General features: G+C 66.8%; 62 protein-coding genes and 2 pseudogenes (1 of these 64 running past the window's edge). 35 read left to right on the top strand and 29 right to left on the bottom strand.

Going from position 1 to position 55001, the window contains the following annotated elements; translation table 11 throughout:
• Positions 1-469: integrase core domain-containing protein (locus MHN80_RS23400; RefSeq protein WP_239403862.1), on the top strand; the 469-nt coding region annotated here is incomplete at its 5' end.
• On the opposite strand, the gene MHN80_RS23405 is transcribed toward MHN80_RS23400, so the two are convergent.
• The 3 genes from MHN80_RS23405 to MHN80_RS23415 all read right to left on the bottom strand — a co-directional run bounded on the left by MHN80_RS23405 (position 466) and on the right by MHN80_RS23415 (position 3783).
• The gene (locus tag MHN80_RS23405; RefSeq protein ID WP_239403863.1) at positions 466-1197 is read right to left on the bottom strand and encodes a fumarylacetoacetate hydrolase family protein; all 732 of its coding nucleotides are present in this window, start codon (positions 1195-1197) and stop codon (positions 466-468) included. The two genes, MHN80_RS23400 and MHN80_RS23405, sit on opposite strands and share 4 nt — an antisense overlap.
• A gap of 162 nt (positions 1198-1359) precedes the next feature.
• On the bottom strand, positions 1360-2685 hold the full coding sequence (locus MHN80_RS23410; RefSeq protein WP_239403864.1) for an Nramp family divalent metal transporter: 1326 nt from the start codon (positions 2683-2685) through the stop codon (positions 1360-1362).
• Positions 2686-2829: 144 nt separating this feature from the next.
• Positions 2830-3783, bottom strand: coding sequence for a dihydrodipicolinate synthase family protein (locus MHN80_RS23415; RefSeq protein WP_239403865.1), 954 nt, complete (start codon positions 3781-3783; stop codon positions 2830-2832).
• 217 nt (positions 3784-4000) lie between these two features.
• On the opposite strand from MHN80_RS23415, the gene MHN80_RS23420 reads away from it, so the two are divergent.
• Together MHN80_RS23420 and MHN80_RS23425 are read left to right on the top strand one after the other, a co-directional pair.
• Complete coding sequence (locus MHN80_RS23420) at positions 4001-5047, top strand: LacI family DNA-binding transcriptional regulator (protein ID WP_239403866.1); 1047 nt, start codon at positions 4001-4003, stop codon at positions 5045-5047.
• A 192-nt stretch (positions 5048-5239) separates the two neighbouring features.
• Positions 5240-5608: a hypothetical protein gene (locus MHN80_RS23425; RefSeq protein WP_239403867.1), complete on the top strand. Its 369-nt coding sequence runs from the start codon at positions 5240-5242 to the stop codon at positions 5606-5608.
• A gap of 578 nt (positions 5609-6186) precedes the next feature.
• Here the strand turns inward: MHN80_RS23425 and MHN80_RS23430 are convergent.
• Complete coding sequence (locus MHN80_RS23430; RefSeq protein WP_239403868.1) at positions 6187-7044, bottom strand: hypothetical protein; 858 nt, start codon at positions 7042-7044, stop codon at positions 6187-6189.
• A 1044-nt stretch (positions 7045-8088) separates the two neighbouring features.
• Here MHN80_RS23430 and MHN80_RS23435 point away from each other — a divergent pair.
• Complete coding sequence (locus MHN80_RS23435; protein WP_239403869.1) at positions 8089-8958, top strand: Abi family protein; 870 nt, start codon at positions 8089-8091, stop codon at positions 8956-8958.
• Between the two features lie 459 nt (positions 8959-9417).
• Here MHN80_RS23435 and MHN80_RS23440 read toward each other — a convergent pair whose 3' ends face one another.
• The 5 genes from MHN80_RS23440 to MHN80_RS23460 all read right to left on the bottom strand — a co-directional run bounded on the left by MHN80_RS23440 (position 9418) and on the right by MHN80_RS23460 (position 12244).
• A complete protein-coding gene (locus MHN80_RS23440) occupies positions 9418-9618 on the bottom strand; it encodes a hypothetical protein (RefSeq protein ID WP_239403870.1) in 201 nt (66 codons plus the stop codon).
• The gene (locus MHN80_RS23445; RefSeq protein ID WP_239403871.1) at positions 9615-9941 is read right to left on the bottom strand and encodes a hypothetical protein; all 327 of its coding nucleotides are present in this window, start codon (positions 9939-9941) and stop codon (positions 9615-9617) included. The genes MHN80_RS23440 and MHN80_RS23445 overlap by 4 nt, the downstream gene beginning before the upstream one ends.
• A gap of 210 nt (positions 9942-10151) precedes the next feature.
• The gene (locus MHN80_RS23450) at positions 10152-11024 is read right to left on the bottom strand and encodes a DUF2637 domain-containing protein (RefSeq protein WP_239403872.1); all 873 of its coding nucleotides are present in this window, start codon (positions 11022-11024) and stop codon (positions 10152-10154) included.
• Positions 11025-11126: 102 nt separating this feature from the next.
• Positions 11127-11285, bottom strand: a complete 159-nt coding sequence (locus tag MHN80_RS23455) for a hypothetical protein (protein WP_239403873.1) — start codon at positions 11283-11285, stop codon at positions 11127-11129.
• Positions 11286-11458: 173 nt separating this feature from the next.
• Positions 11459-12244, bottom strand: coding sequence for a ParA family protein (locus tag MHN80_RS23460; RefSeq protein WP_239403874.1), 786 nt, complete (start codon positions 12242-12244; stop codon positions 11459-11461).
• A 397-nt stretch (positions 12245-12641) separates the two neighbouring features.
• On the opposite strand from MHN80_RS23460, the gene MHN80_RS23465 reads away from it, so the two are divergent.
• The 3 genes from MHN80_RS23465 (at position 12642) to MHN80_RS23475 (ending at position 15460) form a co-directional block, all read left to right on the top strand.
• Positions 12642-14042, top strand: coding sequence for a cytochrome P450 (locus MHN80_RS23465; RefSeq protein ID WP_239403875.1), 1401 nt, complete (start codon positions 12642-12644; stop codon positions 14040-14042).
• Positions 14039-15058 (top strand): GAF domain-containing protein, encoded by a 1020-nt coding sequence (locus tag MHN80_RS23470; RefSeq protein WP_239403876.1) that lies wholly within the window; start codon positions 14039-14041, stop codon positions 15056-15058. Before MHN80_RS23465 ends, MHN80_RS23470 begins: the two co-directional genes overlap by 4 nt.
• A 210-nt stretch (positions 15059-15268) precedes the next feature.
• The gene (locus tag MHN80_RS23475) at positions 15269-15460 is read left to right on the top strand and encodes a hypothetical protein (protein WP_239403877.1); all 192 of its coding nucleotides are present in this window, start codon (positions 15269-15271) and stop codon (positions 15458-15460) included.
• Positions 15461-17162: 1702 nt separating this feature from the next.
• On the opposite strand, the gene MHN80_RS23480 is transcribed toward MHN80_RS23475, so the two are convergent.
• Positions 17163-17393 (bottom strand): hypothetical protein, encoded by a 231-nt coding sequence (locus MHN80_RS23480; RefSeq protein ID WP_239403878.1) that lies wholly within the window; start codon positions 17391-17393, stop codon positions 17163-17165.
• Between the two features lie 104 nt (positions 17394-17497).
• Entirely contained in the window at positions 17498-17692 is a 195-nt protein-coding gene (locus tag MHN80_RS23485; protein WP_239403928.1) for a hypothetical protein, read from the bottom strand.
• On the opposite strand from MHN80_RS23485, the gene MHN80_RS23490 reads away from it, so the two are divergent.
• Positions 17648-17818, top strand: coding sequence for a hypothetical protein (locus MHN80_RS23490; protein WP_239403929.1), 171 nt, complete (start codon positions 17648-17650; stop codon positions 17816-17818). The two genes, MHN80_RS23485 and MHN80_RS23490, sit on opposite strands and share 45 nt — an antisense overlap.
• Before the next feature lie 15 nt (positions 17819-17833).
• Here the strand turns inward: MHN80_RS23490 and MHN80_RS25755 are convergent.
• Positions 17834-18049, bottom strand: a pseudogene (locus MHN80_RS25755) (helix-turn-helix transcriptional regulator); the annotation flags it as partial.
• Between the two features lie 756 nt (positions 18050-18805).
• On the opposite strand from MHN80_RS25755, the gene MHN80_RS23500 reads away from it, so the two are divergent.
• The 24 genes and pseudogenes from MHN80_RS23500 to MHN80_RS23620 all read left to right on the top strand — a co-directional run bounded on the left by MHN80_RS23500 (position 18806) and on the right by MHN80_RS23620 (position 40214).
• The gene (locus MHN80_RS23500) at positions 18806-20659 is read left to right on the top strand and encodes a cutinase family protein (protein WP_239403879.1); all 1854 of its coding nucleotides are present in this window, start codon (positions 18806-18808) and stop codon (positions 20657-20659) included.
• A 57-nt stretch (positions 20660-20716) separates the two neighbouring features.
• Positions 20717-21625, top strand: coding sequence for a hypothetical protein (locus tag MHN80_RS23505; RefSeq protein ID WP_239403880.1), 909 nt, complete (start codon positions 20717-20719; stop codon positions 21623-21625).
• Positions 21626-21686: 61 nt separating this feature from the next.
• Positions 21687-22952 (top strand): hypothetical protein, encoded by a 1266-nt coding sequence (locus MHN80_RS23510; protein WP_239403881.1) that lies wholly within the window; start codon positions 21687-21689, stop codon positions 22950-22952.
• A 43-nt stretch (positions 22953-22995) separates the two neighbouring features.
• The gene (locus MHN80_RS23515) at positions 22996-23799 is read left to right on the top strand and encodes a hypothetical protein (RefSeq protein ID WP_239403882.1); all 804 of its coding nucleotides are present in this window, start codon (positions 22996-22998) and stop codon (positions 23797-23799) included.
• Positions 23796-24398 (top strand): DUF6668 family protein, encoded by a 603-nt coding sequence (locus tag MHN80_RS23520; RefSeq protein ID WP_239403883.1) that lies wholly within the window; start codon positions 23796-23798, stop codon positions 24396-24398. Before MHN80_RS23515 ends, MHN80_RS23520 begins: the two co-directional genes overlap by 4 nt.
• A gap of 19 nt (positions 24399-24417) precedes the next feature.
• Entirely contained in the window at positions 24418-24735 is a 318-nt protein-coding gene (locus MHN80_RS23525) for a hypothetical protein (protein WP_239403884.1), read from the top strand.
• A 15-nt stretch (positions 24736-24750) separates the two neighbouring features.
• Positions 24751-24999, top strand: a complete 249-nt coding sequence (locus tag MHN80_RS23530; RefSeq protein ID WP_239403885.1) for a hypothetical protein — start codon at positions 24751-24753, stop codon at positions 24997-24999.
• Positions 25000-25043: 44 nt separating this feature from the next.
• Positions 25044-25622, top strand: a complete 579-nt coding sequence (locus tag MHN80_RS23535) for a hypothetical protein (RefSeq protein WP_239403886.1) — start codon at positions 25044-25046, stop codon at positions 25620-25622.
• Positions 25623-25661: 39 nt separating this feature from the next.
• On the top strand, positions 25662-26072 hold the full coding sequence (locus MHN80_RS23540) for a hypothetical protein (protein ID WP_239403887.1): 411 nt from the start codon (positions 25662-25664) through the stop codon (positions 26070-26072).
• Positions 26072-26917 carry a hypothetical protein gene (locus MHN80_RS23545; RefSeq protein ID WP_239403888.1) on the top strand — a complete coding sequence of 282 codons (846 nt, stop codon included), beginning with the start codon at positions 26072-26074 and terminating at the stop codon, positions 26915-26917. The genes MHN80_RS23540 and MHN80_RS23545 overlap by 1 nt, the downstream gene beginning before the upstream one ends.
• A complete protein-coding gene (locus tag MHN80_RS23550) occupies positions 26908-28452 on the top strand; it encodes a hypothetical protein (protein WP_239403889.1) in 1545 nt (514 codons plus the stop codon). The genes MHN80_RS23545 and MHN80_RS23550 overlap by 10 nt, the downstream gene beginning before the upstream one ends.
• 79 nt (positions 28453-28531) lie before the next feature.
• Positions 28532-30022: an SCO6880 family protein gene (locus tag MHN80_RS23555; protein WP_239403890.1), complete on the top strand. Its 1491-nt coding sequence runs from the start codon at positions 28532-28534 to the stop codon at positions 30020-30022.
• 13 nt (positions 30023-30035) lie between these two features.
• Complete coding sequence (locus tag MHN80_RS23560) at positions 30036-31904, top strand: hypothetical protein (protein ID WP_239403891.1); 1869 nt, start codon at positions 30036-30038, stop codon at positions 31902-31904.
• Positions 31901-32212: a transposase gene (locus tag MHN80_RS23565; protein ID WP_239403892.1), complete on the top strand. Its 312-nt coding sequence runs from the start codon at positions 31901-31903 to the stop codon at positions 32210-32212. Before MHN80_RS23560 ends, MHN80_RS23565 begins: the two co-directional genes overlap by 4 nt.
• A 215-nt stretch (positions 32213-32427) precedes the next feature.
• Positions 32428-33006, top strand: a pseudogene (locus MHN80_RS25760) (peptidoglycan DD-metalloendopeptidase family protein); the annotation flags it as partial.
• A 679-nt stretch (positions 33007-33685) separates the two neighbouring features.
• Complete coding sequence (locus tag MHN80_RS23580; protein ID WP_239403893.1) at positions 33686-34243, top strand: lytic transglycosylase domain-containing protein; 558 nt, start codon at positions 33686-33688, stop codon at positions 34241-34243.
• 9 nt (positions 34244-34252) lie between these two features.
• A complete protein-coding gene (locus MHN80_RS23585) occupies positions 34253-34852 on the top strand; it encodes a hypothetical protein (RefSeq protein ID WP_239403894.1) in 600 nt (199 codons plus the stop codon).
• A complete protein-coding gene (locus MHN80_RS23590; RefSeq protein ID WP_239403895.1) occupies positions 34849-35574 on the top strand; it encodes a hypothetical protein in 726 nt (241 codons plus the stop codon). Before MHN80_RS23585 ends, MHN80_RS23590 begins: the two co-directional genes overlap by 4 nt.
• On the top strand, positions 35571-36272 hold the full coding sequence (locus MHN80_RS23595) for a hypothetical protein (protein WP_239403896.1): 702 nt from the start codon (positions 35571-35573) through the stop codon (positions 36270-36272). The genes MHN80_RS23590 and MHN80_RS23595 overlap by 4 nt, the downstream gene beginning before the upstream one ends.
• On the top strand, positions 36272-38095 hold the full coding sequence (locus tag MHN80_RS23600; RefSeq protein ID WP_239403897.1) for a type IV secretory system conjugative DNA transfer family protein: 1824 nt from the start codon (positions 36272-36274) through the stop codon (positions 38093-38095). Before MHN80_RS23595 ends, MHN80_RS23600 begins: the two co-directional genes overlap by 1 nt.
• Positions 38092-38556, top strand: a complete 465-nt coding sequence (locus tag MHN80_RS23605) for a DUF4913 domain-containing protein (RefSeq protein ID WP_239403898.1) — start codon at positions 38092-38094, stop codon at positions 38554-38556. Before MHN80_RS23600 ends, MHN80_RS23605 begins: the two co-directional genes overlap by 4 nt.
• The gene (locus MHN80_RS23610; protein WP_239403899.1) at positions 38549-39475 is read left to right on the top strand and encodes a hypothetical protein; all 927 of its coding nucleotides are present in this window, start codon (positions 38549-38551) and stop codon (positions 39473-39475) included. The genes MHN80_RS23605 and MHN80_RS23610 overlap by 8 nt, the downstream gene beginning before the upstream one ends.
• 28 nt (positions 39476-39503) lie before the next feature.
• Positions 39504-39911 (top strand): hypothetical protein, encoded by a 408-nt coding sequence (locus tag MHN80_RS23615; protein WP_239403900.1) that lies wholly within the window; start codon positions 39504-39506, stop codon positions 39909-39911.
• A gap of 42 nt (positions 39912-39953) precedes the next feature.
• Positions 39954-40214, top strand: a complete 261-nt coding sequence (locus MHN80_RS23620; RefSeq protein WP_239403901.1) for a non-hemolytic enterotoxin B — start codon at positions 39954-39956, stop codon at positions 40212-40214.
• 106 nt (positions 40215-40320) lie between these two features.
• Here MHN80_RS23620 and MHN80_RS23625 read toward each other — a convergent pair whose 3' ends face one another.
• The 3 genes from MHN80_RS23625 to mobC are packed head-to-tail and all read right to left on the bottom strand — an operon-like array spanning position 40321 to position 43336.
• Positions 40321-40716, bottom strand: a complete 396-nt coding sequence (locus MHN80_RS23625; protein WP_239403902.1) for a hypothetical protein — start codon at positions 40714-40716, stop codon at positions 40321-40323.
• 55 nt (positions 40717-40771) lie between these two features.
• Complete coding sequence (locus tag MHN80_RS23630) at positions 40772-42832, bottom strand: relaxase/mobilization nuclease domain-containing protein (RefSeq protein WP_239403903.1); 2061 nt, start codon at positions 42830-42832, stop codon at positions 40772-40774.
• 6 nt (positions 42833-42838) lie between these two features.
• Positions 42839-43336, bottom strand: coding sequence for a plasmid mobilization relaxosome protein MobC (gene mobC / locus MHN80_RS23635; protein WP_239403904.1), 498 nt, complete (start codon positions 43334-43336; stop codon positions 42839-42841).
• Positions 43337-43732: 396 nt separating this feature from the next.
• On the opposite strand from mobC, the gene MHN80_RS23640 reads away from it, so the two are divergent.
• Positions 43733-45700 (top strand): SIR2 family protein, encoded by a 1968-nt coding sequence (locus tag MHN80_RS23640; protein ID WP_239403905.1) that lies wholly within the window; start codon positions 43733-43735, stop codon positions 45698-45700.
• Between the two features lie 35 nt (positions 45701-45735).
• Here MHN80_RS23640 and MHN80_RS23645 read toward each other — a convergent pair whose 3' ends face one another.
• The 11 genes from MHN80_RS23645 to MHN80_RS23695 all read right to left on the bottom strand — a co-directional run bounded on the left by MHN80_RS23645 (position 45736) and on the right by MHN80_RS23695 (position 51201).
• The gene (locus tag MHN80_RS23645) at positions 45736-46503 is read right to left on the bottom strand and encodes a Fic family protein (RefSeq protein ID WP_239403906.1); all 768 of its coding nucleotides are present in this window, start codon (positions 46501-46503) and stop codon (positions 45736-45738) included.
• 80 nt (positions 46504-46583) lie between these two features.
• Positions 46584-46820: a hypothetical protein gene (locus tag MHN80_RS23650; RefSeq protein ID WP_239403907.1), complete on the bottom strand. Its 237-nt coding sequence runs from the start codon at positions 46818-46820 to the stop codon at positions 46584-46586.
• A gap of 47 nt (positions 46821-46867) precedes the next feature.
• Positions 46868-47068 carry a hypothetical protein gene (locus tag MHN80_RS23655; RefSeq protein ID WP_239403908.1) on the bottom strand — a complete coding sequence of 67 codons (201 nt, stop codon included), beginning with the start codon at positions 47066-47068 and terminating at the stop codon, positions 46868-46870.
• Positions 47069-47110: 42 nt separating this feature from the next.
• A complete protein-coding gene (locus tag MHN80_RS23660; RefSeq protein ID WP_239403909.1) occupies positions 47111-47305 on the bottom strand; it encodes a hypothetical protein in 195 nt (64 codons plus the stop codon).
• Entirely contained in the window at positions 47305-47655 is a 351-nt protein-coding gene (locus MHN80_RS23665) for a hypothetical protein (RefSeq protein ID WP_239403910.1), read from the bottom strand. The genes MHN80_RS23660 and MHN80_RS23665 overlap by 1 nt, the downstream gene beginning before the upstream one ends.
• 41 nt (positions 47656-47696) lie before the next feature.
• Positions 47697-48383 carry a hypothetical protein gene (locus MHN80_RS23670; protein ID WP_239403911.1) on the bottom strand — a complete coding sequence of 229 codons (687 nt, stop codon included), beginning with the start codon at positions 48381-48383 and terminating at the stop codon, positions 47697-47699.
• A gap of 28 nt (positions 48384-48411) precedes the next feature.
• Positions 48412-48582, bottom strand: a complete 171-nt coding sequence (locus MHN80_RS23675; protein ID WP_239403912.1) for a hypothetical protein — start codon at positions 48580-48582, stop codon at positions 48412-48414.
• Positions 48583-48602: 20 nt separating this feature from the next.
• Entirely contained in the window at positions 48603-48845 is a 243-nt protein-coding gene (gene nrdH / locus MHN80_RS23680) for a glutaredoxin-like protein NrdH (RefSeq protein WP_239403913.1), read from the bottom strand.
• A 685-nt stretch (positions 48846-49530) separates the two neighbouring features.
• Positions 49531-50541: a DUF3560 domain-containing protein gene (locus MHN80_RS23685; protein ID WP_239403914.1), complete on the bottom strand. Its 1011-nt coding sequence runs from the start codon at positions 50539-50541 to the stop codon at positions 49531-49533.
• A 42-nt stretch (positions 50542-50583) separates the two neighbouring features.
• Positions 50584-51021: a hypothetical protein gene (locus tag MHN80_RS23690; protein WP_239403915.1), complete on the bottom strand. Its 438-nt coding sequence runs from the start codon at positions 51019-51021 to the stop codon at positions 50584-50586.
• A 27-nt stretch (positions 51022-51048) separates the two neighbouring features.
• Complete coding sequence (locus MHN80_RS23695) at positions 51049-51201, bottom strand: hypothetical protein (protein ID WP_239403916.1); 153 nt, start codon at positions 51199-51201, stop codon at positions 51049-51051.
• 433 nt (positions 51202-51634) lie between these two features.
• On the opposite strand from MHN80_RS23695, the gene MHN80_RS23700 reads away from it, so the two are divergent.
• The gene (locus tag MHN80_RS23700) at positions 51635-52426 is read left to right on the top strand and encodes a hypothetical protein (protein ID WP_239403917.1); all 792 of its coding nucleotides are present in this window, start codon (positions 51635-51637) and stop codon (positions 52424-52426) included.
• A gap of 7 nt (positions 52427-52433) precedes the next feature.
• Here the strand turns inward: MHN80_RS23700 and MHN80_RS23705 are convergent, their stop codons facing one another.
• Entirely contained in the window at positions 52434-52691 is a 258-nt protein-coding gene (locus MHN80_RS23705) for a hypothetical protein (RefSeq protein WP_239403918.1), read from the bottom strand.
• Between the two features lie 411 nt (positions 52692-53102).
• The gene (locus MHN80_RS23710; RefSeq protein ID WP_239403919.1) at positions 53103-54038 is read right to left on the bottom strand and encodes an ArdC-like ssDNA-binding domain-containing protein; all 936 of its coding nucleotides are present in this window, start codon (positions 54036-54038) and stop codon (positions 53103-53105) included.
• Positions 54039-54352: 314 nt separating this feature from the next.
• Here MHN80_RS23710 and MHN80_RS23715 point away from each other — a divergent pair, with 314 nt between their 5' ends.
• Positions 54353-54739, top strand: coding sequence for a hypothetical protein (locus MHN80_RS23715; RefSeq protein WP_239403920.1), 387 nt, complete (start codon positions 54353-54355; stop codon positions 54737-54739).
• 55 nt (positions 54740-54794) lie between these two features.
• Here MHN80_RS23715 and MHN80_RS23720 read toward each other — a convergent pair whose 3' ends face one another.
• On the bottom strand, positions 54795-55001 hold the 3' portion of the coding sequence (locus MHN80_RS23720) for a hypothetical protein (protein ID WP_239403921.1). Its footprint extends 165 nt past the window's final position; the window shows 207 of its 372 coding nt (coding positions 166-372); the start codon falls outside the window, past its right edge — the gene reads right to left on this strand; the stop codon is at positions 54795-54797.

The raw sequence follows: 55001 nt of genomic DNA on the forward strand, positions 1-55001 counted from the left end.
CTGGCAGGTCTCGACCACCATGCACACCGACCTCGCCCTCGACGCCCTGAACATGGGATTGTGGGCACGGTCGCGTGCCGGCCACGACGTGGCCGGGCTGATCCACCACTCCGACCGCGGAGTGCAATACCGAGCCATCCGCTACACCGAACGACTGGCCGAAGCCGAAGCGGTGACATCTGTTGGCTCCAGAGGGGATTCATACGACAACGCGATGGCTGAGGCGTTCAACTCGCTGTTCAAAGCCGAATGCATCCGTAACCCCGTGATGCGCCCGCGAGGCGGCTGGGCAGGTGTGGGCGAGGTCGAGATCGCCGTCGCTGAGTACGTCGAATGGTTCAACCACCGCCGCCTGCACGGCGAGATCGGACACGTCCCACCCGTCGAGTACGAGAGCGCCTACTGGTCGACCCACACCGTCACCAGCTACCGTGAGAACCCGGTCCCCGCAAACGCTGGAACCAACTAACCGAGCCTCCAGCAAACCCGGGGCGATTCAATGAGTTCGTCGACGGGTCGGGTCATGTCGCGGATGTAGCCGTGTTGAACTGTGGTGCCGTTGACCGCGGTGTGGATGCGTGCGGTGTGTAGGTCGACGTCGTCGGCGGGGGTGATGACCGGCCCGAGTGGGGTGGTGCGGTCCCATGCTTTGCCTTGAAGCCATTGGTGGCTGCGTGATTGCCAGTCACGCAGGGTGACGTCGTTGGCGACGGAGTAGCCGAGGATGTGGTTGTGGGCTTGAGCGGTGGGGATGCGGCGGCCGGGGGTGCCGATGATGATGGCGAGTTCGCCTTCGTAGTCGGCATGCACGGTTTCGTCGGGTAGGACGATGTCGTCGTAGGCGCCGGTCAGTGTGGAGGCGTATTTGGTGAACAGTACGGGGTAGCTACTCGGGGGTGGGGTGGGGTCGTTGGGTTTGGGGTAGTTGGCTCCGACGCCGATCACGCGGGTGGGTTGGGGGCTGCTGGGTAGGAGTGTGACGGCGATGGCTGGTGTGGTGTGATCGGGGGTGGGTCGTGGCCGTCGTCGTTGGGCCAGCGTGTCATTGAGCGAGTGTCCCGGGTCGCGGGGCACAGGGGTAATGACGCTGATGGCGAGGAAGCCCAGGTGTGGGTGGGCTGGGTTTCCGTAGGCCACCCAGCCGTGCCCGCTTGGGGCGGGACGGCTGGGGGTGGGTAGGTGGGGGTCGGCTGTCATGGCGTGTTTCGTGGGTCTCACGGTCGTCGATGGTGTTCGCATGGTGGTGGTTTCGAAGGCGTCGACCGGTGTGGGTGGCGGTGGACGGTCGCGGTGGTGGTTGGTCCGCGTGTGGGCTCGGTGGGTGGTGAGTCGTGGCGGCGGGTGTGGGTGGGTGTCGGGTTAGTTCTGGAGCTGTTGGACGAGTTCGACGATCATGGTCGCCGACAGCGACAGGATCGCGAGGAATCCCAGGACACCGAGTGTGTTTTTCCACCAGGTGTTTTTCAGGTCGCCCATGAGGTTTCGGTTGTTGCTCATGGTGAGCAACAGGTAGCCCAGGAATGGTGCGACGAGCACGGTGAGCGCTTGGGCGAAGATGATCAGCTGGACTGGGGATTTGGTGAACAGGATGGTGATGACCAGTCCCCACAGCAGGATGGTGGCGCTGGTGCATCGGGCGATACGGGTGCTCGGGGAGGGTCCTCGGCCGAGTGCGTCGGAGAGCATGGTGCCGCCTGCGGTGGCGTTGGCGACCATGGCGGAGAACGCGGCGCCGGATAGTCCGAGGGCGAAGATGGTGGACCCGAGTTCGCCGGCGACGGGTTCGAAGACTTTCGCCAGGCCGGCCAGCGTGGTCGCTTCGGCGCCCTGTTGGCCGAGTACGGCTGCGGCGACGACGATCACCAGCGAGGTCATGATGCCCGGAGCGATGATGCCGGGGATGGTGTCGACGATGGTGGTGTCGCGGTATTGCGCTCGTGTGCGCCGGCGTTCGTGGGTGCCGTAGGAGGTGAAGAAGGCGGCGTTGAGCGAGAAGTTCGTGCCGACCATGGCGATGACGACGAGTTGCGCGCCGGGCGGGATGGTGGGGATCAGCCCTTCGGCTGCTTGGAACCAGTCCGGGCGGGAGATGATCGCGCTGACGACGAAGGTGACGGCCAGCAGTGCCACGACGACGAGCAAGATCTTCTCGACGGTGCGGTATACGTTGCGGAACAACAAGATCAACCCGACGAAGCCGGTGCACAGCGCTGTCCAGATGACGGGGGACCCGCCGAACACCATGGACAGGCCCAGACCGGATCCGACGGCGTTGCCGACCGAGAAGCACAGCGTGATGATGAAGACGCCGAATCCGGCGGCGACGCCGACGCGGTGGCCGAGGACGTCTTTGACCGAGCTGATCATCGATATCGGGGTGCGGATGCCCAGGCGCACACTCATGTCGGCGTAGACGAGCATGAATGCGGTCGAGATGACGATGACCCAGATGAGGGCGTATCCATAGTCGCTGCCGGCCTGGACTGCGCTGGCGAGGTTTCCGGGTCCGAACTGCCAGGCGCCGGCGACGAAAGCGGGACCGGCAAGGGCGAGGGTGCGCCACCAGGCGCGGGCATTGCGGTGGCCGGTGACGGGCAGTTCGGCCGATTCGGTGACATCGGGCGCGGCGTCGGGGGTAGTGGACGCGCGCGTCACGCTGGGCGATGAGGAGGTGCGTCGACTCATCGGTGAGCCTTTCTGTGCGGCGTCCCGCGAGATCAGGGCGCCAGGACCGACCCGAGGCCGGTGGGATGAGGGTAAATCGTGGGGGTGGGACGATGCCCCGGGAGCGCGAGAAGCGGCAGCTCCCGGGGCATCAGCTGGTGTAGGTCAGGCGAACGCGGCGACCGAGCCGAGGCCGGCCGAGTGCAGCGCTGCGGCGATCTCGGCGTCAGCGCCGGCGGCCAGCGGCAGCAGCGGCGAGCGCACGGTGGCGTGCTCGAGGATGCCGCGGGCGACGAGCCCTTCCTTGAGCGCGACGGTGCCCTCCATGTGTGAGCCGCGGTGGTAGACATTCGCAGTGACCGGCAGCAGACGGTCGTGGATCTCGCGGGCCCGGCTGTAGTCCTTGGCCTTGCCGGCGGCGATGAGCTCGACGAGAGGTTCGGGGGCGAGGCCGCCGTAGCCGACCAGTGCGCCGTCGACGTCGAACATGGTGTGCAGCAGGTACTCGTCGTGGCAGGTCAGGATCTGCAGGTCCGGGTGCTCCTGGCGCAGGACCGGGATTTCGCGGTCCCAGCGGCGCATGTTGCGGACACCGTTCTTGGTGGCGAACACGCCGGGCTGCGCGGCGATCTCGAGTTGGGTTTCCAGGTCGTAGGTCGCCTTGGTGACGTCGGGGTACTGGAACAGGATCAGCGGCAGCCCCGACTCGTCGTAGATCTGCTTGTAGCGATCCTGGGGGGCGCCCTTCTGGAAGCCGAAACGCAGCCACCCGTGCGACGGGTACACCAGACCCGCGGTGGCGCCGGCGTCGACGGCGCGCTTGGCCTCCTCGGCAGCGACCGCCGTGCCCTCACCGGTGATGCCGGCGATGATCGGCAGGCGATCCTGCACCGCATCGCGGAACGCCGAGATCGTACGAACCTGCTCGTCCTGGGTGAGGAAGGTGCCCTCACCGGCGTGGCCGAGAACGACCAGACCCTTGACGCCGTCCACGCTGGCCAGCCATGACCCCAGCCGCTCGATGGCGGCGTAGTCGACCTCGCCGTCACGAGTGAAGGGGGTGACCGGGGCGGGAGTCAGTCCGCGCAGATCAACGGACTTGGGATCGACAGTGGACATCTGCGTTCTCGCTTTCCTGTATGGGTACTGCTGAATGGCTGGTAGTCGCCGAGATCGCGGTACTGCAATCGTTCATGCAATCGTTCGTGGGAACGTTCCCGCTATCGGTTGCTAGACTAAGACCACAGCAGGCAATGTGTCAACGGTCACTCAGCGGTACGTGTTGTTGCGGCCGTCGCGTGACCGCGACCGGGAGGTATGCGAGATGATGAGGACGATGTCCACCAACAACACCTCCAGGTCGGCAGGCGCGGACGCCCCTAGTGCGGTCACCCTGCTCGACGTCGCTCGCGCCGCTGGTGTCTCGAAGTCCACCGTCAGCCGGGTTCTCGACGAGCGCATTCCACCGTCACGCTCGGCTACCGCCCGCCGGGTGCGTGAGGTGGCCAACGAACTCGGGTATCGACGCAACACCTACGCCTCGAACCTGCGGCGGGGCGCGACGGCGACCATCGGTGTGGTCGTCCCACGGCTGAGTGACACGGTGATGGCGTTGATGTTCGAAGCGATCGAACGCGCCGCGGTACGTCGCGGCTATTTCGCGATCGTAGCCACCAGCGGCGATGACCCAGCCGATGAATCAGCCGCCGCCTCAACACTTCTCGACCGCAACGTCGACGGCTTGATCCTGGCATCGAGCCGCATCGATGACCCACTGCCCCAACAGCTCCGCAACGACGGAGTCGCGCACGCACTAGTCCTGCGGACCGACGGAAAGAGCCCCTCAGCAGTCGGAGACGACGAAGCCGGCGGATACCTGGCGGTGCGCCACCTCGTCGACCTAGGACACCGCGACATCGGGGTCCTCAGCGGGCCACTGTTCACCTCCAGCGCCGCCGGACGCCTCGAAGGGGCACGCCGCGCTCTGACCGAAGCCGGGCTCGCCACGCCGAGTGACCGCTTCGTCGAGTCCGGCTACGGAATCGAGGACGGCGCGCAGGCCGCACGTGTACTGCTCGTCGATCCCGACGCCCGACCAACCGCTGTCTTCTGCGCCAACGACAACCTCGCCATCGGCGCCATGTCCGCCGCGCACGAGATGTCCCTCGGCATCGGCAGGGACCTGTCCCTCATCGGCTACAACGACATCCCCCTGGCTGCGCGGCTCCCCACGCCCCTCACCTCGGTACGCACCGCATTCGACGCAATCGCCGCCGAGGCGCTGTCCATCGTCCTACAGCCCGACCCCAAGCAACCACTGATACGCACCATCCTGCCGACCCTCATCCCACGAGACTCAACCCGGCCGTTCGCGCGACCCTGACGCGAATCGGGTCAGCAACCGCCCACTACGTCACGTGCCGAACAACCATGACGGGTAGCGCTCGAGATTAGCTATGTTGCTGCGCTTTTCGAGGTCCGTACCAGATGCGGCGGCATTCAGCGCTCGAGAGGAGGGGCACGGAAGACCCAAGATCTGCCGTCGCATGTCGGTGGTCGAGTGCACACTGCCGCTATGGCCGACCGACCTCCCGCCCTGACGCGCGAACAACACCTCGCCGCGTTCACCGACCAGTACCCGTTCGCCGAACTGGCAACCCTCGGGTTTCGTCGATGCGTGCTAGCCGCCCGGTTCAAGAAACGCCGACCCCAGGGGCCGTGGATTCGCGTGGTCACACTCTCGGATGTGTGGCAGCGGGCTCTCACCCTCGACGTCGATGCACGCGGCGTAGTCCACGGCCATGTCACCGTCGATGTCGGCGCTGATCAACCCGTCCTGGTTGCCGAGACCAGCTCAGCAGCACTCCAACTCGTTGCTACTGCACCAGGAACACCCACCGAACAGCTCCTGCGTATCCCCGACGTCAACGCAACCGCCTTCTAATCCTCGAGCGTGGCCGCGCCAGGCGTGCCTACGGGCATGCGCGGTGCCGAGCAACAGGGTGGCCGACCAACCGCCATGTCGAGTCAACGATCACGCCAGATTAACTATTCGAAATCTTCCGTATGCCGAATACGATGTGGGGCGAGGATGGTGCCCAGCCGCCGGGGAGGACGACTTGGGCACCATCCTTGTCCCGCAGCCACGACGCGCGCCCGGCACACGGCATCTCGCCCGCGAATTACGTCACGTGACGAATACATATGACACCGAGGCGTGAAACCGGTTCTGCTAGAATCGGTTTCACGTGCCGATAATAGATATTATGTCAAGTAATTTTGCCATAGGCTTGAGAACGATGCGGCGTCGTTAATCGACGTCGAAGCCGTCGTGTCGAGGTTACTGCGACCGTTCGACGCGACCGATCACCTCGCCTGTGCGGCAATGGTTGAACTCGCGTTCAATGGACTCTGGGACCGCCCGGTTGCATTCCGCTTCCGTCGGCAACTCCTACCGGTTCTTGAGACGATCACCGAACTGGCCGGCGGTACGCCCTGACCGCCGGCCGCCGGTTGAACAGGTTAGTCACCGGACCCCTGCGGACGAGGCGGCGGCTTCGCAGCGGCGCTCGTCCTCGGCGTCGAGCTGCCCTTCTTGGGTCGCAGTTTCGCGGCACCAACCACGCTGTAGACGTTGCGGACCCGTTCGGCCGCGAAGCTGCGGCCCCGCGCAGTGGAGATGGGTGCTCGCTTGACGCTCAACAACCCCGCCGTCACCAACTCCTTGGTGCCGCGGGCACGGGTCGCCGGCGACAACCCGAAGCGCCCATGAAAGACAGACGTCGCCCACCACACGGGCTCACCGGGCGCGGACTGGTCGACAAGCACGGCGAGCAGCATCGCGACTCCCGGCGCCGACAGTTCATGTAGTTCGCCGTTGAGCCACAGTCTCGAGGGGACTTGTAGATACAGCTCCCCTCGGTCGCCTCGAGGAAGGGAGTAGGGGTCGCCCGATCCTGACTCGTGCAGCAACGTCACCACCGACGTATTGCCGCTACGCCGGTCAACGGAAATCAGGCGCGCGTCCTCGAGCGTTTTCAACGCCTCGACGATCCGCCGCGCCCCGCGGCTACCCGGATCGGGTAAAGCCAGCAGCTCGGCCCACTTGCGGGCCGGTAGTGACGTGGTGAACGGCTCGGCAGAACTTCGCCAGATCAACGACAAGTACAGCCGTAGCGCCACGCCACCACCCCGCCCACCGATGCGCACGAGGTGGGCCAGTGGTGTCGAGCCGCGGCCGCCGACGTCGCGCACGAACTCCACGCGGACCGGTGCGCTGTGCCTGCGGGATGCCGACTCATCGATCTCCGCGGCGTGTCGGCACGCCAACTCCAATCGCTCCTTGGACTCAGCCGATAGGGCCACTACGGTCGCTGACATCGACATCCTCCTTTCGGGCATCGCTACCGGAGATCAATAGAGTTCTCCATAGTTCGGGACTCAAGCGTATGTCTAGGTTATCAGATAAACGCAGTGATCCTTATCTACAACCGTGCTGCTTGCTTCTCTGCCTTGCGCCGTGACTCGACGGCAGGCACCACCACATTCTCCATGATTCCGCATTTCAGAACCACCGTCACGCCTTACACGGGATGGACGCGCCCCCCTCATCCGATCCGCACATCGGTCACTCGCCTGGAGGAACGAGTTGTCAGCAAACGCACCACCAGACTGAGATGTGCTACCTTGTGGATGTACGTGGTGACGGGCGGAAGATCCGCTACACAATCCCGTCCCATGCGAGACGCGCACAGACCTGCGGTTTACAGGCCACTGTGTGTCATAACTCGGCCCGTGCACCAGCGGCCCCGCCGGGATGAACTCCGGCGGGGTTCGCTGTATTTCAGTCCGCTGAGCGGGGCAAGAGGCTTCGGGCGATGAGCGGGATGTTCGCGGCGCGCCCGGCGGTGTTCTTGGACTCGCGGCGGGCGGGTCGGCTGTGGGTGACCGGTATTGGGTGTCAGTTTCGCCACGACACCTATCGGCACTGGCTTGTCGCTGGAGCCTCCGATTTGGCAACGTCGGACGGCGGACGACCCGGACCGATAGACCCGTTTCGGGCGCCCGTCCACCGGCCGCAAAGGTCTTCGCTGAAATCTGCGGCGGCGCCACCGGTGACAGTCTCAATTTCCTGTCTCTAGTCGCACCTACGCTGTGATCCGACACTCCTCCGCTGTCGGGACCGTCCGTCGGCCGTTGGCGCTGCCAAACCGACCTGGCCGCAGCGCCACGCCGCGATGCGACGAGCAACCCCGTCCCGGCTAGCACTGCGGCCCGGCCAACTGCCAGCCAGCACGGCACGAGTACCGGCTGTCCAGTCGAATTGGACGTGTAGAGCGACGCGATGTAAGGTGGTGTCAACGATGCCCGCCAAGGCTAGAGCGCAAGCTTCCTTACTTCGGCGGGCGCTTTACTATCTACGGCATGGCAAAACCGTTCCTCACCGTCTCCCAACAGGTTGAGAAGCTACGTGAGAACGGGCTGATCATTGCCGACGCTGAAGTTGAGTCTGTCGAGTCCTATCTCGCCGATCACAACTACTACCGGCTGAGCGGCTACTTCCGATACTTCCAGCAGCAGCCGATCGACGGCCACAACCGTTTCGAGCCCGGCACCAAGTGGAGCCAGATCCGCGACGCCCATGACTACGACGCAAGCCTCGCGTCGGTTCTACGCAAGGGATTGGCGAGCATCGAGGTCGTTTTCAGATCCCACTTCGCCTACCTCCTCGCACAGTCAGCCGGCCCGCTGGGCTACCTCAATGAATCGACGTACGACGACACATCCAACGGCGCTCGCGCGAAGCTCCTGAAGGACGTTGCCGAGGACGTGCGACGATCCAGCGAGCGGTTCGTACAGCATCACGACGACTTAGGGGAATCTCTCCCGGTGTGGGCAGCGATAGAGACGCTGTCGTTTGGCACGACTTCGAGAATGTATGGCCTCGTGTCCGACTCCGACGGCGTCTATAAGCCTCTCGCCAAGCGCTTTAACGTCAGTCCTCGTGCCTCACGACCGGTCTTCCGCGCGATGGTGGTTCTCCGCAACGTGTGCACTCACCACAACCGGATCTGGAACCGGACGCACGGGATCCTCGTCGACACACCGCCCGACTCGAGGACGGAATCGGACAAGTCAATCTACAGCAACACACCATGGGCCTGGTGCACGACGGTAACCCATCTTGCGGACGCCGCGAACGGTGACGACTCGTACTCGAACTGGTTCTGGGATGCTCTGGACCAATTCCCAGACTGGTTCGTCGACGGCCTCACGCACCCGTCGGATAAGTAGGAGCTCAAGCAACGTCGTCGTTACCGAGACCGGCGGTCGCGTCGATGATTGGACCCGAGGGCCGCGGCGAATCTCCGCTGCGCGTGTCTCCATACGAGACCGAGTTCCCGGACTGGCGGTGGACCATCCGAGGCCGCTCCTGATCCGACACAGCAGACCGCCGGGTTGAGGCAATGGATTCGCAACAGCGCCGCGAGATCGCCGGCCAGCTCGCCGCAGTGACCCACCCGGATCACCCGTTCGCCACCGATCACTCCCCCACCAGGATCAGGCACGGCCGGTTCTGGTCGGCACCATCGAGTACCGAGAGATGACCCGCCGCCTGCGGAGGTGCGCCCGGCAGGAACACCGATAACCCTCGACTTCGCCCGTTCTCGAAACTCGACCAACAATGCTTTTGCGGCAACCGACCGTCTAGGGAGGGCGGCAGCGCAGAGCAGCGGAGACGCTGTTCACGACTCATGAGAGCTGGTCGACCTGTCCCCCAGTCTGATCGGCATATGCCTGGGCCTCGTCCAGTTCGCCCGCGGTATAAGTGCGGATGCCGGCTGGACGGCCGGGCGGCCGCACGATGAATGTCAGGTCCGACAGCTCAACGCGGCCACGTTTGGGCGCAACGCGATTGGCGGGTCCGCCCCCAGGGTCGTTGTTCTCGGTCATTGCGGTGCTGAGTCCTCTCGCGGTTGCAGCGCCTCGGGCGGCACCCACATGGTGATCGTGGCCGATGAAACGTGATTGGCGCTCTCAACCGGCATCTGACATACCCCGCGCCACAACCCGTTTGACATTCTCAGCCACGCGACGAGCAGCGCGGGCATGGTCGGCTCGATCCGGGCGCCGGACGCGCGGACTCGAAGTGACACTCCCCCGCCGGCCGCATATGAGCGTCCGCACGACGGGTCCGCGATCGCCATGTCGATGACCACGGGCCTAGCCGGGTCGAACACGCGCAGTGTTCGGGTGTCGGGCCAGTGGTCGAACATGCACAGAGTCTAACCCCAGGTATCGAATGGGTGTTCGATGCGCTTGTAGTCTGTTCGAGTAGGCGGGGGTGTGCCTGGAACGGGAAGTCCGGGACCGCACGCACCCCCGCCCACTCCTGCACTCACGGGTCCGGAGGCAGCTACGGCCCGACTATGCGTGCGCGGCTCGCAAACTCCCCCGGCCGTACCCCTAGACATGGGCTGGCGTGCTCAGTGGGCGTCGACGAGCGCGGGGTGTTCCGCTGTGTGCACACGCTCGGCGTGTGACGACATGTCGGCGGTGCACTCGGCCGCGAGGTCGCGCCACCGGCCGATAGTGGTCCGGTGCACGCCGGTGAGATCGGCGGTCTGCTCGCGATGCACTCTGAGGCGTTCGGCGACGAGCACACGCGCGACCACACGGTCGTCGTTGCGCAGCCGGCCTCGACTGCACACGAGGCGGGCCAGGTCGAGGTCGGCGTCGGTGATCTGTGCGTCGAGGTCTGACAGGCTTAGGGGCGAGGTGTCCGCGTCGTCTCGTGCACTGTCGGGCTGCGTGTGCGGTTCTGTCGGTGCGCTGACCTGCGAGTGTGCATGGGACGCACTGTCCACGGTGTCGTGCTCGACGTCCGGCATCGGGTCGTGCGATGTTGCTCCCCCGCCGGCCCAGACGTGCATGACAAGCCCGTGGATGCTCGCCAGCAGGGCCAGGGGCGCAACGATAGCGATGGCCACGGCCATCAGGCCGTGCATGACACCCTGGCCGCTAGCAAGGAATGCGTGGCCGGCATTGCCGGCGACACTGACGGTGCTCGAAATCGCCAGCATCGCGAAGTGGTACCGCTTGCCGGCGTCGTCGCGGCGTTTGGTCGCGACATAGACGCACCAGGTGGCTTGCAGAATGAAGACGTCGATTACCACGGGCAGGAGCCAGGTCAGGCGGTCTGGGATAGCCCCGGACATGCGGGCGAGGTCGCTCAATGCTGTGAAGCTCAGAGTGAATGAGGCCGCAACGACGATAAGGCTCAAGATGACTGCGGTGGCCACGCTGGCGGTGTTTGACGCGGCCTCGGTGGTGTTACGGGCGTGGGTAGGGTCGGACATAGATCAACAGCTCCGTTTCTGTTGGTCGTCGGTCCTGGTGGTGCTCCAATCACCACCAGGACCTCTCAGAAGTAGCAGTGCTAGCTTCCCTAGCTAGGTCAGCTAGCAACCGTGTTTGCGCAGGTATTCGTCCAACGCTGCGTCGGTGATGGATTGCAGCGAGACGTCTTTGTTGCCTGTCTCGTACCGCAGCTTGCCCACTGCCCGGACTGCGCGCGCCTTGACGCTCGGGCGGATCCGCACGTTGTGCTGTTCCGTCATCTTTTCGACCTCCCCCCCGGCCTGCCGTACGTCCGGAGCACCCAGAGGTGGCGGCCCTTCCGCAGGTTGGGCAGGTGAGGGCGTCGGGTCGGCTGCCGCCGGCCGTGGCGGCCTCTCGGGCAGGTCGTCAGCTGGGTGGTGTCGGCGAATTGCTGGGGCTCGATTGACACCACTCATGATGCTGTCTCCTTCGCGGTGAGATTGAGTTCGTCGATGAGGTCGGAGTACGCCAGTTGCAGGGCAAGCGATTTGCCGCCGCGGTACTTATGTATCGGCGTGTGAGCACTGTGCGCATCTTGGCGCGCGGCGAGCTCAGGGATCGAGGTCGAAGCGACCAGGTCACCGTAGGCCGCGCGAAGTTCCTGCTCCCGGAAGGTGTGTTCGCCTGTGTTTCGCTTGCGACTGATGATGACCTTGTCGAAAGACAGCTGAGGGTTCGGTCGACGAGTGACGCTCCGGATCGTGTCCTCGAGATTGCCGACCCCTCCCACACTGTCGATCGTGGGCTCGGTGACGGCAACTACCCCGTCTGCGGCGCAGAGCACTGCAAAGAGGAGTTTGCCCAGCGAAGGCGGGCAGTCGAAGAGAACCACTGCGTACGGGGACAGATCAACGCCCTCGAACGCGACGTCTAGCCGAAAGATCAGGTCGTTCGCGCCGTCAGCCTCGATGTTTGCCAGTGACACGCTCGCCGGAATGAGGTCGACCAGATCCCACGGAGTCGCGACTACCGCGTCGCCGGCTGTTCCTTCCCTGGTTTGTGCCATGAGGTCGTAGGAGGTGACCGCGTCGTCAGTGACCTCGACACCGAGGCCGGTGGTGGCATTGCCTTGAGGATCCATATCGACCACCAGCACATTCTGTCCCCGGTTACTGAGAGCGGACGCCAGACCGAGGACAGTTGCGGTCTTTCCGACGCCCCCCTTCTGGTTCGCTATCGCGATTCTGCGCGGTTGCATCCAGGCTCCCTTTCCTCAGGTGATGCTAACTATGCTAGCAAGCTAGCATAGTTAGCACAGCGTCGCTAGGCAGCGCAGCTGCAACAGATCGCGTAGCCACACACGCTGTTCTAGCTAGCTAGAACAGCGTCACTAGCGCGTCTAGCTACAGGTCAGCCGATACTGCCCGATTACACAGTTCAGAGGTAACAACTAGCAACGCTAGCCAGTGCCGCTCGTTTCGCATCTGGCGAGCGCTTCTTTGGGCAGAGAGAACCGCGTCTCCCCTCGCCTCGCACCGGGTGTAGTCAACTACGCGCCGATGCTAGCTCGCATAGCTACGCTAGTTGACCTAGCTGCGCTAACCAGGAGGGGCAGCGTCAGATAGGTGTAGGGCAGACCTGGAACACTCGACGCCGTGAACGCAAAGCCACTGAACGAACTCCCTCATCCCGCAGGGCGGCTGCCACTCCTTGGCGATGTGCGCTCTGCTGACCGTCGCAGGCCCACACAACACGAGGCAGAGCTCACTCGCGAACTCGGACCGATCTTTCAGCGAGTTCTCCTCAGAGACCAGCTTGTTGTCGTAGGGGGCGCCGGCCTGGCAAAGGAAACTCTTGACGAGAAGAACTGGGGACGCGTTCTCGTCGGGCCCCTTGCGAAACTGCGCGAGTTCGCCGCGGGGGGCCTGTTCACGGCACGAAGCAGTGATCCTCTGTGGGGTCAAGCACGGCGCATACTGACGCCCGGGTTCTCCCAGGGCGCGATGCGCGCCTACCACGAAGCCATGGTCACAGTAGCTACAGATCTGACGGAGCAGTGGTCCAGAGAGCCCCGGGTCGATGTTCATCAGGATATGACGGCCGCGACGTTAGAAATCATTGGCAGAGCGGGCTTCTCAACCCCGATGGGATTGCTAGGGGACAGCCGGAGCAGCGCGGAGGGAACCGACGCATTCCTCGAATCCCTTACCCGGGTCCTCGTGTGGGCGAGCGAGTCCACGAACGACATTCCGATTGTCGGTCCAATTCGCGCACTCCTAAACGGCCCAGGAATCCGCCGTGACGCAGCCAACGTGCGTCAGTATGTCGATGACATCATCGCGCGAAGACAGCAACGCGGAGACAACGTGCCGGCGAACGACCTTCTGGGCCTGATGCTCGGCGCCGAGGACTCCGAGACCGGCCAGACTCTGCCTCTCGACAATGTCCGCGATCAGGTGCTCACATTCCTAGCGGCAGGTCACGAGACGACCGCAGCCCTTATGGAGGTGGCGCTCTACCACCTTGCGGCCGACCCACAACTCGGCGATGACATCACAGCGACGGAGCTGAGCGACGGACCTGCGTTCGACTACGAACAAGTCGTCAAGATGCGCCGTATCAAAGCCCTAATTAACGAGTGCCTGCGCCTCTGGCCGCCAGCGCCTGGGTTCTTTCGAATCGCTCGCACCGACCAGGAGCTGGGCGGATACAAGGTTCCACGCGGCCGCGCGGTCTTCGTCCTAAGCCTCGCCGCGCAACGAGACCCCTCAGTATGGGGACCTGACGCAGACGAGTTCCGGGCCGACCGCTTCGTGGGGAAGCGCCTAACCGCCAATTCTGATGAGTTTTTCGCGCCCTGGGGGACAGGACCCCGGTCATGCATCGGCCGCCAATTCGCGATTCACGAAACCACACTGCTCATAGCATCATTGCTCTCCAAGTTCAGATTGACCCTTGAAGAACCGGTAGAGCTACGGATGCGGGAGCGGGCGACGTTGCGACCTGAACCGTTCACGATCGTGGCCACCCCACGCGAGAAGGCGAGGAAAGCATGACGTGGTACCTAATCGAGACGCTGGGCCAGCCACCGAGCGCGTCCATCGTCTTCAAAGAAGGCGTGGAGCGTAACTGGGCCTCCGTACGCCGAATGTCCCAGGACGAGGGAGGACTCGACCGCATCGAGGACCTGATCGGACAGGTGCGTCGAACTGGTGAACCCGTCGATCAGATCGAAGTAGGACGAAGCGGACCGCGCCGCGTCATTATGCGGCCCGTCCTGGGCTACGAGGGGGATGTTTACGGCATCAAGACCTGGGTGTCACCCCCGGAGAAAGAAGTCACTCCAGAACGCGCGATCGCCTCTGTGAACTGGGACGTCGAGACGTTGGTGGCCCGTCACACTCTCGAGTCCTACATGATGTCGTCGATTAGCCCGGACGGGTTCGGGGATACCCGCGACCCCGGCCAGTTCCTCCGCAAGGTTGCACAGTTCGATGCTCTCAACGAGCTCGCCGAGCTATGCCTAAACGACGGAACTCGCACGCAGTTTCAAGGGCGACTCACAGTTCTGCACGACGACACCCACCTGATGGCGTGGCGAGGACTAGCGCGTGCCGGGGCCGGCCCCGATGGCAGCGAAGTACGGGGAATGTTCCACGATGTGACCGACACCGAGGAACCCCAGATCTCTCCGCTGGCCGCGCTGAAGCTCGGCACTCTGGATGAGAACTCCACTGGGACAGTGCTTGTCGCCTACCGGGACCATGGTCCAGAAGGACCCGTCATCCCAGTACTCATGTACTGGATCTCGCCGCGGCCCCCCTACATCACCGAATCTGCCACCGACCACCGACACTCTGAGATTGTCGGCAACCTGGTCAATCCGGAGCACTTCGGCGAGTTCGTCCGGGCTCGCGAGGTTCTGAAAGCTGGCCAAGACGAACTCGAGATTCCGATGGTGGTCGAGCTTCTCGGGCACGATGGGCAGTGGGTCAAAGTCCGGTTCCACCTGAGACGCTACCCAGGGGCGGTCGGAAGCCTCATGCACATCGGCCGCTTCTCACGGCTTTGATGACGAGGTCTAGCTGATCGGTCCGTCTGCACCTGACACCGCACCCCCTTGCCCTTCCCTGCGTCGCCGCGCCTGTGATGTAGGTGGCCACGTCGTACTTACTGCAAAGAGTCCGGCTGGGGACGGGGGCTGGGCATCTGCGTGGGTCAAACGCGCCCGCAGCACTGCCAGCCCCCGTCGACTGCGAGCCTGCTCGGACCGCGTTTCTGAGTGCCAGCACCGCCGTTCCGCGATGACGCGCGCATGCAGCTGCTCTGCCCGATCGGCGGCACCGATCGCCTCCGCCGCCGCATCGAGGGTCACCGCGCTGTTCAGGGTCCACGACGTCCCGCGGCCGCGCCCGGTCCGGGACACCAGCCCGAGCTCTGCGAGGCGGTGGAGGGCGCGGAGCACCCCGAATGAGCGGTCCCCACGGGGGAGACCGAGGCGTGCGGCGAGGGTAGGGGTGGGTTGCTGGGGTGTGGATGAGGTTAGGAGGGTCCATAGAGCCCGTTCTACGTGCCCGAGGCAGGCCCAGAGGGGGTGCCGGAGGGAGGGCGAGCGCGAGGGGGATGTGACGTCATGGGCATGTTTCCCCCGGTAAATAGGACTGGGGATGGTCAGGGTGTACAGGTTGGCGTGACGAGGATTAGACGCCGGCCACTGCTCGACGAGTTGGAGTAGCTGTCGGCTCTGCAACTCGCGCAGAACCCTGGTGGCCGTGCCGTCGGTGAAGTGCATCAGCATGGAAAGGTCGCGGCGCGCGACAGGGCGAGCGTGAATACCGTGCCCGGTCGCGAACCGCTCGTAGATCAGAGCCTCAGCCGCAGCTGCGAGTTCGTAGTCATTCCAGCGTGAAACCTCCGACAGGGCGGCGTCGATGACTGCCTGGTCTTGTGCAGGTATTGCGGGCCGGTGTGCCCGAGCCCTGCGCACAATCGAACTCCAGTGACGGCCACAGGCCTCCCACCTCATCGGGCCGCGGCCGCCACGCTGCTCATGCGCATCGAGGTCGCGCTCGCGAAACTTGCGGAAGCAAGGCATGCGTTCGTACCACCACCGCGCGGCCGCAAATGATCGAATACCGTGCTGCCAGAGTCTCCACGCCCCGTCAGTCGCGGCGAGAGACCGATCGTCGGTTGACGCGTTGTTGAGGACTCGCCAGTCGTCGGCGGAAAGCCGCTGACGAGCCCTCCATGCTCGTGGCGATTCGGTCTGCAACGTCGATTCCGTCTCGGCACTTTCGAGCGAGGCGGAGACGGCGGAGGTCCAATCGCCGCTGGCGGCGGTATCGACAGACGAAGCCGTGGGGAGTGTTTGTCGCACCGCGTCGGCAGCCCGTCGGGCGGCTGCAACGGCGGTAATCGGTCGAAGCGTGTCCGTGTCGACAGAGACGCAAGGGGCTGCATCTTTCAGTGAGCAGCTACCTGGGAGCCGGATGGGTTTACGGCCACGAACATCGGCCGCCGCTGAGGCCGGCAGGGCCGGTCGGTGGAACTCGAATATCCTGGTGATGACGGACATCAGCTCAAAGCGTGCGGCGGCTGTGGGCACGAGAGCAACGTGCAAGCAATTGGGTCGTCCAGAGGCGGCCACGTGAGCTATCGCCGCGCCATAGTCCTCGGCCGCATCACGGATCGCCGGCCACATCACATCTGCGCATTCGTCTAGGTCGACAACCAGCAGATCTGGCCGAAGTGGGGCTACAACTGCCCACACTGCACGGCCAGCCCCAGCTTTCTCGGCCTCGGTGATCAGCTCGCAAGCATCGCCAGAGCCGACCTTGACCGGCTCGTTCGATCGTCCGGTTGGAGCCAGTGCATAGGCAACAGTGCCGGGGGCGAGCAGCCACCGGTATAGCTCGGACCATCGCGACTCAGCCGTGACCGATTCGCGATCCGACACGCTCGAATCAGAAGTAGCGTCGCGCGATGGGTGCGCGCTACCCTGAGAACAGTCCCGCAAAGACTGATCCCTTCAATTTGGTGGAGGCCGAACCTTCCCAAGTTGTTACGAGCCAAGTTGGCGCTTGGTCTCTGAGACTCCCTCGGTGTGGCAGCTGGGGGAGTTTCGCTTATCTAGGGGAAGACTGCTCCTCGATGAACTTGTCTCTATGTGAGTGGTGTCAAACGGCGCGTTTGAACAGGACCTCCTGGATAGCTGGGGATTCGGCGGCATGTGAGCCAACGTCGCGCGCGATCAGCGTTTGGATGTAGGAGTTAAGGTCCATCCCCTGATCGTCTGCCTTCTGCTTGGCGGCGGCCTTGAGCGGAGCAGGTATGAGCGCCTTCACCACCTCACGCGGTCCTTTCGACGGACGACCGGGGCGTCGAGGTGATGTTGGCGTTCCGCTCATGCCGCTAATTATGCGTACCTGAAACCCGCTCGCGCGCCGACACGCCGACAACGGCGTTCGTTGATTGTAAAAACACCCCGTCCGCAGCCGAAAAATTGCGCCAGTTACGTGCGCCCACGGCGTGCCGCGGCACGAGCGGACAGCCTCTGGCGCCTGCCTTCGAGGGTGGCGTCCCAGGCTGCCTCGATTTCGGAACGGGTGACGCCATACGTCGCCGCCATCGCAGCAGCTAGTTGGGCCGGCAGCTCTCGGCGTTGACCCCGTTCGATGACACCGAGAACAGTTCGCGCGACGCCCAATTCAGCGGCCGCGGCAGTCTGAGTGAAGCCGGCCCGAACACGAAGATCCACGAGCACGGGTTCGCCCGCGACCGCCGGCGTGAACTCCGCGACATCCACCTCGAGAACACCCGCAACCTTCGCTAGTGAACCTGGACTTGGAACCGTGACGCTGTTGAGCCAGGCCGAAACAGTCTGGCGAGCAACACCCACGAGTTCCGCGAGTTCATCAGCCGACATACCCGCTCGGTTCATTGTGCGGCGCAGAGCGGCAGCCGAGAAGCCGTGCACGCCAGCCCGGGGCATCTGACCACCTCTCTCGGTCGAGTCCGTGCCCCTTGTTTGCGGAGCCTGCCCGCAATCTTCCCGCGTAGACATCTCGCACCCTCCGACTTCCGGCCGAAAACATGCGCCCAATAATTGCACAATCGGCGCCAGTCGCTTACGCTCGATCCATGCGGGAGTGCCTAGTTGCGAACAACAAAGGTGGTGTTAACATCATCGGCACAACAGCGCACCTCTCCGAGGTGGAAGTTCCCGATCTCTGGAATTCCGAGTTCGGTCGCGACACAAAGCACCAGCGTTCGGCGTCGCATCGCCGAGCGCTAACGCATTTGTTCGCGATAGGAGAGACGTTGAGCGCGTTGTTAAATCACCTCAGGGGCAAGATTTCTGGCACCCGCTCCTGCCTGTCCACAGACTCCTGGAGTCGCGGTCGTCTTGCCGGGCTGTGGCAGCCCCGGTGGATCGCGAGCGAGCGACGGATACGTCGACGTCCAGCGGGGGAGGAGGTAGTGCCTGCACTACGCCTGTAGGAGGCTCGTGAGCCGAGTTGAGGCCCAGATTGGCGTCTCACCTCGACCCGGCCCACGAGCTCCCTGTTTAGTTGCCCGACTCGATGCGATGAACCGCTGCCGAATCCGACATTCTCGCATGTTACGCGAGGTTGTGAGGTAGCGGCGATGGCTGCTGCCTAGCTCAGCTGTGTTCACTGTGCATCGGGTCTCTCGAAGAGCGAGGACTCGTGAACGGTTATTCCACAACACAATCGGCCAAGCCATCGGCCGACCCTGACGGGGTGTCTAGTAGCTCTGCTGCTGCTGCTACGACGACCGGTCCGACACTGACGTATCGATGCGGTTGCCGGCCGCCTGGTTATGCGTGCGTGACTGGCGTAGCGATCGAACTTGCCCTAGGCGTGCGGCACTGCAACTTCGGGCATCCGTTGATCGCGGCCGGCGGCAACCGGTGCTCACTCTCCTCCGACGCGGCTGGCCGGCCTCTATTGACTGGAGCCGGTCTATGAGCGGCGGGTATTGGTGGCGGCCGAATGGAATCGGCTCTCGTCTCGCGGTCGTGGCGACTGCCCTGGCGCTGACGACTGGGGGAGCCACGTCGGTGGCGGCTTCCCCAGCGGACGCTGCGGGTGCGTGCCCGAAGCTGTATGTGCTTGGGGTTCAGGGCACTGGTCAGTCGTCGTCGGATGCGAGTCCGACGACGGACTCGGGCATGTTGTCGGCGGTGATGAAGCCGCTGCTGACTATGGCGGGGTCGCTGGTGCAGCGCGCCTATGTGCCGTACCCGGCGGGTTTCGGCGGAGCGACGGCCGGGTCGGACATGAAGTTCGACGAGTCGGTCACCGAGGCGATGAAGCGCACTAACTCGATGCTCAAGCAGGTTGCTGACCGTTGTGAGGACACCGATTTCGCGTTGACGGGGTATTCGCAGGGAGCGTTCGCTCTCGGGCGGGTCGCCCGCGACATCGGTCAGGGCAGGGGTCCGGTGCCGGCGGATCGGGTGGCGGGGGTGTCGCTGTTCGGTGATCCGACGCGGCCGAAGGCTTCGCCGTTGTTCCCGGGCCGCGACGGCGCCACCCGTCCCGATCCGGCCCCGGGTACGTCTGGGGCGTCGTTGGAGACGGTGCCGGCGTTGAGCCAGCCGACCCCGGAGGGCGGCGGTATCGGCCCGGTCGCGGACTCGGCAAGCGACTACGGCGATTTGACTGGCCGGGTCGCGTCGCATTGCGCGACTGGCGATTTGGCGTGTGACGCACCGAGCGATGCCCCGGTCACGCATCTGGTGACCAACATCGTCGGGCAGAGCAAGCTCGATCAGGACGACCCGGTGCAAACCCTGTCGTCGTTGGCTGAGGCGTTGGCGCTGACATCGGTGAAGACCGCGGTCCCGCTGATCAACGAGGATGTCCAGGGCGAAACCCTGGATGAGTTGTCGTATCAGCCGAGTCAGTCGATTTCACAGCGGTTGGCCGTGGCGTCCGATCCGCGCACGCCGTTGCCGTCGGCCGGCGATGCGCTCAGCGCGTTGGTCAAGGTCGGCACGATCGGCCTGAATGCTGTGGTCACGGTCGCGAAGGAAGTGCTGACGCCGGCCACGATCACCGCCTTGGCGACCACTGGTCTGGCGAACCCTCCTGCGGCGCTGGCGATGCTCGGCGCGAAGGCACTGGAGGCGACGGTGAAGCTGGTTCCACCGACGACGGTGAACCGGTGGGCCAATGAGGCGTTCACTGCGGTCAAGCAGAACATCTCCGACAACTCCGAACTGCTTGACGTGTCGAACCTGGTGCGCTACTGGCAGACCGCGCAGCAACACGGCAGCTACACCAGCAACGGCTCGACCGCGGCGGGGCTATCGGCAACGGTCTACACCGCCACCTGGTTTGCCGCGCTGGCCGCAGACCTGGCAGGTAAGACCTTGACCCCGTCCGAGGGCGGGGACGGGTTTTTCGCCCCAGACACCAGCTCGCCGCCGTCGGCGGCGATGGTCCCGACGCTGCCCGAGGTCACGACGGTGACCGCAGGTTCGTCGTCGAGTTCGTCGACCACCCCCTCAGCGTCGTCGTCGACACCGTCGTCGGGATCGCCCAGTAGTGAAGCGGCGGTGCCTAGTTCAGCCTCCCCGGGGTCGGGTCAGTTCTCTACCGAGAGCCCCGATTCGTCGTCGGCGCCGGTGCCGGCCGCGGGCTGACCCTTCTTTCTCCTACGTATCAACATCCGAATCCCGAAAGGGGTTAGGGGAATTTTGTTGACAACCAACAACTCTGACGAAACAGACAACATCGACGGCGGGCGGTGGTTCGGCACTGTGCCGGCATGGGCGTCGACCGGTGACACACCGGCGCGCGAGTTGGCCGCAGGCTTGACCGCGGCAGGGTTTGTGCAGCCGGCTCCGCCGGTCGAGGTGGCCGATGAGTGGGGGTGGCTGGCCACCACCGACGCACCCGATACGGCCGACGACGCCGTATCACCCCCGGCGGGGGAGGCGGTGGTCGCCGCCGAGTCTGCTGCGCCTGTCCCGGCCGACCCGGTGGTCGACACCACCGTCGACGACCTTCCCGCCCTCGCTGCGGGGCCTGAGCCCGCCGCCCGGCCTCGGCGGCGCGTGACGCTGCCGGGCCGTCGGGTGCGGGTGGTTGTGGCGGGCGTGGCCGCGGTGGTGGTGGTGACCGGGGTCCTGGCGGCTGTGGTGGGCAGTCTGCTGGGCGGGGCGAGTGAGGACCCGCAGCCGCGTGATCCGGTCGCGGTGCTGGGCGCCACGTCCTCGGCACCGCCCCCGCCTGCTGATGAGTGCCCGGAACAGATCGACGGGCCGGTGACAGTCGGTAACGACGAGGGCGATCAGACGTCGGGTCCCGGAGTGATCAAGGCGTTTGACTACGCCTACTACGTCCGCCGATCCGGTGAGGCCGCCCGTGCGGTGGCCACCCCGAACGGGGTGGGAACCACCACCGATTTGCAGAAGAGCATCGACGCACGTCCGGCCGGGACGCGCCACTGCTTACGGATCACTGACCGCGGAACCGGCCTGTACGCGGTGACGCTCACTGAAACCCAACCCGACCAGGCCCAACCGACGGTGTATCGCCAGCTTATCCAGACCGTTCAGGCCAACGGAAAGACCTGGATCGCCTCCATTTCCAAGGACGAATCCTGACCGTGTGTACCGACATACCTGTTGGTACACAGCGTATTTCAATCGAAAGGAACTGATCACAATGACCGCCAAACATCGCCCACGCGAGGGACACACCTACACCCGGCACCGCATGATCGCCGCGGCCGTGGTGGCGAGCACCCTGGCCACCGGGTTCGGCGCGGGAGCGGCGCTGGCTGAGCCCGAACAGGGCGGCACCGGGCAGAGCACCCCCGAACAGGGCGGCACCACCCCGACGACTCCGCAGCCCCCGGAGCAGGGCGGCACCTCCACACCCCCGCCGGCGGTCACGCCGCCGGGCCGAGGGTTCATCCCCGCCCCGCCGCAAGAGGCGCCGTACCAGCCCTACGTCGCACCGCAGACCTACAGCGAACCCACCTATGAGCGGCCCTACACTCCAGCCCCCTCGCGGCCCTACACCGCGCCCCGCCCGGCGCCGCCGGTGAAGCCGATCGCCCCGCCGCCCGAGATGGTGCGTATCGGCAATCACGTTCGGCCCGTGGAGGACGTCAAGAAGCAGTTCCCCGGTATCACCCAAGAGCACATCAACTCGATCAACGCCTGGTCGGCCTACGGCGAAGCAAAGATCGCCCAGGGCCTGATCAGCGTGGGAGTGCCCGAGGACGAGGCGACACGCCAGGCCGCAGCGACCATCATCGGCGTGATGGGCGGCGGCACCGCCGGTGCGCTCGCCCTCGGTGTTCCAGCCGCAGTCACCGGCGCCGTCGGCGGCGGCCTGATCGGCGCCGGGATCGGTCTAGGTGTCGGCTCCTTCCCTGTCCCGGGACCCCAGACCCCCGGCGCGGCAGCTATCGGCGCCGGCATCGGCGCGGCCGCCGGCGCTGCGGCGCTGGGCATCCCGGCCGCGGTTGTCGGCGGTGTCGCGGGCGGCGCCGTTGGCGGTCTGCTCGCGCATGCCCTCGGCGCCGGGGACCCGGGCGCCAACCCGGCCCAGCCGAGACTCCCCGGTCAGCCCGAACCTCGGCCCCGCACCACACCCGAGCAGGCACCGCCGACCGGCCCCAACCAGTTCGAGGTGCACCTAGCCGGCCCCGACGCCGCTCGGGCGGGGCTGCCTGCGGTGGACTACCAGGTCAACGTGCGCGGCGATGTGTCGGCGTCGGTGGACGTGGCCGGTCAGACCGTGCGCGCCGGTTGGTCGGGCGAGCAGGCCCGCGCCCCGTACAACGTGCTCGGCGCCGGCGGCGCCAAAGCGCAGGAAACGGTGCGGCAGTGGACCGAACAGGCCACCGATCAGCTGAGCAAAGCCGTGCCCGGCATCCATGTCGCCTGGCCTGGCCAGCAGAAGACGCCCGCTCACCACTGAGCCGCGGCAGCTTCCCCCTCGAAGAGTGAAAGGAACACCCATCATGAGCGAACCAACGTCATCGGCGTCGTGGTTGACCGAGACCGGACACCGCCCCCTGATCGGGGTCGGGGGGCGCGCACCCGAGCCCGCGCAGAAGGTGATGCGGGAACGGCCGGTCATCGTGTGCGGGACCAGCGGAGGTGTGGGCACCTCGGTGGTGTCAGCGTTGCTGGCCGACTACCGGGCTGCCGAGCTGGGGGAGCGTTCGTGGTGGGTGGACTTGTCGTGCACCGACAGCGACATGGTCGAGCGCCTGGGCGCCGACCAGCTGGGAGAGGCGGGTTGGTGGCAATCGGGGCGGGGGACCACGATGTGGTCGCCAACCGAGGGGTCCTCGATTGCCACCGCGCTTGATGAGGCGTCGGCCACCGGGGCTGCGGTTCCGGTGGTCGATGCCGGCGCCCGCACACGGCTCGCGGCCGCCACGGTTGGTGACTATCGCCAGACCGGTGCAGCGACACCGGTTCTCGTGCTGGGGCCGCGCCCCGATCTGATCAACCGCGCACGGCGGGTGTTCTCCCACTGGGAGGGCGTCGGCGTGCTCGAACACACCGTGTTGGTGATCTGTTGCCAGATCCCGACGCTCAATCACGCAGCGCTGACCGACATGCTCCACGATGCGATGACCGGCCACGTGGCTGCGGTCGTCGCGTTCGACTACGACCCCGTGCTGGGGTCGGGCACCGCCCTCGACCGCGACTCCTTCGAACGACTGTCCCCGCGCACCTGGGATGCCGTTGGGGCGCTGGCGGAGTTGACCCGCGACGGCCAGGCGGGCACCGGCGAGCAGGCGGTGTCGCGGTGACTGCGCTGCCCCATGGAATCGCCCGGTTGTCGGTGCGTACCGAACCGCTCCCGGTCACCGGTGAATTCCCGCCGCTGTTCGCACTCATGGGCGCGCACGGCGGAGCGGGGGTGAGCACGCTGGCGACGATGTGGGCGCCGGCCGCCGACACCGGCCGCTGCTGGCCGACCTCGCCACGCACCACCCGCCGCGTGCTGGTGGTCGCGCGTGAACACATGAGTGGGATCGCCGCGGCCGCCGACGTGCTGCGCGCCGCCCACGAGGGCACCGCACCACCCGGGGTGCAGGTGTGCGGACTGATCACGGTGGCCGCCGAACCAGGCCGGGCGAGCAAAGACGTCCTGCGCTACGCCCGCACTGTCGCGGAGCTGGCCCCGCACTCCTACCGCGTTCCGTGGGTCAAAGCGCTGATCCCGTTGCTGCACCGGCAGTTACCGACCTGGCGGCCCGCCGACGGTGTCAAGGCCACCCGCGCCAGCTCCGATGGCGTGCTGGCCTCAGTGCCCAGCGCGATCGCCGCAGTGGGACAGCAGATTTGCGACGACTTGGCAGCCGATCGGGCTGCCGCACACAGCGAACCGTCCTCCACGGTCGCCTAACACAAAGGAAAGAATCACCATGGGAATCGTCACCACCGCATACGGCCAGGTGCAGCTCCTCGCCACCGAGGCCCACCTGCTCGCCGCCAACCCGGGATACGACATTCCGCCGCAAGCCCCGCCGGGGTCGGAGAAGTTCATGACGCTGGTGTCGTGGATCGGGTGGGGCGCCTGCCTGGCCGCGGTCGCCGCGCTGCTGATCGCCGGCGGCAAGTTCGGCTTCGATCGCCACCAGGGCACCGCCGACAGCGAAGCCGCTACCAAGGTCGCCAAGACCTGCGTGGGCTGCGTCATCATCGCGATCGCCGGCGGTCTCGTCGGGGCACTCACAGCCTGATGAAGGAGACCACGCATGCTGGTGACCCAGCTGGCCGCCGACCTGCCCGACGCGGTCACCCAACCGTTCGAACAGCTCTTGGGCTGGATGTTCTGGTTGATCTGCCTGGGCGGGGTCGGGCGGTTGTTCTGGATCGGCGGGCAGATGGGCCACGCCCACAACAACCCGCACGCCGAGCCGCCGGACACCCCGCTTGGGGTGATCGTCGGCCTGATCATCGGATCGTCAGCAGCGGGGATCGCCGGGGCCTTGGTGTCCTTCTAACCCGGGCCCTGGCAACCCTGGCCCCGCTGGCTGTTGTGGTGGGCATGCTCACCGGCTGCGGCGGCGACGCCGACCCGGCCGCGCACTCGTCGACGACCCCGCCACCGACCGCACCACCCACCGACGTGGCATGGACGACGTTCAGCGGCGTGCAGGTACCGTGCGCCGACCAAGGCCCGAAAGACTGCTACGGGTCGGCCCCGACCGGCTACGACCACACCGGCGCCGGGGCGGCCCTGGCCGCGATCTCGGCGACCATCCGCATGTCGATCGCCGACGACGTGGTGTGGCCGAAAGTCGTTGGCGCACTTGTCACACCGTCGGTGGCGCGGGATCAGTGGTCGATCAACCGGGTACGCATCTCGATCGTGCACCCGGTCGACAAGGACCAGGCGCCAGTGGTCGAGGGCTACACCATCGACTCCTACACCCCGCGCAAAGCGACGGTCGGCATCATCACCCGCCAACCCGATAAGTCGCTGACCCGCACCACCGCCACCGTCGTGTGGTCAGCGAGCGGTGACTGGCTCCTCGAGCTCCCCGCCACCGACAACACCACGCCTCGGGTGCAGGCCATCGACACCACACCCTCGGACATGATCGACCTCCCCAACCCCGCCTAAACCACGTCAAACACGCTGCACCGCAGAAGGAGCCAGCACATGACTTCCATCCTCGGACTGACGCTCTATCCTCTTCCGCCCGCCCTGCGCACGACCCTGACCGTCAGCGCCGGCCTGAGCCTCGCCGGTGGCGTGTGCAGTCAAACCGCGCTGTGGATCGACAACGGCACCCTCGGACTGGTCGGGATGGGTGCGATCACCGTCGGGTTCATCGCCGCGGCGGTGGCGTCGATGACCGACCGGCACGGCCACCCGGCCCCCCGGTGGTCAAGCACCGGGGTAGCGCTGTTGTCGGTGCCCGCGCTGGTGGCGGCGGGGATCGGCCTGGCGGTGATCGGGTGGACCGGGCTGACCCTGACCGTGTTTGTTCTGGCGGTCTGCGCACTGACGGTGAGCTTCTACGCGGTGCCCGCCGACCGCGAACGCACCGTCGTCGGTGGTGACCAGTGATGAGCGACAACGACACTGACACCACCACCGGGCGGCGGTGGAACCGGCCGATCGTGTGGATCGCTCTGGCCGTGGTGGGTGTGGCGATCGTGGCCGCGGTCGGTTACGCGGCTTCACGTCTGGACAACTCCGACGACGCGGCACCGCCCCCGCCGCCACCACCGATCAGCACTCCGAGCGTGCCGAGCGGTGATCCGGGGCAGGACTACCTCGGTAACGACGTCGACGTGTTGGGCCGGGGTATGCGCATTCCCGCCGACCCGAACGGCCATGTCCTCGACCAGGACACGAAATCCTCCCCGGCACAACTGACCAGCCCGCTGCGTGCACCGGAGGGTTTGGAGTGGCAGAAGGTCTACGGGGTGCCGATGCCGTTCAGCACCAGCGACGGCCCGACCGCCATCAGCGATGACGGCGTGCCCTCAGGGTTCAGCCGCACGCCCCAAGGCGCGGCGCTGGCCAGCTTGCAGATCCTGCTGCGCGCCACCTTCGGCCCACAGAACGTGCGCCAGGCAGTCGTGGCGGCCGCGGTGATCGGGCCCGACGACCTCAAACAGCAGATGCTCGCGGTCACCAATGACCCGCAGTACCAGACGATGCCGGCCGCGGTGCAGATCACCCCGGACCGCTACACCGAGAACGCCGCCTCCATCCGATGGGCATTCGGGCCGTTCCCCGCGCCCGAGGAGTTCCCGACCACCAATGGCACCGTCTACGGCGGCGGTTACATGCCGGTCGTGTGGGACGGCGGCCGATGGAAGCTGCGGATCACCAAGCAGATGCTCTCCACCGACCAGGGCCTCATGGAGTACATCGACAACCCAGCGTGGGCGACATGGTTCTGACTCGCACCCGTTGGCCCCGCCGGCTGCTCATCGCGGTCGTCCTCGCGGCCGTGCTCGTACTGCGGGTGCCGTTCGGCGGCGGCGCGGCCGATGACCCCGGCGCGCAGATGGTCCCGGTCGCCGCGGCCGCCCCCGGCGTGGTCGACAACCTCAAAGAGTGCGCGTCGAGCCCGCTGGGCCTGCTCACCGGCCCACTGGCGTGCGCGGGCGCCAAGTCCGCCACCGGGGCGTTCAAAGACGCCGCAGGCGAAGGCTTCAAATCAATGGTCAAATCCATGGCCCAGGGATGGGTGAAGATCCTCCAGCTCACCCTGGCGTGGTTCATCAAACTCCCCACACCGCAATACGCCTCGGACTCGGTCATCCAGGACATCCAGAAAGGCACCGTGCAGATCCAGCTCTACGGGCTGATCGCGTCGATTCTGATCGGGTCGTGGCGGCTGGTGATGGCGCGGCGGCAGGCGGTGATGAACGAAGCCCAGGAATCCTTCATGGGGCTGGCGAAAACGGTGTTCGGCGCGTGGATGTTCGGCGGGGTGCTCACCGCGTGCACCGCCAGTAGCGACGCCCTGTCGAACTGGCTGCTTGAGCAGGGCACCAAGGACAACCAGAACCTGATCACCAACCTCGCCGCGGCCAACCTGCTCACCCTCGGCTCGGGACTGATCCTGATCGTGGCGGTGTGCGGCATCCTCGGTGGCATCTTGCAGGCGGTGCTCCTCATCGGCCGCCAGGCCATGCTCGCCGTGGTCGTCGCGATGATCCCGCTGGTGGGCAGCTTCGGCGGCACCACCATCGGCAAGATGGCGTTCTCCCGCCTCGTCCAGTGGACGATCGCCCTGCTCCTGTGGAAACCCGTAGCCGCACTGGTGTATTGGGTGGCGTTCAAACTCGCCGGCCACGACGTCGGGTCCCTCAAAGACGCCCAGATGGCGCTCATGGGGTTGATCCTGCTGTCCCTGACCGTGCTGGTCCTGCCGATGCTCACCAAACTGATCTCGGCCGGCGCGGCGATGTCGGGCGGATCGGGGTTGCAGGCCGGAACGATGGCCGCAGGCGCGATCGCCGCGGCGGGAACCATGGTCGCCACCGGCGGCGCATCGGCCGCGGCCGGCGCCGGATCAGCGGGCGGATCGACCGCATCCATGTCGGGCGCCTCGATGGGTCCGATGGGCGGCCCCACCGGACCCAGTTCCGGCGGACTGTCCGGAGGCACAGGATCATCCGGCGGACCCTCAAACTCCGGCGGCGGCGGATCGGGCAGCGGCCGCGGCGGCACCGGCTCGTCCGGACACGTCGGCCGCCATAGCGGTGGCACCGGCTCGGGCAACCCCGGAGACGCCGGCACCGCCGCAGGCGCGGGCAGCGGACCCCAACCCTCCGCATCACCCGGCGCGGGCAGCAGTGGCACCGGATCAGTCGGGATCGGCGACGTCAGTCAAGCCGCCTCCTCAGCCATGAGCGCCTCGGAAACCCTCTTCGACGACAACTACGAATCCGCATCCCTCGCTGGTGAAGGAGGCCAATACCGATGACCACCCACAACACTGCCGACCCGACCAGGACCGCCCAGCCGCTCAAAGACGGCGGAGCAGCCTCAGGGGGTCAGGGCTGATGAGTTCGTCGGAGGCCGACGCGGTCCTGCTGTATGGGCGGTGGGAGAAGCCGCAGTCACCGGGCCTGTTCGGGATGTCCTGGGGTGCCACGTTGTTCGCCGGCGGCGTGCTGATCGTCGGGGTGTTGCAGTTCATGGTTTTCCGGTCGTTGGCGATGACCGGCGTCGTGCTGTTGTTCGGCGCAGTCGTGTTGGTGCCGCTGGTGCAGAAACGCCGCGGCCGTACTGGTTGGGAGTTGATGATCGTGAGGTTTGCGTTCTGGAACGCCAAGCGCAAGGGACACACCACATTCCGCGGTGGCGTGTTCGGGGTGGTACCCGGGCGCTGCCAGATGCCCGGTATCGCCGGGGATACCCGGCTGTATGAGTACGAGTTGAGTTCGGGCCACCGGTTCGGGCTGATCCACGCCCGCGCGAAGGACCACTACACGGTGGTGCTCTCGACACAGCCCCAAGGCCAGGAGCTCGTCGAGCAATCCCAGATCAACAACTGGGTACGCGGCTGGGACGACTTCCTGTCCGGGCTGGGAAAAACCCACAATGTGGCCGGGGCCATGGTCGTGGTCGAGACCCTGCCCGACAACGGCACTCGGATTGCCGCCGAGGTCCGCTCGATCACCTCCACGCACGGTCCGGAATTCTCCCGTGAGGTGATGGCGCAGACGGCGTTGCACCGGATGTCGGCGAAGGTCCGCAACGAGGTGCGGGTGTCGATCACCTTCCGCCGCCAGCGCGAAGCCGACAGCACCGAGGTCGCCGATCAGGGTGCGGCGATCGGGCGACTGCTCTCGACGATCGTGGGCCGCGCCGCGACGGCGGGCCTGGACGCCACGCCGATGACCGCGGGCGAGTTGTGCGCGGTGGCCACCCGCGCGTTTCGCCCGGAGCTCGACCGCGAGCTGGAGGTGATGCTCTCCCGCGACGAGCAGGACCAGTTGCGGTGGGACCAGACCGGGTGTGCCGGGGCGAAGGCCGAGTGGGACCACTACGTGCATAACGGGTTCCGGTCGGTGACCTGGGAGATGACCGACGCCCCGGCGGGCACGGTCACCCACGAGGCGTTGCGGCCGCTGCTGGTGCCTCGCATGGATGTGCCGCGCAAGCGGGTGGCGATCGTGTACCGCATCCACAACGAGGCCGAAGCGGTGAAACTCGTCGACACCGACTTCAAGAACGCGCTGTCTGCTGAGCAGGCCAAGACCGGTATCGGCTCGGCCGAGGCGTCGATCCGCGTGGACAACACTCGCGCGGCGCGCATTGAGCAGGCCCGCGGCGCCGGGTTGACCCGGTTCGGCATGTTGATCACGCTGACCGCCCCGCGCGACGCCGATCATCCGCAGTTGGCCGCGGAACTCGAAGGCATGACCTCCGCGGCCCGGATCGGGGTGCAACGGGTCTACGGCGGGCAGGACTCGGCGTTCGCCGGGTCGCTGGGCTTGGGCATTCTGCTGCCCGAATACGCCACCGTCAACAAGCGTCTGAGCGCCTGAGGGGACCGGTGCAATGACGCTACTGAGCACTCGTCCCGGCCAGCGCGGCACGGCCACCGACGACACAGCCCCTCACGATCAGATCCCCGACACCGTACGCATCGGCGGGGTGCTGGTGATGACCGCCATGCGCTACGAAGCGCTCAAGATGGCGGCCGCCGATGACACCGGCGGGCGGTGGGCGACCCGCCGCGCTCAACGCAGGCTGGCAGCCGAGAACCGTCGTCGCGAGCGCGCGATCACCCGCGCGGTCGAGCAGGGCGGGTTCGATATCGAAAGCCCCGACCCCGGGCACCGGGGGACGGCGAAGCCGGGCGGCGGGCGTACCTCGATCGTGGTTCGGATGCTGGAGTGGCGCACCACGACCGCGCAGGTGGCCGGCGGGTTCTGGCCGTTCTCCATCGGCGCGTCGTCGCCGCTGCTGGGCACCCCGCTCGGCGCGCACTTGCAGACCGGTCAGGACTTCGGTTGCGATCCGCTGACCTGGTTCCTCGCCGGGCTGATCACCGCGCCGATCGCGTTCGTGCTCGCGCTCAACGGGTTCGGCAAATCCTCGCTGGTACGACGCCTGGCGGAGGGCAACATGGCCCAAGGCCACACCTCGTTGTTCCTCGGCGACATCAAACCCGACTACGCCGACCTGACCCGCGCCAACGACGGCCAGGTCATCACCGGCGGCTACGGGCATCAACAGATCAACCCGCTCGCCGCCGGCGCGCTCGGTGAGGTCCTGGACCAGCTGCGTGAGCGGGCCGCGGCGATGGAGGCCGACCCGCAGGCCAGCCGGCGTGGCCTGGACAAGCTGCACGAGCAGATCACCCAGGTCAGTGCCGATCTGCGGTCGCGGCAGGTCGCTACCGTGGCTGGTCTGGTGGAAATCAACCGCGGCCGTGCGGTCGAGGACTACGAAGACACCCTGCTGGGCTCGGCCCTCGACATCCTCTACACCCCCGTCGAGGACGCGGGAAAAGGGTTCACCGGTAGCAACCCGCCGATCCTGGAAGACCTCTACGCCGTGGTCAAAGCCGGTGGGCCGAGCTTGTACGAGGACGCCGCGGTCGAGACACCCGAGGCGTATGTCGCGGCGACGTCGAACCTGCTGCGGTCGTTGCGGGCGTTGGTGTCGGGCCGTTTGGGTCGGGTCCTCAACGGCCAGACGACCGAGCCGATCAACGTCAACGCACCTGCGGTGTGTGTCGATGTGTCCCGGGTTCCCAAGGGCGACAAGAAACTCAAGGCGGCGCTGCTGCTGGTGTGCTGGTCGGACGGGTTCGGCGCGGTCGAGGCCGCTCACGTCCTCGCCGATGCTGGGTTGGGTCCGCGACGCACGTTTCAGGTCATCATCGACGAGCTGTGGCAGGTCATCGGCTCGGGTGCCGGGATCGTCGACCGGGTCGACGCGCTCGTGCGGTTGAACCGTTCGGATGCGGTGTCGCTGATCATGATCACCCACTCGGTGGCCGACCTGTCGGCGTTCGAGTCGCAGGCGGATGCGAACAAGGCGATCGGGTTCCTCGAGAAAGCGCGACTGAAGTTCATCGGACCGGTCGGCACCGAAGAACTCGACCGACTCTCCACGGTCACCCACTTCAACCGCGCCGAACGGGCCTTGGTCACTTCTGCGGCGTCCACACCACCGCCCTCGGAGTCGGTGCTGCGCAAACTGCGTGCCCGGATGCGCGCCGGGGACGACGCCTCGACGACCTCTGCCGACCGTCCTCGCCCGCACGGCCAAGGCGTGTTTCTGCTCAAGAGCGGTGAGGACGACCGGCCCGGTACCCCGTTCCGGCTCAACTTCACCCCGATCGAAGCCGACGGCGGGGTGCACAACACCAGCGGCCGGTTCACTGGTGTCAGCACCCGATCTGGTGATGTCGCATGAGCACTTCCGATGTCGATCGCCGCTACGGCTGGATCGACGATGAGATCCGCGAACTCGCCGTCACGGCAGTCCGCGAGGTTTTGCCGCATGTGCGGTCGCTGTGGGCGGCGTGCAGCGAAGTGTCCGAACAGTTCTCGGTGCACCCGAACACGATCAAGAACTGGTACCAGAAGGCTGTCGCTGACGACGAGGCCGCACCGACCGCCGGCAGTGATCTAGAGCTGGCCTCCACGCGGGAGAAACTGCGCGCCCTGACCCAACTCAACGCCGATCTGATCGCGGCACTCAAGGACCGGGCGCGGCCATGAACGACGGGGCCAAGGGGGGTCTGGCCGCAGCGTTGGCATTGGTCGTGGCGATTCCGCTGATTGTCGTCACGATGCTCAGCACGGTGGTGACCGACTGCGAGACCCCCGGTGCGGGGGCGGAGTCCAGCACAGGTGGCAACCCCGGGCAGCGGACCTTCCCGATGAAGAAGGGCACCTACAGCCTGACCTCGGGATTCGGGCCGCGCGGCGGCACCATGCATCAGGGCGCGGATTTCGGCTCTCAACCCGGGGTGCCGATCTACGCCGCCTTCGACGGCACCGTCTCCAAATCCGGCGAGGCCAGCGGGTTCGGCCAGTGGATTGTGTTGTCACACAACATCGACGGCAAACGCGTCGACACCGTCTACGGCCACATGTTCCCCCAGGACCTCATGGTCAAAGCCGGCCAGAAAGTCACCGCCGGGCAACAGATCGCCCGCGCCGGATACAACGGTCAGGTCTCCCCACCCGGCCCGGGCGGCACACACCTGCACTTCGAGGTGTGGGAAGGCGGCTGGGGCCAGCGGGTTATCGACCCGATGCCGTGGCTCAAAGACGCCCGCGAACCAGGCAGCGCGCCGCCGCCTGCGGCCCCGGCCCCTGGTGGTGGGGGAGCGGGTGCGGACGTAGTGAGCGTGGCCGACTGGAACAAGGTCGCCGAACACGAATCCGGCGGCAATTGGGCCATCAACACCGGTAACGGCTACTACGGCGGGTTGCAGTTCTCGGCGAGCACCTGGACCGGGTACGGGGGAGCGAAGTACGCCCCGACCGCCGACAAGGCCACCCCGGGTGAGCAGATGGAGATCGCCAACAAGACGCTGCGAGGTCAGGGCTGGGACGCCTGGCCGGCGACCTCCCACAAGGCCGGGGTCCGCACCAAGAAGCCCGCCCCGGAAGGCACCTTCGTCGACAGCGCACCCGCCCGCGCGCCACCACCCGCGCCACCGGCAGCAGGTGCGCCGCGAGACCAAGCGTTGGGTGCGGTCACCGACAGCAGCGGCGAACTCGACGTATCCAAGCCGATGGCCTCTCGTCTGGGGTCCGAGGCGCACTTCCAAACCAACACCGTGCGGCTCGTCCGCGCTGTCGCCCAACGATTCCCGCAACTGAAAACGATCGGCGGATGGCGCGCCGACGGCGGCGGATTCAGCGACCACCCCGATGGCCGCGCCGCCGACATCATGATCCCCAACGACGGCCGCGACCCCGCGAACGTCGAGCTGGGCAACCGCATCCAGCGGTACGTGATGGACAACAAAGACGTCTTTCACGTCGAGTACACCATCTGGCGGCAGTACTACCAGCCCGCCCGCGGCGCCGGGAACACGATGCCCGACCGCGGCGGCTGGACAGCCAATCACTTCGACCATGTCCACGTCACCGTCGACCGTTCCCCGCTCTACAACGGCGAAGACCTCGGCCGGGTCCGCGATCGCGGCGGCGACAGCGGTGGCAGCAGCGCCGGATCAGATGACTGCGAACCCGAAGGCACCCCTGGCGGTGGCGGGGGCGGCACGGTCAAGGTTGGGACAGTGCCAGGCGGACTGGGCGCGCTGGTACAACGAGGCCGGCAAGATCTGCGCGCAGATCACCTCCTCACTGTTGGCCTCGCAGGGCAAGCAGGAGAGCAACTTTCAGGCGACCGCGGTGTCGCCGGACGCGGCGATGGGGCCGGGCCAGTTCATCCCCTCGACGTGGGCGACCTACGGCAAGGACTACGACCGGGACGGCCGGGTCGACCCGTACTCGCTCGGCGACTCAATCATGGCCCAAGGCCACTTCATGTGCGACATCGCCAAGCAGGTCGATGGCTGGATCGCCTCGGGTGCCGTCGATGAGCGCAGCGGACCGAACAAGGACCGCCGCGACCTCTACCTGGCCGCCTACAACGCCGGCCCAGGCTCGGTGCAGTCCTCGGGCGGATTCCCCAACCAGCATCCGCGGCACTTCTCCGAGACCCGCCCCTACGCCGAAACCATCATCCGCAACGAGCCAGCATTCCGCGACTCGCTGCCCGAGGAACGATAGGAGACCGCCATGCACCGACACCTACGCACAGTCGTGCGGCTGGCCGTAATCGGCTGCACAGCACTCGTCGTGGCGCTCGTGCTGAACGCCTGCGGGGGCTCGGACCCGCAACCGAACACCCACGACGATCACAGCGGCCACGACCACAGCCACCAACTACCGGCCGGCGACGGCCCCCAGCTCCGCGACAGCCCCGATGAGTCCGCGACCGAAGCGCTGCAACGCATCTACAGCTGGGAACCAGCCACCGACGCCGATTCCGGCGACGGCATGCGGAGAGCGGTGCCGTGGCTGTCCGGGGCGCTACGCACCGTGGCCACCCGCGGCGACGACGACACGGTGCGGGCCCTACCCGAGTGGCAGCAGTGGCGCACCAACCACGACATCGTCGTTGCCGCAGTCAAAGTCACCGCGCGCACCGACCGGCCCGGCGACCTCGACGTCTTGCGGCGCGCCCTGGTCACCCAGAACATCATGCACGCCGACGGCACCACCACACCGTGGCGGCTGATGACCTTCGACATCGCGCTCTCCCGTGACGACGACCAGCGCTGGCGGATGTGGCGCATGGACCTGACCGACACCACGACGCTAGGAGCAGCACAGTGAGCGTCCCCTACGACCCGAACAACCACTACAGCGACGGATACGACGCCTATGGCTACGACTCGGCCGGATTCGACCGCGACGGCTACGACGCACTCAGTTATGACCGCTACGGGTTCGGCCGGGCCGGGCGTGACCGCCTGGGCCGCGACCGCGACGGGTTTTACCTCGACGGGTTCAACGAAGCCGGATTCGACATCGACGGCTACGACCGGGCCGGGTTCAACCGCTACGGCTATGACCGCACCGGACACGACCGCACCGGACACCGCTCGGCACCACCGCGGCCGCCGACAACACGTGACGGCGTCCACGGCCTGATTGGGGGAACGGTGGTGACCGTGACCGTCACCGCCCTGGTGGTGTGGCTGGTGCGGTATCTGACCGACCGCACCCCGGACGCAGTGTGGGAACACCTCGCCAGCACCCCGCCAGTGACACCGAGCCCGGCCTCCGCCGCGATCACCGCCGCCGCACTCGCGATCACCGGGATCGCCGCGATGGTCGTCATGACTGTCTACACCCCGGGCGGGGCCGGCATGTTCCGGCTACTGCTGGCCCTGGTCGGGGCGTGCCTGGTCATCACAATGGCCAGCAACCACGACGCCGCGACCTGGCTGGCCTCCACGGTCATCGTCGCCACGGCCGGCGCCGCGATCGCCGCGCTGGCACCCACCATCGGTCCTCGAACATCAACCGCCACAACCGGAAAGGAACTGCAATGACCACCACGAAGAAGAACAGCGCCTCCGACGCCAAGGACTGGGACACCGCCCGAGACTCCGTGCGCGACAACGCCGACACGCTCAAAGCGATGACCACCCACTCCGAGCTGTTCACGTGGGCCCAAGACCACGGCATCGACACCGGTTCGCTGTTCCGCAAGTGGAAGACCGAGCTACGCAAACAACTCCACGTCGACTACGACGACCTGCGACAGAAGGCGTTCGACACCCGACTGGCCGAGATGGACGCCGCGGCCGACACCGCACCACAGGTGACGCTGTACGCCGCCGGAGACAGCGAGGTCAACTCATTCGCAGTGTGCTCCGAACACGGCGAAGATCCCTGGTACGGGGAGTTCCACGACAACGACCGGGTCGACGACCAGGACAGCGCCGACCTCGCAGCCGCCCGTAAAGCGATCTACCTCGCCGGCCGGGCCCGCGAGGACAAGAAGCTCGACCTGATCGGGTTGCGGCTGGTGGTGTCCAACCACCGGATCACCAGCCGCGCGTTGCAGCGAGACATCCTCAGGCACAGCGTCTTCGTCACCGTCGAGGTGATCGACAACGGCGAGGACAACCCGGCGCTGGAGGTGTGCCGGATGCCCGGCTTCCGCACCTGGCGTGAGGTGTCGTTGACCGACCTCCTCGACGCCGCCGAGCCCACGGCCACGGCGGATGAGGGGGAGGTCGCCTGATGGCCGCCACCCCGGGGACGTCCACCGAACCCACCCGCAACCACTCCGACAAACTCCTGTTCGCCGGGGTAGGGGTGGTCGTGGTGGTGTCGCTGCTGAGCTGGGCGGCATTGCATCTGGCCGGCGGGCAGACGGTGCCGGCCAACCCGTTCGCCGCGCCGATCCAGCTGGTCACCGGCGACCTGCGCTGGCCGTCCGCGGCCACGGTGTGGCTGATCGTCATCCTGCTGCCGGTCGTCGCGGCCGCCGGTTATGCGGTGCTGCGCTGGCGGCGGCGGCCGAAGCGCTCGCGCGTCGACACCGCCCAACAGCACTTGGGCAGCGGCGCCGACATCGCGTCGGTGACCGAAAAGTCGGTCGCCGCCAAGGCCCGGGACCTCGGCGTCGACCAGGACGCGGCCCCGGCCGGGTTCTCCAGCACCATCGGTGTGCCGCTGGGAAAGACCCTGTCGGGCACCCCGATCTACGGATCGTTTGAGGACATGCACCTCGACATCTGGGGACCCCGCCAGGGCAAGTCCACCTCGAGGATCATTCCGGCGATCTGCGAGGCCCCCGGAGCGGTGCTGGCCACCGAGAACAAGCGCGGCAACCTCGACCACACCCGCCTGGTCCGGGAGTTCCGCGACGCCACCGGCGCCCCAACCCGCCAGGTGTGGGTGTTCGACCCCCAATCGGTCGCCAACGAGGAACCGTGGTGGTTCTGGGACCCGCTGAGCTACGTCACCGACGAGACCCGCGCCGAAGAACTCGCCCAACTCTTCGCCGCCGGCGAAGACGGCCAGGACGCCAAGAAGGACCCCTACTTCGAGCCCGAGGGCGAAGACCTCCTGGCCAACCTCATCCTGGCCTCCGCACTGGCCGGCGAACCGATCACCACCGTGTTCGAGCGGCTGGTGGTGCGAGCCGACGGCCACGACGCCGTCGCTATCCTGCGCGAGCACGACTACCCGATGGTGGCCCACGCCCTCAACGCCCGCCTGAACCTCACCGACAAGCAGGCCGACGGCATCTGGGGAACCGCGATCAAGATGGCCAAATGCCTACGCGGGCGCAATGTGCGGCCGTGGGTCTCGCGCACCGGCCCCGACGACCAGCGCCCCCACCTCGACCTCGCCGGCTACATCCGCCGCGGCGAAACGCTGTACTGCCTCTCACGTGAAGGAGTCGGCTCGGTCGGCCCGCTGGTCGCGGCGCTGACCATGGCCACCACCAAAACCGCCGAGGCGATCGCCACTGCCTCCCCGGGCGGGCGGCTACCGGTGCCGCTGCTGTGCGCCCTCGATGAGGCCGCCAACGTCGTGCGCTGGCCCGATCTGCCGAAGCTGTACTCCCACTACGGGTCACGCGGAATCATCATCATGACCATCCTGCAATCGTGGTCCCAAGGGATCGGCGTGTTCGGGGAACGGCCGATGAAACTGCTCGAATCGTCATCGAACATCTACATCTACGGCGGCAACGTCCGCGAGACCACCTACCTGGAAAGCCTGACCAAGCTCGCCGGCCAGTACGAACGCCGCGCACTCAACGTGTCGCGGTCCAGTGGAACAGGCAAAAGCTCTGGCTCACAGTCGGTATCGGAACACACCACCCGCGAAAACATCTTCACCATCCGCGATCTCGCCTCCTGGCCCCGCGGCCGGATGCTGCTGTTCTCCGCCGGCAACCCGCCCACGATCCTGCAACCGATTCCGTGGATGGACAAACCGTATGCACCACTGATCCGCCAATCACTGGCCGAATACGACCCACAAAAACAGGACGACGTGGCTACACCGGCGACGGCCGTCAACACCGCCGACGAAGGAGACGCGGCATGACCGACCTGCTGATTGATGATGGCTTCGACGATTTCGCCGAGTCCGACGACGACGTGGGGTACGAGACGGCGGCGACCCCGGAGACCGAGTTTGAGTCGGTCTATGAGTTCGTCGACGACCACCTCGTGGTGCTCTACGCCCGCCACGTCGAGACCAAACCGGGGCGGCTGTGGTGCCCACGGTGGTTCGAACACGCCGAAGCCGTCTCACGGCTCGAAGCGGTGTGGCGCGCCTATGAATCGCTGCGCCTGGACCCCGCAACCGGGATGAGTGTGTGGTGGCGCGATCACGCCGACCACCACATGGCGGTCCTCATGTCGGCCGATGGCCCGTTCGAGGGGTGCAACGCCGACCGAGGCCACAACCGACCGCCGAGACCGCTTCCCACCGAGCAACTGACCGACCGCGCCCTACGCGCCGCGATGAGCGCCACCGACGAACAGGACACCGCCGATGAATGAGCACGAGCAGGAAACCCGCGAACTCGAACAAGGCATGGAACGGGCGCTGGCCGTGGCCATCGCCCACACCTCCTCGCTCATCGAATCGTGGGCTCGGCGCGCGGCGAATAAAGCCCGCGAGACCGCCACCGCCACCGACCCGCTGGCGCCGAACACGGTGTACACCGCCCTCGCCGCCGAGGCCGCCAACACCCAGCGGCAGGTGCGCGCCGAACTCGCGGTCGCCCAACCCAATGCCGACTACTGGAAACACGCCAGCCCTGACGAGCTCGCCCGCAAAATCCGCGAGGACTACGGCATCGAACCCGCCCGGCTGGGGGAGCGCACCCACGACCGACACTGGGCCGAGCGCGCCGACGGCCGCAACGTCGTCGACCTCTACGCGATGGCCGATCGGTACGCCGAGCAGAGCGCAACCGCGGCCGCAGTCCGCGACAACATCGGTGACCTCATCCGCGACTACGGCCTCGACCCCGACGAGCTGATGCGCAGCTCACCTCACGAGGCCGCCGAACGCTACACCCAGTCCCGCGCCGAACACTGGGCACCTGGGCAGCCCCCGGCACTGAACGCCGACGGCCGCGACGCCACCGACCGCGACGGCGTGCACGTCGCCGCGCTGCTGACCCAAGCCCAAGCCGCCGACCTCGACGCCGAACAAGCCGCCGAGCTGTCGGACCTGGCCACCGAACGCGCCGAGGCCGCCACCTCGCCCGAGGTCGGCGAACAGGCCGGGCAGTCCCGGGCAGACCGCGTGGCCGCGGTGAGCACATCCGAGAGTGGCAAAGCCGCCGCGACCGCGGCCCGCGACCACCCCACCAACCCGCGCAGGGCCGCCGCCAGCACCGGCCAGAAACAGCCCACCGCCCGCCGATCCAGCACCCTCACCGCCGACCGCCAACGCGGCCGCGGCCTTTAACCACCATCCCGACCGAAAGGACAGTGCAGTGACCCAGTTCGATCCCAGTAACTTGCTCGCCGAAATCGAGGCCGACGATGCCGCCGAGGCGCAGGCGTTGGCCGAGCGGCAGCGCCGCCGTCGGGAAGCACTCGAACCCGCCGCGCGGCTGGCCGCCGAGATCGCGACCACGCGTGACCACTTCCTCGCCGAGGACCGCCAACGGTTGAGCCGGTTGGCCGAGTTGGTGAAGGAAGCCAAGAAAAACGGCGCACCCGCGGCCAAGCTCGACCAGCTCGACTTCGCGCCGCTGAACGCACAACCCCGCGGCGGGCGCACGCGTTCTGGAGCGTCTAAGCCCCGCGCACGCCGGGCAACGACCGCCGCGGAGAAGCCCGCCGAGCCCGCACAGGAAAGGAGTGAGCAGACAACGCCGCCAGTATCCATCGCCAGCTGACCCATCGACACCACAACCACCACTTACGACAGGAGACATCAAATGAAGCTCACCACGACCGCCAAACGCATCCTGGTCGGCAGCCTCGCCGCCGCCGCCCTCGCCGTAGGGGGCTCCACCCTCGCCGCTCCCGCAACGGCTCAACCACTGAGTCACTACAAGGACTGGGGAACCTTCGGACCCTTCAACGGCATCGTTGCGTGTGAGGCCGCCAGCGCCAGCAACGCCGCTTGGGTCAATGAACAACCGTGCTACCGGGGGCTCAACGGCACCTGGTACTACCGGGCACAGCTGGGAGCGTGAACTAGACCCACGATTCCCGGCCGGTGTCACCCGTATTCGGGTGACACCGGCCTTTGTGTTTGTGCGCGCCGATCGCCAACGACCTCCCGGCAAAGATCGGCGAAAACTACGGCTGGCCGCCGGCCAGCTGTCGGAGCTGCGCGTAGCGGCGTCCGCCGATCTCTGCCACGGTGACGAGAGCGGCTGCGCGACGGAAGTAGTGCTCGACGGTGTGCTCGCCCGGTACCGGAGTCCGGGCGGCGGTGAGCGCACCGCGCAGGATGGCCAGCAGCATGCGTAGCCGTGGTTGCTCGCGCACGAGCTGGGAGCGGTCACTGGCCGGTTCGATCATTTCCGCAAAGTCACCGGGCGCAGCGGCCACCTTGTCGAATGTGTTGAGGTCTCGGTCGAACGCCTCAAGCGGTTCGGGATCCAGACGCAACAGCGCATCGACGAGCTCCAGGAGTAGAACTTCCTGGACGGCCCGTGCAGGAACGGGCGACGGCGTTGGGTGAGTGGTCATAGCTTCGATCATGCCGGTGATTTCGCCACTCGCAACGCACAGGCAGCGACCCGGGTTACCGGCCGCGGCCGGCGTCGCGGTCCTCACCGTGTGTTCGTGGCCGCGCCGTCGTCGCCGTCGGACGTCCACCGCTAGTGCGCGCAGCAGCCACCGGTTCGCGTACCGGGGTGTAGGCGCGGCCGGCGAACTGGCGCTCTGTCGCTCCGACCGCGGCCCGAATCTGCGCAGCCTGGCGAGCGTGACCCTGCGCGGCCATGGCGTCGCTGATCGCCGCGCTGGTGGCCAGGACCTGCTTCATCACGGCGAGCCACAACAAGGTGGTGTCGTCACGGTTGGCGGCCAGCATGGTCGCCGCGACCCGCCGCGCAGACGTGCGGCTGCGCGCCGCCGGTGCGCGGGTCGGGCGACGGTGCCCCGACACCGAACTCAGCGAGTCCGCGAGTCGGTTGAGGTGCGCGGCATCGGCGGGGCTGGCGGTGCGCGCAGCAGCGCCGACGGCAGCCGCGGTGTCGGCGGCCGCGGAGTGCCAGCCGCGTGAGGTCTTGTCGCTGACACCGGTCACGGTGCGTTCCCATCGGCGCGCATCCTCGTGCGCACCGCGCGCAGCATCCGGGTCGGGCTGCTGCGTGCTTGCGGTGTCGTTGCGTGTGCGCGCCCAGGCCGCGGCCGCCAACTTTCGATGGCTCTCGCCCTCGGGCCATCGGCCGCGCAAGTCTTTGAGCGCGAGACCGTCGCCGAGGTAGCTGGCGTTGCGCCAGATCGGTTTCCCGTCGGCGTCAGCGGCGATGCTCGGGCGCAGCGCGACAACGTAGCCGGTGACTTCGGTGGTGGAGCCTTTGGCGAACCGTGGGCGCGCCAGCAGCTCGGGGTGGGCGCGCAATGCAGCCGCGTAGTCGGCCTCTGTCGCCGCCGCACGGGCGATCGGGGAGAGGAGGTCGCGCAGCCGCACCGACACGTCGACGTCGTCGCCGCGAGCGGGTGTGTCGCGTTCGGTGGTCGTCGTGTCGGCGGTGTGCTTCTGCCCACTCGAACGCGCATCGGAGTCGCGGCGGGTGTGTGTGCCGGGGGCACGTTCGTCGGCGTGATCCCACGCCGAGCGCGCATCCGCGCGGGACTTGTCGTCGTCGATCCAGCCCTCCCGTAGGCGGGGGAGGGAGAGGTCTTCGGCGAGCTTCTTGCCGCCGTGCATGACCGGCTGGCCGTGTTTGTTGGCGTACTCCGAGGCGGGCAGGCCGACGCTGAATCCGGTGACCGCGTTCGGGTCGGTTTTGTCGTAGCGGGCCGACCGGATCACCAAGCCGTCGGCGCGCACGAGGCGCACGAACTCGGCTTCGCTCTCCGCGGCCGCCGCCGCGACCCGGACACGGCGCGCCAGGATCACCGACGGCGCTTCAGCGATACGCGGCTCGGCACCGTCAGCGCCGCGGGTTGCGGCGTCTTGGGCGTGCGAGCGGCCGCGTGCGGCCATGTTCTTGGTGTAGCTCGACAGCACTTCCATGCCGTACTTGGCTTCCAGATCCCGGGCGATGCGTTGTGCACGGGCGTAGTCGCCTTCATTGCCGCCGCGGGTCGGGTGCGGTCGCCACTTGGCGACCACGCTGCCGTCATCGCGGACACGTGATGCGGCGATGTGGATGTGGTCGCCGCCGTTCTTGGTCACCCCGTGGCGGATGGCGACCCAACGTGCGTCGGCGGCGTCCGGGCCGTCGAAACCCATGCCCTGCATGAAGTCGTGCGCGATCGCCGACCACGTTGCGTCGTCGAGCGCGGCAGCATCTGGCGGAAGCGACAGCGAGCAGTGCCACACGTTTTCATCGCGGGTCGCTTCGGCGATCGCGGCTTTGCCTGTGACGCCGCGTTCCTGGGCGGCTTTGAGGGCGGCGGTGTCGCGTCGGGTGACCTCGGTACCGAACACCACCCGCGCCTCATCGAGTGCATGACCCAGCTCGTACGCATGCTCGCGCTGCATCTCCGCGCCGGCACCGCCGGCGGCGAACACCGCCCGCGAGGACGCAGCAACCACATGCGGATTGGTGTGCTCGTTCGCCTTGCCCGGACCGGCCAGGTACATCACCAAACCCTGCATCCGTGCGCCCGACGAAATCGCCGGAATCATCGGCATCTAGACCGACCAGCCTTCGCCCTCGGCAGCGGTGATCGGACCACTCGGCGCGTCCCCCGCACCCTCGGCGGCGGGCTTGTTAGTCGCGGGAAACGACACCCCGAACACCTCGCCGAACGCATCTCGTACCCGAGCCGACGCCCGGTGCACCGCGTCCACCGCAGCCTCGAAATCGGCCGGCACCTCACGCTCGCTATTGGCGTGCCGAGCGATCTGGTTCATGTTCACCGCGATCCCCGACAGCAGATTGCGGATGTCGGTGGCCTCCTTCCACGCCGCGACTTTCTCGGCGTGATTGACCGGCGCACCACCGGCAGGGGACAGGGCGCCGGTGACCAGCAGCCGTTGGACCGTCATGCCGGCATCCTCGGCGCGGTTGCGCAGCTCGGCGTCCTCGACCGGGCTCACCTTGACCACGATCCGCGCATCCCGCCCGCCCGGATGGTTGCGACGACGTCGACGACCGAACGCGCGGTGAGTGTTCTCTGACTCCGCCATCGCGTGGCCCTCTCTGTGCATCGTTCCCGGCATCCGCCGGTCAGCCCAGCGCAGCGACCCCACCCGTGGGACTACCGCACCGACGGCCGGTCTGTGCTCTCACCGTACCGACGACAGGGACGGTGAGCAAGGTTTAGGGCACCTAAACTATAACTTGCTCCCGCGAGGCGGGGTGCTTTTCGGTGTGAGCGCGCATGCGCGCGGGGGTACCGAGTCCACGCACAGCGTGGTCGTTATCGGCCGCTGGGACTGCGGCCCGCCGCCCCCAAGCTGGTGGCGAAACGTCGGCTGGGGACAGCGGGAGGGTCTGCGGGTGGACGCCTGGCGCTCTCCGGCCGGCGGTGCACCCGGTCCCACCGAGGGTGTGGTGTCGCAGCGGACTCGTAGAGTGCTGCCATGACCGACTCCGCAGATGCCGGGATCGACGATCCGTACCTCCCGCTGGCGTTCTCGATGCACTCCACTCCCGGCGCGTACGCGGTCCTCGCCGGCGCCGGTGTGTCGTTCGGTGCGGTACCGACCGCGTGGGAGATCGTGGTCGACCTCGCGCAGCGGGTCTGCCGCGTCCGGGGCGACGAAGCCACCGCGACGACCTTGACCGGGGACACCGTCGAGGACTGGTTCGCAGCCACCTTCAACAAGCCACTGACCTACGGCGGCATCCTCGCCGAAGTCGCGCCCGGGCAGCACGAACGCGGGGCAGTGCTCCGCGAGTTTTTCGAACCTGCTGATAGCAACGGTGCCCCGGTGTTACCGGAACCGACCGCCGCGCACCGGGCGATCGCGCGGCTGGTCGCCGACGGCACCGTGCGGGTGATCGTGACGATGAACTTCGACCATCTCTTCGAGGCCGCGCTGCGCGAGGTCGGCGTCGAACCGGTCGTCGTGGCCACGGACAGCGCCGCGCAAGGATTGCCACCACTGCACACCGTGGAGTGCTGCGTGGTGCACCTGCACGGCAGCTACCGCGACGCCAGCTCCATGCTGAACACCGACGACGAACTCGGCACCTACAAGCCCCACATGCACGCGCTGCTGCGCGACATCGTGGGCTCCCACGGACTCCTGATCGCCGGATGGTCCGCGCAATGGGACCACGCCCTGCGCGACACACTGCGCGGCAATTACCGGCCCTTCTACACTTCCGCGTGGATCAACCCGAGCCCACTGAAAGGTGAAGCGCGCGAGGTCGCGGCCGCACTCGGTGCGCGCGCCTTCGAAGCGACCGCCGACGAAGCATTCACCCGACTAGCCGACGCGGTGGCCGCGATGCGCACCCGCCAGGCACGCCACCCACTGACCGCCGCGGTGATCGTCGAGCGCATCAAACGCGATCTCGCCGGCGACCACCCAGCCATCACCGCACACGACACCTTCACCGCCGAAGCTGCCCGAGTGGAAACCCTGCCCGCGCTCAACCTCACCAACTTCAACACCGTTGACCGCGACCACTACGCCAAGCTGGTCGCCGAGATCGACGAGGGATGCACGGTCACCGTCGCCGCGGTGGCGACCCTCGCCCGGTGGGGCACCGCAGCCACCGACCACTGGTGGCTACCGCTCATCGAACAATGGGCACACACCATCCGCGCCAACGGACAAACAGTGCTTCTCGAACTACCCCTACTGGTCGCCACACGCTTTGTCTACGCCGCCGCGCTCGGCGCGGTCGCCGGCAACCGCTACGAAACCCTCGCCCGCATCATCGCCGTGCCCGCGGTCGGCGACCACCGGAACTTGTCGCTCCTGGACCTCACTGACTTCGATCGCCAGCACGCAGAATTGCCCGCTGCGACGAACCGCGCGAGCAGAGACCGGTTCGCGGCCACCGTGCGCGACGCGCTGAGCATCAGCACCACACAGTTCGACACCGTGTGGCAACAGTTCGAAACCGTGCGCATCACCGGTCAGATCATGACCTCACCCAACTTCGCACTCGCCGTGGAACAGGCCGCGGGCGCGGTGCGGGAAGAACGCACCCAGCGTGTCGCCGAGGCGAACAACCCAGCCCACCGACGGGAGCGAATTGCCCGGCGCGACGAAGCGCTGCGCGCACTCGCCACGACCGCATCCAGCTACGCCCCGCACGTCCTGATGATCCACACCATGCACGAGGACCTCACTCACGGCCGGGATCGGTGGATCAGCCCTGTCGCCCAACGCCTCATCGAACGCCCCGACCGCGACCTCATCAACGCGCTGGCAGGCATCCTCCCAAAGGACCTGTCTGCGCTCGACCGTGAGGAGTACGCGGCGGTCGCCCTGCGAGCGTCGGCCACATATCTCGACCAGTACGCCTCCCAGGTGAACCTGCGTCATCTCGGATGGCAGGCAACGGAAAGGTGGCTCGACGACACCGAGTGACGCTCTAGACGCGACATGCGCGCCGCGCAGATGGGTCAGCGCTCAAACCCGCTCTCGGGCGTTCGCCCGGTGGCCGAGCGGCCAGCAGACCGACGGTAGCCCGCCTGCGTGGCGCGGCCAGTCGGTGACACCCGGGATGTGCCGCGGGTGGCGATGCGCGCGGCGCGCTCAGCGGCACTCGGTTGCTGTCGTGTGAGAGGTTCGGCGATCCGCGCGAACACCGGGACCATACTGTCGGGTACGGGATCGAACGTGCCGCGGTCGGGGTGGGAGAGCATGGCGGCGTTGACCCACTGTTGCGGTGTGATGCGGCCGTAGTCGAGGCGGTAGCCGGCATCGGCGGCGAGTTGGGACATGAACACCTTGGCGGCGCGGCCGTTGCCTTCGCGGTAGGGGTGGCTCATGTTGATTGAGGCGTAGACGGTGGCGGCCTCGACAGCGAACCCGCCGTGGTCCAGGCCGGTCCAGTCGACGGCGGCGATGTGGTCGCGGGCGTGATCGAGGTAGCGGCCGATCTGGTTCGGGTCAGCGAACGGCAGACCGTCTTTGCTCAACGGATAGGTGCGCGGTACGCCGGCCCACTCGTAGATCGGGGAGAACAACGCGGCGTGGATGGTGTGCAGGTGCTCGGCGTCATAGGTAGGGGCGATCGGGATACGTCCATCGGCGATCATCGCTTCGCGGTGAAAGGCGATCGTGTACTCAGCCGCGGCGAGCGCGTCGCCGTCGGTGAGGCCGAGTTTGTTGGCCAACACGGTCGTGCCGGGGATGAACGTGGCGTCCCAGTCATCCTGTGCGGTCACTCACCCTCACCTTCCAGACACGACGACGGCACCACCTCGACGAGGCGGTGCCGTCGCGAAACAAGTACGCGGGGTGTGTGTCAGCCGAGGGCGTGTGCCGCTTGTGTGCCTGTCGCCATGGCGACGGCTTCGGCGATGACTTCGGCGTCGGTCAGTTCGCCGCGCGCCGAGCGGGTGACCAGGTCGATGTCGGCGCGTTGCGGGTCCCAGCCCTCGAGGACGTTGTTGTCGATTGCCTGCACGACACCACGGACCTGGGTGTCGGTGAGGCCGGCGAACAACTCCGGCCAGCGGGTGATCCATCGTGACTCGATCATCTCCGCACCTGCCTTTCCTGAATGTCTCGTCGTACACAGTTTACCGATCATCGGCGTGCTCGGGCCGATCGCGACCTAGACAGCTCGTCGCCCAGCTTCGCCAACTCTTCCTCGACAGACGTGTGCCCGCGCAGCACCCGGCGGGCGGCGGCGACATCGCCGTCGGTGGGCGGCATCCCGGCCATGATGTGGCCGGCGGTCGCCGCGGCCAGGACCTCGTCCTCGGTGCGGGCGTGCGGTGCAGTCATCGACTCTCTCCACGTTGGTGGGGGTGTTTCTTCGGCGCGTGATCAGAACAGGGCGATCTGGTCGCGGGCAGCGAGTTCGGCGGCACGGTGGTGGGCTTGGTCGACGGCGAGCTGTGCCGTGGCGACGGGGATCGCGAGTTCGTGGGCGATGTCGGTCCAGCTGCGGCCGTGCTCGCGCATGTCGGCAGCGAGGTCCTGAATCTCTCGGTCCTGGGCCTCGTGATCGTCGTCAGTCATCACGGCGTGCCTTTGCCGTTGTCGAAGCCGAGGTCGCGAAGGTGCTGAACATCGGGGATGCGAACCCGCGCAGCGAGGGAGCACTGGGCCGCTCCCGCAAGGAGCACCACAGTGCCGCACACCCACATCGTGGTGCTGCCGTTGTTGAGGGCGGCTGCGGTGGCACCGCATACGACGGTGATCACGGCCAAGGCCATCGCGACCCGTTGAAGTTGCCGTGCACGGGCCACAGCGGCCGCTGCGGTCTCGCGGTGACGAGGCCGGAAGTGGTCAACGCGCTGCCGCACTATCCCTGAGGCGAGGATCGCGACGGCCCCGACCGCGATGAGGATGGTGCCTGTCCATTCCATAGGTGTTCTCTCTCCTTCTGCGGTGGGCAGTGGACAGCGCGTCAGATACGGGCGAGGGTGTCGCGGATGGCCAGCCACCGGGTTTCGGCGGCCTGCTGGTGGCCGGTGAGGGCTGTCCAGTGGCCGGCGAGTTCGGCGGTGGGCCGCTCGGTGGTCACGTGGGTCATGCGGGCCAGTAGTGCGCGGAAGCCGCGGCGGTACCAGCCGTCGATGAGGGCGGCGGCGAGGTGGGGCAGGTCGGCGCTGTCGGCGACGGGGCGGCCGTGACGCGGGGAGGCGATTTCGAGCATGACGCTGCGGGTACGGGTGGTGAGTCCTCGATCGGCAAAACGCGCATTGACCAGAACGGGTGTGGCGGGGCTACCTTCGTCGAGCAACGTCACGACGGTGTCGAACACGTCCTGATGCACGGCACTGAGGAACACCACACTGCCGGCGGGAAGAACTGTGGTGGTGGTGCCGGCGTCGCGGTCGGCGCGGGACCCGACTAGCGCCTCGACGACTTGGCGGGCCCGGGCCGGTGGTGCCCACAGCAGTGCGGTGAGCATGTCCAGTTCCAGGGCGAGTGTGTTGTCGACTTCTGCAGTGTCGTCACCGATGGTGCCGGTGAGGGTGAGGTCGTCTCCGGCGGTGACGGTTTCCAGTTCGGGCAGAGGTTCGATCGCGGTGGCCGGCGGCTGCGGCACATCGCAGGGTGCGACCTCGGGTTTGTCGGCCATGACGATCACCTGCTGTCTCCTTGTTCGTATCGGTGGGTTAGGCGACGTCGCTGCGGACGCCGGTGAGGTCTTCGTACGCCCACTGTTCGCATTGGGCGGCCAGCTCGGCGAGCTCGTCGCCATAGCGGGGATCGCCGTCGGCGTAGGCCCGTTCGGACTTCGCCCAGTAGGCCACAGCACGCTGCGCATAGTCGGTGGTGTTGGTCATGACGAGGAGTCCTGTTCTCTTCACGCGGCGGCCGCGAGCGCCTTGACCCGGTCGGGGCGGAATCCGGACCAATGCTGTTCTCCGGCAACGATTACGGGGGCTTGCAGGTAGCCCAAACTCATCACGTAGTCACGTGCGGCGTCGTCGGTGCTGATGTCGACCACCTGATAGGTCAGGCCCTGCTTGTCGAGGGCTTTGTAGGTGGCGTGGCACTGCACGCAGGCGGGCTTGGTGTAGACGGTGATCGTGGTGTTCTCGCTCATGGTGTCGGCCCTTCTCTGGTGTCGTCGCGAGTGCTGGTCTGTGTGTCCATTGTATCGCGTATTGCGTTGTCGTGCAACTGTTTTCGATGTTCGCAGACTCTTTTCAGGGTGTCTGGTGGTGGTGCTTTTCCTGATACTTGCCGCCCATTCGCCCAGGCGGGGGGTGTCAATGGAGTGCAGGGAAGAAGTCGCCGCGAAGTCAGCGGCGCCGAGCGGGAGCGAGGCAGAGCGCGTGGCGAGTTGTTGCCGAAACGGATTTGACGCGGTCCGGTTGGGCGCCATGACAATTCGGCAGGTCAGGCGAAGCCCCGGTAGGTAAGCGGAGAGAGCAACGCATCCACGACGAGAACGGTTGATGCTGTTGCGGTGTCGACAACGTGGCGGGGCCACCGAGAGGGGGGAGGGGAGACGGTGAGCAGAGCTTGGGGTCGGCCGCCGTCTCCCCTCCGGGGGAGCCTCATCTCTCGGTGTGACAACCATGAGAATGAATGCTCGGCCACGATAGCAAACTTATGGTTTGCTATCTACCCATCTGTGTGGGGTGGTGCGTGCTGGACAGGGCGCGCGGCAGCCAGGCTGCCGACCTGCTGGTGTGCGGTGGGCGCGGAGCGCCCTGCGGTGGTTCGGGTTCGATGCCCGAAACACCGGACCCGCCCCGCCTGCGCGGGGTGGGTCCGGTCGCGGGTCAGGCCATGGCCGCGTCCTCTGTGGTGGCGGTGGTCGCGTTCTGGGGGCGGTGGCCTTGGAGTTCGGGGTAGGGCACGGTGTGGCGGATCATGCGGCCGCCGAACGGTGCCGGGGTTTGGACGCTGACGGTCTTTGTGTTGGTGCGTAGTACGGGCGTCCAGCCGTGGTGTCGGATCTTGACGAGGTCACCGGCGGTGATGGTGTCGGGGCTGTAATCGCCGGCCTGTCCGTCGGCGATCTGGGTGGCGCGGATGCCCTGCCAGTAGGTGATGTTCGCGGCCCGTTCGGCCATGCGGGCGATGATTCGTTCGCGGTACTCGCCGGTCGCGGCGGTGGTTTCCTCGGTGTGTTTGACGCCTCGGGCGTCGGTGAACAGGGTTCGGGTGTGCCCGTCGAGGGCGCGTTGATCGGCGCGCTGCTCGGCTTCGAGTTTCTGGATCCGGTTCGCCACGGTGACCGGGCTGTAGCGCTGTTCGGTTGTTCGGGCGGCGGATTCGGCGCGGTGGGCGGCGTGGTCGGCGTCGCGGTCGGCGGCTACGGCTTTGCCGAGGGTGTTGTGGGCGCGATCGATCGCGCGGCGGTGCCGGGCTTCGCTGTGGTGTCCGACCTTGATCGGCTCGCCGCCTGGGGGGAGTGCTGCGGCGGCCCGTTGCTCGGCGGTCCATGCGGCCTCGGCGTCGGCGGCGCGGCGGTGGGCCTTGTTCTCGAGTGCGGCGACCCGGTCGGCTTGGCGGGCGGCGCGGTCGGCTTCGGCTTGGGCGGGGTCGCGGTGGGTGCGGTCGATCTCGACGGTGACGGTGTGGCCGGCGGCGGTGAGAGCGCGGGCGGCGCGGCTGATCTTGTGTTCGTTGGGCTGGCGGTCACGGCTGGCCTGAATGCCCATCAGGCCGAGGGAACGGAACCAGTGAAAACCGTTCGCCTTCAACAGTTCGTAGGTGCCGTCACCGCGAACCATGCCGTCGGCGAGGGTGCCGTCGGCGGCGGTGTGGGTGATCGTGATTTCAGTCATGGGTTCGGGTCCTCTCCTCGGTGGGCGTTGGGTGGGGTGTGGTCAGCGGTGCAGGGCGAAGTCATGGACTTTCACCTGTCGGGGGGCGTCGATGCCGTCCAGGTCGGGCAGGGTGGCGGTGCGGTGTCCGGCGGCGTGGCGGCCGGTGAGGGTGAAACCGTGCTCACCGGGGGTGACCATGGCGAGGTACCAGCTGGTACCCATCGGGCTACCGAGCAGGCCGGGCACGTACTGGGTGCGTGACGTGCCGGTGTGGGCGTTGACGGTGGTCACTTCGGTTGCCCATGTCACCGACACGAGCGCGAACAGCGGGCCGTCGAGGTCGGTGACCGGCTCACTGGTGCCGGCGGTGAGTGGTTCGACCGGAGTGCCGGGGTCGGGGTGTCCGGGGAAGGCGTCAACGCGGCCGATGACACGGGCGCGGGTGCCGTCGCTGAGGGTCGTGGGGATGGTGGTCAGTGCGGCGCGGCTGGTGGTCATGATGTGCTCCTTCGCGTGTGGGGGTGGTCAGTGGTGGGCGCGGAGGTCGCGGCGGGCGGCGGCGCGGTCCTGGCGGTTGGCTTGGCGCTTGGCGGTGCGGATGGTGTGGCGGTTCTGGTGTGCGCGACTGGTGGTGGTGAACACGTCGCGCTGGGTGCCGTTGCGGGTCGGGCGTGCCATCGTGGGTTCCTCCTGCGGCCGGGTGGTTTGTTTGACACCTGCCATCTCGTCGCCGGCGGGAGGTCGGTGCAAGGGTGTTCACAGCGAAAAAGTCATCCGGGGCGCAGCCCTGCAAACCCGTAGGGCGGATTAGTTTTTCGCGGCCCTTGTCGCCGGGCCGACCAGAGGTACGAGAATGGAAGGGGGCAACAAACCCCTGCCCGTGCGGCGCTGCCGCACACTTCCGGTCGGGGCGAAGCCCCGGTCCTTTCAGAGTGTCGGCGCAGCCGACAGGAAAGCTCCGCACTGCCGTACTGCCAGCAGTACGGCTTGACGCGACCACACCGGACGCACGAGGCAGGCGGGGTGATTGTGCGGGAGCGACGCGGGTCCGGGAGGGCTTGGTGTCGCGGCAGCACTAGTGGTCCCGGGTTGTCTTCGTCATACTTTCCGCATGTCGCTTACCTGGGGAGATTGGCTACGTTTCATTGTGACGCCTTTGGTGGTCGCCGGAATTACAGCTATTGTTGCAGCTCGCAACGCAAAGAAGACACCACACGAGCGTCTAAAGAATCTGGTAGATATTCGCAAGAATATGCCCGTTTACCTCGATTCAAGAAACGTTGTCGAGAGCGCAATTGCTCGGGAGCTTGTAGACTTCGACCGGCGGCTGGCGGCGGATCAACGAGGGTTCTGGGCGGGCGCGCGCGAGCGAGTCGCGCAATTTGAATGGCCGTTGGTATCGCTAGTAGCAGCAGCCGTTTTCAGCGTGGGGACGCTCATAGCAGCACTAGTAGACCCCGGTTGGCGGGTCGTTGCTGTCACGGCACTGACATTCCTCGCAGTTTCGGTTGCCATTTTTCTGGCGGCGCGAATCGCATTCAAGGCTGAGCGCCTCGGCTTGAGTCGCGATCGTGCGTCGGCGGAGATATCGGCCCATTTCCCGCGAGAGTTCATGCAGGAAGTGGGAAAGAATGGAATTATGCTAGCGCAGCGGGCCAACTACCTGTTTAGCGTTGCGGAAAAGCTGACAGACATGGGGGTGTTTGAGCGAGAAGTCGCGGTAGAAAACTCTGATGAACCTAGTCTCCAGGTTGAGAGGTTCACTCTGACACCGTTCGGCAGGAGGGTGTGGGATTGGACGTTGGCAGAGGCCGAACGGCAGCACGTCGCGAAATGGACCGATCTCGCCGGAGAGAACGGTGAGGGGGACGGCTGCCCCGGGCGCGGAGCGCCAGGGGCGTAGCCCCGGCCTACGCCGTGCCGTAGATGGGTGTAGTGGTGAGGATGAGGCATTCGCGGTTGTCGTCGTCGGCGACGATGATGGCGTGGCCCTGGGTGAGAAGTTCGGCGAGTCCGAGTGCCCACTCTGACATTTTGAGGTCGAGCATGTTGGCGATGTCGATGAGTGCTGGCGGGTTGTCGGTGCTGGCGCTGTCGAGGATGTTGGTGGCTCGGATGATTTCGCGGGCCGCTGGGGTGACGTCGATGTTGGTGATGGTCCAGGCCATGGTGACTCCTTCGATGGGGTTCGCGGGGTTGCGAACGTCGGAGTTGGTGGGACCGGGCGGGGTGGGCTGTCAACCCCGTAGAGCCCGTGTGCGCCGGAGGCCAGTTCGGTTGCGAGCGTAGCGAGTACGGGTTACCGGGCTGGTCGGAGCGTGTGGGCGTAGCGTAGCGGAGAACACACGGCAGCGTGCGGGTGTGGGTTGACAGGTCGGGTCCCGGGTCGGTCACGCTTGGTCGACGTGCGCGCTGCTGTGGTGACCACCCACCTGAGTAGGTCGTTGACTCCCGGTGGTGGCCGGTGCGGAGCGCAGCGCAGTCGCCGGCCACCACCGGATGATGTTGCGCGGCCGCCAGGCCGCTCCGCTGTGCCTCCCGGCCGGGGCCGCCAGGTGGGGCGGCCCCGGTACTCGGGGTTAGGCGGCGTCCTCGGTGAGGGTGTCGGGGTCGAGTGCTGCGGCGATCTGTCGGGCGGTGGCCAGCACGCGGGCGGCAGTGTCAGCGATGACGTCGGTGTTGCCTTCGGCCCATCCGGCGATATAGCCGATGCTGTAGTCACTGGTGTCGACTCCGAGCATACCGGCGGCGACGTAGGCGACGGATTCGGCTTCGACTTCGCAGCGGCCACGGTGGGCGATGTAGTCGGCGGTGTCGATGTCGGCGTGCATGAGGGCGTGGGCGGTCTCGTGCAGCACGGTCTTGGCGGCCTGGGCGTCGGTGAGATCGGCGGCGATGACGATACGGCGGGTTCCGTCGGTGGTGGTGTACCCGTTCGTGCCGGTCTCGGGGATCTGCTCGCGGCTGACGGTCCAGCCCTGGGCGGTGATGTAGTCGACGGTGCGGCTGTAGATGTCGGCGGGATCGTCACCGATGAGGGTGTGGGCGGGGCTGGCGAGGTCGACCCAGACCCGGGCCTTGGGGTTCTTCTTGCGCATCCAGTCGGTGACCTCGGTGATGGGGTCGGTCTGGGCGATGTCGAACACGGACAGGATCGGGTAGGTGGCGATCTTGCGTTCGGTGTCGTCGCCGGTCTCGGGGTCGGTGTCGGTGATCTTGCGGGAACTGAATCCGCGGATCCGGATCGCCTTTTCTCCCTTGTGGACGTGGCGTCCGAGTTCGAGCCATTTGTTGTATCCGGCGACTTGGGAGGCGTCGGGGCGTTGGGCGATGATCAGCAGCAGGTTGTTGAGGCTGTAGGCGTGGAACTTGGTGGCGTAGTCGAGGAACGCGGCCCATTCGTCGGTGCCGGTGAGTGCGGCGACCTTGTCGGTGATGGTCGCGTGCAGCTGCGCGGCTAGTTCGCGGCGTTCGGCGGCTCGCTGTCCGCGGCTGATGGTGGCGGTACGGGCCATGGTGGGTGCCTCCCTGCGGTGTGGGCCTCGGCGGGCCGGTGCTTTGCGTGACACCTGCCATGTCTTTGCCGGCGGGAGGTCGGGGCAAGGGTGTTCACAGTGAAAAAGTCATCCGGGGCGCAGCCCTGCAAACCCGTAGGGCGGATTAGTTTTTCGCGGCCCTTGTCGCCGTGCCGACCAGAGGTAAGAGACTGGTGGGGGTCAGCAAAGCAACCCCGATGCGGTTGGGTGGCGGCGTAGCCGCTTCCGATCAGGTGGCGGCGCAGCCGCCAGAGGCAGCACCGTCGGTGCTCGCGCCGGTTACCGTGACGGTTGTGGGTAGCCCAGCTGACGAATCGCTCGACGTCGACGACCACGAGTATCCGTTGTGCTCGTTCTGCGGTCGCGAGAGGCCGGTGTGGCTGCACGACTTGGACCCGGACAAGACGAGGTTCCGCAAGTACGGCAAGGGCCACATCCTGGGTAGTTGGTGGGCGCTGTGTCAGGTGTGCGAGGACGCCTATCAGTCCGGGGACGAGGACCGGGCGGTGGGACGCATGATGGTCCTCGACAGCGAGTGGAACATCGACTGGCACATGGCCGAACGCACCGGGACCACCTTCGATCTTGTGGAGAGCGTGCGCAAGCCGTTGCGGGTGTTCCGTGCGGCCGATCGTGGTCGGCGCCGCATTCGCCGGCGCGGGGACACCGATCATTCGTGACGGCCTAGACGTCGGGTCGGGGCCGCCGTGGCGGCGACCCCGACCCGCTGCCCGGTTAGGCGGTCCAGCGTCCTGGGGTGATCTGGCCTTCGAGTCCGCCGAGCTTGGCGGCGAAGGCGGCCGCATCGGCGAGGATGGGCCAGGGCTCGGTGAGTACCCGCTGCCAGCTGGCCCAGTCGGTGTCGTCGCCGGTGATGGTGGCGGCCAGGTCGGGGTGGCGGCTCTCGGCGATCATCGTGGCGAGCTCGCGGGCTGCCCCGGC

It is taken from the genome of Gordonia sp. McavH-238-E, assembly GCF_022348225.1.
Classification (GTDB): domain Bacteria; phylum Actinomycetota; class Actinomycetes; order Mycobacteriales; family Mycobacteriaceae; genus Gordonia; species Gordonia terrae.

Bases quoted from the DNA above. Each gene is read 5' to 3' on its own strand.
- MHN80_RS23405 (WP_239403863.1), bottom strand. From the start codon at position 1,197: ATGACAGCCGACCCCCACCTACCCACCCCCAGCCGTCCCGCCCCAAGC.
- MHN80_RS23410 (WP_239403864.1), bottom strand. From the start codon at position 2,685: ATGAGTCGACGCACCTCCTCATCGCCCAGCGTGACGCGCGCGTCCACT.
- MHN80_RS23415 (WP_239403865.1), bottom strand. From the start codon at position 3,783: ATGTCCACTGTCGATCCCAAGTCCGTTGATCTGCGCGGACTGACTCCC.
- MHN80_RS23420 (WP_239403866.1), top strand. From the start codon at position 4,001: ATGTCCACCAACAACACCTCCAGGTCGGCAGGCGCGGACGCCCCTAGT.
- MHN80_RS23425 (WP_239403867.1), top strand. From the start codon at position 5,240: ATGGCCGACCGACCTCCCGCCCTGACGCGCGAACAACACCTCGCCGCG.
- MHN80_RS23430 (WP_239403868.1), bottom strand. From the start codon at position 7,044: ATGTCAGCGACCGTAGTGGCCCTATCGGCTGAGTCCAAGGAGCGATTG.
- MHN80_RS23435 (WP_239403869.1), top strand. From the start codon at position 8,089: ATGGCAAAACCGTTCCTCACCGTCTCCCAACAGGTTGAGAAGCTACGT.
- MHN80_RS23440 (WP_239403870.1), bottom strand. From the start codon at position 9,618: ATGACCGAGAACAACGACCCTGGGGGCGGACCCGCCAATCGCGTTGCG.
- MHN80_RS23445 (WP_239403871.1), bottom strand. From the start codon at position 9,941: ATGTTCGACCACTGGCCCGACACCCGAACACTGCGCGTGTTCGACCCG.
- MHN80_RS23450 (WP_239403872.1), bottom strand. From the start codon at position 11,024: ATGTCCGACCCTACCCACGCCCGTAACACCACCGAGGCCGCGTCAAAC.
- MHN80_RS23455 (WP_239403873.1), bottom strand. From the start codon at position 11,285: ATGACGGAACAGCACAACGTGCGGATCCGCCCGAGCGTCAAGGCGCGC.
- MHN80_RS23460 (WP_239403874.1), bottom strand. From the start codon at position 12,244: ATGCAACCGCGCAGAATCGCGATAGCGAACCAGAAGGGGGGCGTCGGA.
- MHN80_RS23470 (WP_239403876.1), top strand. From the start codon at position 14,039: ATGACGTGGTACCTAATCGAGACGCTGGGCCAGCCACCGAGCGCGTCC.
- MHN80_RS23480 (WP_239403878.1), bottom strand. From the start codon at position 17,393: ATGAGCGGAACGCCAACATCACCTCGACGCCCCGGTCGTCCGTCGAAA.
- MHN80_RS23500 (WP_239403879.1), top strand. From the start codon at position 18,806: ATGCGGTTGCCGGCCGCCTGGTTATGCGTGCGTGACTGGCGTAGCGAT.
- MHN80_RS23510 (WP_239403881.1), top strand. From the start codon at position 21,687: ATGACCGCCAAACATCGCCCACGCGAGGGACACACCTACACCCGGCAC.
- MHN80_RS23515 (WP_239403882.1), top strand. From the start codon at position 22,996: ATGAGCGAACCAACGTCATCGGCGTCGTGGTTGACCGAGACCGGACAC.
- MHN80_RS23525 (WP_239403884.1), top strand. From the start codon at position 24,418: ATGGGAATCGTCACCACCGCATACGGCCAGGTGCAGCTCCTCGCCACC.
- MHN80_RS23530 (WP_239403885.1), top strand. From the start codon at position 24,751: ATGCTGGTGACCCAGCTGGCCGCCGACCTGCCCGACGCGGTCACCCAA.
- MHN80_RS23535 (WP_239403886.1), top strand. From the start codon at position 25,044: ATGCTCACCGGCTGCGGCGGCGACGCCGACCCGGCCGCGCACTCGTCG.
- MHN80_RS23540 (WP_239403887.1), top strand. From the start codon at position 25,662: ATGACTTCCATCCTCGGACTGACGCTCTATCCTCTTCCGCCCGCCCTG.
- MHN80_RS23545 (WP_239403888.1), top strand. From the start codon at position 26,072: ATGAGCGACAACGACACTGACACCACCACCGGGCGGCGGTGGAACCGG.
- MHN80_RS23550 (WP_239403889.1), top strand. From the start codon at position 26,908: ATGGTTCTGACTCGCACCCGTTGGCCCCGCCGGCTGCTCATCGCGGTC.
- MHN80_RS23555 (WP_239403890.1), top strand. From the start codon at position 28,532: ATGAGTTCGTCGGAGGCCGACGCGGTCCTGCTGTATGGGCGGTGGGAG.
- MHN80_RS23560 (WP_239403891.1), top strand. From the start codon at position 30,036: ATGACGCTACTGAGCACTCGTCCCGGCCAGCGCGGCACGGCCACCGAC.
- MHN80_RS23565 (WP_239403892.1), top strand. From the start codon at position 31,901: ATGAGCACTTCCGATGTCGATCGCCGCTACGGCTGGATCGACGATGAG.
- MHN80_RS23580 (WP_239403893.1), top strand. From the start codon at position 33,686: ATGACTGCGAACCCGAAGGCACCCCTGGCGGTGGCGGGGGCGGCACGG.
- MHN80_RS23585 (WP_239403894.1), top strand. From the start codon at position 34,253: ATGCACCGACACCTACGCACAGTCGTGCGGCTGGCCGTAATCGGCTGC.
- MHN80_RS23595 (WP_239403896.1), top strand. From the start codon at position 35,571: ATGACCACCACGAAGAAGAACAGCGCCTCCGACGCCAAGGACTGGGAC.
- MHN80_RS23600 (WP_239403897.1), top strand. From the start codon at position 36,272: ATGGCCGCCACCCCGGGGACGTCCACCGAACCCACCCGCAACCACTCC.
- MHN80_RS23605 (WP_239403898.1), top strand. From the start codon at position 38,092: ATGACCGACCTGCTGATTGATGATGGCTTCGACGATTTCGCCGAGTCC.
- MHN80_RS23610 (WP_239403899.1), top strand. From the start codon at position 38,549: ATGAATGAGCACGAGCAGGAAACCCGCGAACTCGAACAAGGCATGGAA.
- MHN80_RS23620 (WP_239403901.1), top strand. From the start codon at position 39,954: ATGAAGCTCACCACGACCGCCAAACGCATCCTGGTCGGCAGCCTCGCC.
- MHN80_RS23625 (WP_239403902.1), bottom strand. From the start codon at position 40,716: ATGACCACTCACCCAACGCCGTCGCCCGTTCCTGCACGGGCCGTCCAG.
- MHN80_RS23630 (WP_239403903.1), bottom strand. From the start codon at position 42,832: ATGATTCCGGCGATTTCGTCGGGCGCACGGATGCAGGGTTTGGTGATG.
- mobC (WP_239403904.1), bottom strand. From the start codon at position 43,336: ATGGCGGAGTCAGAGAACACTCACCGCGCGTTCGGTCGTCGACGTCGT.
- MHN80_RS23640 (WP_239403905.1), top strand. From the start codon at position 43,733: ATGACCGACTCCGCAGATGCCGGGATCGACGATCCGTACCTCCCGCTG.
- MHN80_RS23650 (WP_239403907.1), bottom strand. From the start codon at position 46,820: ATGATCGAGTCACGATGGATCACCCGCTGGCCGGAGTTGTTCGCCGGC.
- MHN80_RS23655 (WP_239403908.1), bottom strand. From the start codon at position 47,068: ATGACTGCACCGCACGCCCGCACCGAGGACGAGGTCCTGGCCGCGGCG.
- MHN80_RS23660 (WP_239403909.1), bottom strand. From the start codon at position 47,305: ATGACTGACGACGATCACGAGGCCCAGGACCGAGAGATTCAGGACCTC.
- MHN80_RS23665 (WP_239403910.1), bottom strand. From the start codon at position 47,655: ATGGAATGGACAGGCACCATCCTCATCGCGGTCGGGGCCGTCGCGATC.
- MHN80_RS23675 (WP_239403912.1), bottom strand. From the start codon at position 48,582: ATGACCAACACCACCGACTATGCGCAGCGTGCTGTGGCCTACTGGGCG.
- nrdH (WP_239403913.1), bottom strand. From the start codon at position 48,845: ATGAGCGAGAACACCACGATCACCGTCTACACCAAGCCCGCCTGCGTG.
- MHN80_RS23685 (WP_239403914.1), bottom strand. From the start codon at position 50,541: ATGACTGAAATCACGATCACCCACACCGCCGCCGACGGCACCCTCGCC.
- MHN80_RS23690 (WP_239403915.1), bottom strand. From the start codon at position 51,021: ATGACCACCAGCCGCGCCGCACTGACCACCATCCCCACGACCCTCAGC.
- MHN80_RS23695 (WP_239403916.1), bottom strand. From the start codon at position 51,201: ATGGCACGCCCGACCCGCAACGGCACCCAGCGCGACGTGTTCACCACC.
- MHN80_RS23700 (WP_239403917.1), top strand. From the start codon at position 51,635: ATGTCGCTTACCTGGGGAGATTGGCTACGTTTCATTGTGACGCCTTTG.
- MHN80_RS23705 (WP_239403918.1), bottom strand. From the start codon at position 52,691: ATGGCCTGGACCATCACCAACATCGACGTCACCCCAGCGGCCCGCGAA.
- MHN80_RS23710 (WP_239403919.1), bottom strand. From the start codon at position 54,038: ATGGCCCGTACCGCCACCATCAGCCGCGGACAGCGAGCCGCCGAACGC.